The sequence below is a fragment of the Alteriqipengyuania triglochinis genome, from assembly GCF_054655655.1.
Genome location: NZ_BAAHNC010000002.1, coordinates 665534 through 719084, shown reverse-complemented (window position 1 = coordinate 719084; position 53551 = coordinate 665534). Strand labels below are relative to the sequence as shown.

Annotated in this window: 60 protein-coding genes (2 of these 60 cut by a window edge); 25 read left to right on the top strand and 35 right to left on the bottom strand. The window is 66.2% G+C overall.

Annotated features, from left to right (window positions below):
* The 3 genes from murJ to ACYQ0L_RS09300 all read left to right on the top strand — a co-directional run.
* Positions 1 to 633: the 3' portion of a murein biosynthesis integral membrane protein MurJ gene (gene murJ / locus ACYQ0L_RS09310; RefSeq protein ID WP_459788822.1), read on the top strand. The gene continues 1014 nt to the left of window position 1, outside the view; 633 of the gene's 1647 nt are visible here — the last part of the coding sequence; its start codon lies off the left edge, out of view; the stop codon is at positions 631 to 633.
* A 179-nt stretch (positions 634 to 812) separates the two neighbouring features.
* Complete coding sequence (trpS, locus tag ACYQ0L_RS09305; protein WP_459788820.1) at positions 813 to 1829, top strand: tryptophan--tRNA ligase; 1017 nt, start codon at positions 813 to 815, stop codon at positions 1827 to 1829.
* 133 nt (positions 1830 to 1962) lie between these two features.
* A complete protein-coding gene (locus tag ACYQ0L_RS09300; RefSeq protein ID WP_459788818.1) occupies positions 1963 to 2604 on the top strand; it encodes a DUF4136 domain-containing protein in 642 nt (213 codons plus the stop codon).
* A 91-nt stretch (positions 2605 to 2695) separates the two neighbouring features.
* Here the strand turns inward: ACYQ0L_RS09300 and ACYQ0L_RS09295 are convergent, their stop codons facing one another.
* The 5 genes from ACYQ0L_RS09295 to ACYQ0L_RS09275 form a co-directional block, all read right to left on the bottom strand.
* Positions 2696 to 3274: an N-acetyltransferase gene (locus tag ACYQ0L_RS09295; protein WP_459788817.1), complete on the bottom strand. Its 579-nt coding sequence runs from the start codon at positions 3272 to 3274 to the stop codon at positions 2696 to 2698.
* A gap of 62 nt (positions 3275 to 3336) precedes the next feature.
* Positions 3337 to 3804 carry a dUTP diphosphatase gene (gene dut, locus ACYQ0L_RS09290; RefSeq protein WP_459788815.1) on the bottom strand — a complete coding sequence of 156 codons (468 nt, stop codon included), beginning with the start codon at positions 3802 to 3804 and terminating at the stop codon, positions 3337 to 3339.
* On the bottom strand, positions 3794 to 5032 hold the full coding sequence (coaBC, locus tag ACYQ0L_RS09285; protein ID WP_459788814.1) for a bifunctional phosphopantothenoylcysteine decarboxylase/phosphopantothenate--cysteine ligase CoaBC: 1239 nt from the start codon (positions 5030 to 5032) through the stop codon (positions 3794 to 3796). Before coaBC ends, dut begins: the two co-directional genes overlap by 11 nt.
* Entirely contained in the window at positions 5032 to 6603 is a 1572-nt protein-coding gene (gene ubiB / locus ACYQ0L_RS09280) for a 2-polyprenylphenol 6-hydroxylase (RefSeq protein WP_459788813.1), read from the bottom strand. The genes coaBC and ubiB overlap by 1 nt, the downstream gene beginning before the upstream one ends.
* A gap of 4 nt (positions 6604 to 6607) precedes the next feature.
* Positions 6608 to 7339 (bottom strand): class I SAM-dependent methyltransferase, encoded by a 732-nt coding sequence (locus ACYQ0L_RS09275; RefSeq protein WP_459788812.1) that lies wholly within the window; start codon positions 7337 to 7339, stop codon positions 6608 to 6610.
* A gap of 201 nt (positions 7340 to 7540) precedes the next feature.
* Here ACYQ0L_RS09275 and mutM point away from each other — a divergent pair, with 201 nt between their 5' ends.
* The 6 genes from mutM to ACYQ0L_RS09245 all read left to right on the top strand — a co-directional run bounded on the left by mutM (position 7541) and on the right by ACYQ0L_RS09245 (position 12338).
* Positions 7541 to 8356, top strand: a complete 816-nt coding sequence (mutM, locus tag ACYQ0L_RS09270) for a bifunctional DNA-formamidopyrimidine glycosylase/DNA-(apurinic or apyrimidinic site) lyase (RefSeq protein ID WP_459788811.1) — start codon at positions 7541 to 7543, stop codon at positions 8354 to 8356.
* A 154-nt stretch (positions 8357 to 8510) separates the two neighbouring features.
* Positions 8511 to 8771: a 30S ribosomal protein S20 gene (gene rpsT / locus ACYQ0L_RS09265; RefSeq protein ID WP_459788810.1), complete on the top strand. Its 261-nt coding sequence runs from the start codon at positions 8511 to 8513 to the stop codon at positions 8769 to 8771.
* Positions 8772 to 9219: 448 nt separating this feature from the next.
* A complete protein-coding gene (gene dnaA, locus ACYQ0L_RS09260) occupies positions 9220 to 10677 on the top strand; it encodes a chromosomal replication initiator protein DnaA (protein WP_459788809.1) in 1458 nt (485 codons plus the stop codon).
* A 112-nt stretch (positions 10678 to 10789) separates the two neighbouring features.
* Complete coding sequence (locus tag ACYQ0L_RS09255; protein ID WP_459788808.1) at positions 10790 to 11215, top strand: DUF983 domain-containing protein; 426 nt, start codon at positions 10790 to 10792, stop codon at positions 11213 to 11215.
* Positions 11216 to 11217: 2 nt separating this feature from the next.
* Positions 11218 to 11991, top strand: a complete 774-nt coding sequence (locus ACYQ0L_RS09250) for a HesA/MoeB/ThiF family protein (RefSeq protein ID WP_459789027.1) — start codon at positions 11218 to 11220, stop codon at positions 11989 to 11991.
* A gap of 125 nt (positions 11992 to 12116) precedes the next feature.
* Positions 12117 to 12338, top strand: coding sequence for a hypothetical protein (locus ACYQ0L_RS09245; RefSeq protein WP_459788807.1), 222 nt, complete (start codon positions 12117 to 12119; stop codon positions 12336 to 12338).
* A gap of 74 nt (positions 12339 to 12412) precedes the next feature.
* On the opposite strand, the gene ACYQ0L_RS09240 is transcribed toward ACYQ0L_RS09245, so the two are convergent.
* Positions 12413 to 13126, bottom strand: coding sequence for an NAD-dependent deacylase (locus tag ACYQ0L_RS09240; RefSeq protein WP_459788806.1), 714 nt, complete (start codon positions 13124 to 13126; stop codon positions 12413 to 12415).
* Between the two features lie 34 nt (positions 13127 to 13160).
* Between ACYQ0L_RS09240 and dapB the strand changes: the two genes are divergently transcribed.
* Genes dapB through nth form a run of 3 tightly spaced genes read left to right on the top strand, consistent with a single transcriptional unit; the run spans position 13161 to position 15084 of the window.
* Positions 13161 to 13889: a 4-hydroxy-tetrahydrodipicolinate reductase gene (gene dapB, locus ACYQ0L_RS09235; protein WP_459789026.1), complete on the top strand. Its 729-nt coding sequence runs from the start codon at positions 13161 to 13163 to the stop codon at positions 13887 to 13889.
* Entirely contained in the window at positions 13886 to 14413 is a 528-nt protein-coding gene (locus tag ACYQ0L_RS09230; protein WP_459788804.1) for a hypothetical protein, read from the top strand. The genes dapB and ACYQ0L_RS09230 overlap by 4 nt, the downstream gene beginning before the upstream one ends.
* A 20-nt stretch (positions 14414 to 14433) precedes the next feature.
* Positions 14434 to 15084, top strand: coding sequence for an endonuclease III (gene nth, locus ACYQ0L_RS09225; RefSeq protein WP_459788802.1), 651 nt, complete (start codon positions 14434 to 14436; stop codon positions 15082 to 15084).
* On the opposite strand, the gene ACYQ0L_RS09220 is transcribed toward nth, so the two are convergent.
* The 3 genes from ACYQ0L_RS09220 to dapE all read right to left on the bottom strand — a co-directional run bounded on the left by ACYQ0L_RS09220 (position 15081) and on the right by dapE (position 17845).
* The gene (locus ACYQ0L_RS09220) at positions 15081 to 15350 is read right to left on the bottom strand and encodes a hypothetical protein (RefSeq protein WP_459788801.1); all 270 of its coding nucleotides are present in this window, start codon (positions 15348 to 15350) and stop codon (positions 15081 to 15083) included. The two genes, nth and ACYQ0L_RS09220, sit on opposite strands and share 4 nt — an antisense overlap.
* A complete protein-coding gene (locus ACYQ0L_RS09215; protein WP_459788800.1) occupies positions 15343 to 16581 on the bottom strand; it encodes a dicarboxylate/amino acid:cation symporter in 1239 nt (412 codons plus the stop codon). Before ACYQ0L_RS09215 ends, ACYQ0L_RS09220 begins: the two co-directional genes overlap by 8 nt.
* Before the next feature lie 127 nt (positions 16582 to 16708).
* Positions 16709 to 17845, bottom strand: coding sequence for a succinyl-diaminopimelate desuccinylase (gene dapE / locus ACYQ0L_RS09210; RefSeq protein WP_459788799.1), 1137 nt, complete (start codon positions 17843 to 17845; stop codon positions 16709 to 16711).
* A gap of 29 nt (positions 17846 to 17874) precedes the next feature.
* On the opposite strand from dapE, the gene ACYQ0L_RS09205 reads away from it, so the two are divergent.
* Positions 17875 to 18342 carry a cupin domain-containing protein gene (locus ACYQ0L_RS09205; RefSeq protein ID WP_459788797.1) on the top strand — a complete coding sequence of 156 codons (468 nt, stop codon included), beginning with the start codon at positions 17875 to 17877 and terminating at the stop codon, positions 18340 to 18342.
* Here ACYQ0L_RS09205 and ACYQ0L_RS09200 read toward each other — a convergent pair.
* The 8 genes from ACYQ0L_RS09200 to ACYQ0L_RS09165 all read right to left on the bottom strand — a co-directional run bounded on the left by ACYQ0L_RS09200 (position 18339) and on the right by ACYQ0L_RS09165 (position 24273).
* Positions 18339 to 19250 (bottom strand): S1/P1 nuclease, encoded by a 912-nt coding sequence (locus ACYQ0L_RS09200; protein WP_459788796.1) that lies wholly within the window; start codon positions 19248 to 19250, stop codon positions 18339 to 18341. The genes ACYQ0L_RS09205 and ACYQ0L_RS09200 overlap by 4 nt on opposite strands.
* Complete coding sequence (locus ACYQ0L_RS09195; protein ID WP_459788795.1) at positions 19211 to 19891, bottom strand: glutathione S-transferase family protein; 681 nt, start codon at positions 19889 to 19891, stop codon at positions 19211 to 19213. The genes ACYQ0L_RS09200 and ACYQ0L_RS09195 overlap by 40 nt, the downstream gene beginning before the upstream one ends.
* A gap of 78 nt (positions 19892 to 19969) precedes the next feature.
* Entirely contained in the window at positions 19970 to 20572 is a 603-nt protein-coding gene (gene yihA / locus ACYQ0L_RS09190; RefSeq protein WP_459789024.1) for a ribosome biogenesis GTP-binding protein YihA/YsxC, read from the bottom strand.
* 50 nt (positions 20573 to 20622) lie between these two features.
* Entirely contained in the window at positions 20623 to 22386 is a 1764-nt protein-coding gene (gene yidC, locus ACYQ0L_RS09185) for a membrane protein insertase YidC (protein ID WP_459788794.1), read from the bottom strand.
* A gap of 58 nt (positions 22387 to 22444) precedes the next feature.
* Entirely contained in the window at positions 22445 to 22642 is a 198-nt protein-coding gene (gene yidD, locus ACYQ0L_RS09180; protein WP_459788792.1) for a membrane protein insertion efficiency factor YidD, read from the bottom strand.
* 17 nt (positions 22643 to 22659) lie between these two features.
* Positions 22660 to 23076: a ribonuclease P protein component gene (rnpA, locus tag ACYQ0L_RS09175; RefSeq protein WP_459788791.1), complete on the bottom strand. Its 417-nt coding sequence runs from the start codon at positions 23074 to 23076 to the stop codon at positions 22660 to 22662.
* Positions 23077 to 23170: 94 nt separating this feature from the next.
* Positions 23171 to 23305: a 50S ribosomal protein L34 gene (gene rpmH / locus ACYQ0L_RS09170; protein WP_010235936.1), complete on the bottom strand. Its 135-nt coding sequence runs from the start codon at positions 23303 to 23305 to the stop codon at positions 23171 to 23173.
* Positions 23306 to 23400: 95 nt separating this feature from the next.
* The gene (locus ACYQ0L_RS09165) at positions 23401 to 24273 is read right to left on the bottom strand and encodes an alpha/beta hydrolase (protein ID WP_459788789.1); all 873 of its coding nucleotides are present in this window, start codon (positions 24271 to 24273) and stop codon (positions 23401 to 23403) included.
* Between the two features lie 168 nt (positions 24274 to 24441).
* On the opposite strand from ACYQ0L_RS09165, the gene ACYQ0L_RS09160 reads away from it, so the two are divergent.
* Complete coding sequence (locus ACYQ0L_RS09160; RefSeq protein WP_459788788.1) at positions 24442 to 25950, top strand: YifB family Mg chelatase-like AAA ATPase; 1509 nt, start codon at positions 24442 to 24444, stop codon at positions 25948 to 25950.
* Between the two features lie 270 nt (positions 25951 to 26220).
* On the opposite strand, the gene ACYQ0L_RS09155 is transcribed toward ACYQ0L_RS09160, so the two are convergent.
* Positions 26221 to 26655 carry a hypothetical protein gene (locus tag ACYQ0L_RS09155; RefSeq protein ID WP_459788787.1) on the bottom strand — a complete coding sequence of 145 codons (435 nt, stop codon included), beginning with the start codon at positions 26653 to 26655 and terminating at the stop codon, positions 26221 to 26223.
* A 640-nt stretch (positions 26656 to 27295) separates the two neighbouring features.
* Between ACYQ0L_RS09155 and ACYQ0L_RS09150 the strand changes: the two genes are divergently transcribed.
* Positions 27296 to 28411: a glutathione S-transferase family protein gene (locus tag ACYQ0L_RS09150; RefSeq protein WP_459788786.1), complete on the top strand. Its 1116-nt coding sequence runs from the start codon at positions 27296 to 27298 to the stop codon at positions 28409 to 28411.
* Here ACYQ0L_RS09150 and ACYQ0L_RS09145 read toward each other — a convergent pair.
* A complete protein-coding gene (locus tag ACYQ0L_RS09145) occupies positions 28399 to 28701 on the bottom strand; it encodes a hypothetical protein (protein ID WP_459788785.1) in 303 nt (100 codons plus the stop codon). The two genes, ACYQ0L_RS09150 and ACYQ0L_RS09145, sit on opposite strands and share 13 nt — an antisense overlap.
* A gap of 8 nt (positions 28702 to 28709) precedes the next feature.
* Entirely contained in the window at positions 28710 to 29288 is a 579-nt protein-coding gene (locus ACYQ0L_RS09140; RefSeq protein ID WP_459788784.1) for a winged helix-turn-helix transcriptional regulator, read from the bottom strand.
* A 167-nt stretch (positions 29289 to 29455) separates the two neighbouring features.
* Between ACYQ0L_RS09140 and ACYQ0L_RS09135 the strand changes: the two genes are divergently transcribed.
* Positions 29456 to 29803, top strand: a complete 348-nt coding sequence (locus tag ACYQ0L_RS09135) for a CC_3452 family protein (protein WP_459788782.1) — start codon at positions 29456 to 29458, stop codon at positions 29801 to 29803.
* A 205-nt stretch (positions 29804 to 30008) separates the two neighbouring features.
* Here ACYQ0L_RS09135 and ykgO read toward each other — a convergent pair whose 3' ends face one another.
* Positions 30009 to 30134, bottom strand: coding sequence for a type B 50S ribosomal protein L36 (gene ykgO, locus ACYQ0L_RS09130; RefSeq protein WP_010235965.1), 126 nt, complete (start codon positions 30132 to 30134; stop codon positions 30009 to 30011).
* A gap of 225 nt (positions 30135 to 30359) precedes the next feature.
* Here ykgO and ACYQ0L_RS09125 point away from each other — a divergent pair, with 225 nt between their 5' ends.
* Together ACYQ0L_RS09125 and ACYQ0L_RS09120 are read left to right on the top strand one after the other, a co-directional pair.
* Positions 30360 to 30971 (top strand): DUF4136 domain-containing protein, encoded by a 612-nt coding sequence (locus ACYQ0L_RS09125; protein WP_459788781.1) that lies wholly within the window; start codon positions 30360 to 30362, stop codon positions 30969 to 30971.
* Positions 30968 to 32107, top strand: a complete 1140-nt coding sequence (locus tag ACYQ0L_RS09120; RefSeq protein ID WP_459788780.1) for a M14 family metallopeptidase — start codon at positions 30968 to 30970, stop codon at positions 32105 to 32107. Before ACYQ0L_RS09125 ends, ACYQ0L_RS09120 begins: the two co-directional genes overlap by 4 nt.
* 290 nt (positions 32108 to 32397) lie before the next feature.
* On the opposite strand, the gene ACYQ0L_RS09115 is transcribed toward ACYQ0L_RS09120, so the two are convergent.
* Genes ACYQ0L_RS09115 through ACYQ0L_RS09105 form a run of 3 tightly spaced genes read right to left on the bottom strand, consistent with a single transcriptional unit; the run spans position 32398 to position 34018 of the window.
* Positions 32398 to 32823 (bottom strand): cytidine deaminase, encoded by a 426-nt coding sequence (locus ACYQ0L_RS09115; protein WP_459788778.1) that lies wholly within the window; start codon positions 32821 to 32823, stop codon positions 32398 to 32400.
* A complete protein-coding gene (locus ACYQ0L_RS09110) occupies positions 32820 to 33533 on the bottom strand; it encodes a glycoside hydrolase family 25 protein (RefSeq protein ID WP_459788777.1) in 714 nt (237 codons plus the stop codon). The genes ACYQ0L_RS09115 and ACYQ0L_RS09110 overlap by 4 nt, the downstream gene beginning before the upstream one ends.
* 2 nt (positions 33534 to 33535) lie before the next feature.
* Positions 33536 to 34018, bottom strand: coding sequence for a UPF0262 family protein (locus ACYQ0L_RS09105; RefSeq protein ID WP_459788776.1), 483 nt, complete (start codon positions 34016 to 34018; stop codon positions 33536 to 33538).
* Between the two features lie 140 nt (positions 34019 to 34158).
* Here ACYQ0L_RS09105 and ACYQ0L_RS09100 point away from each other — a divergent pair, with 140 nt between their 5' ends.
* The 3 genes from ACYQ0L_RS09100 to ACYQ0L_RS09090 all read left to right on the top strand — a co-directional run bounded on the left by ACYQ0L_RS09100 (position 34159) and on the right by ACYQ0L_RS09090 (position 37064).
* Entirely contained in the window at positions 34159 to 35688 is a 1530-nt protein-coding gene (locus ACYQ0L_RS09100) for a replicative DNA helicase (RefSeq protein ID WP_459788775.1), read from the top strand.
* A 112-nt stretch (positions 35689 to 35800) separates the two neighbouring features.
* Entirely contained in the window at positions 35801 to 36145 is a 345-nt protein-coding gene (gene rpoZ / locus ACYQ0L_RS09095) for a DNA-directed RNA polymerase subunit omega (RefSeq protein WP_459788774.1), read from the top strand.
* A 187-nt stretch (positions 36146 to 36332) separates the two neighbouring features.
* On the top strand, positions 36333 to 37064 hold the full coding sequence (locus tag ACYQ0L_RS09090) for a ParA family protein (protein WP_459788773.1): 732 nt from the start codon (positions 36333 to 36335) through the stop codon (positions 37062 to 37064).
* Here ACYQ0L_RS09090 and ACYQ0L_RS09085 read toward each other — a convergent pair.
* The gene (locus tag ACYQ0L_RS09085) at positions 37061 to 37294 is read right to left on the bottom strand and encodes a DUF3072 domain-containing protein (RefSeq protein WP_459788772.1); all 234 of its coding nucleotides are present in this window, start codon (positions 37292 to 37294) and stop codon (positions 37061 to 37063) included. The genes ACYQ0L_RS09090 and ACYQ0L_RS09085 overlap by 4 nt on opposite strands.
* 106 nt (positions 37295 to 37400) lie before the next feature.
* On the opposite strand from ACYQ0L_RS09085, the gene ACYQ0L_RS09080 reads away from it, so the two are divergent.
* Together ACYQ0L_RS09080 and ACYQ0L_RS09075 are read left to right on the top strand one after the other, a co-directional pair.
* Positions 37401 to 38123 (top strand): hypothetical protein, encoded by a 723-nt coding sequence (locus ACYQ0L_RS09080; RefSeq protein WP_459788771.1) that lies wholly within the window; start codon positions 37401 to 37403, stop codon positions 38121 to 38123.
* Between the two features lie 71 nt (positions 38124 to 38194).
* Positions 38195 to 39307 carry a DUF3667 domain-containing protein gene (locus ACYQ0L_RS09075; RefSeq protein ID WP_459788770.1) on the top strand — a complete coding sequence of 371 codons (1113 nt, stop codon included), beginning with the start codon at positions 38195 to 38197 and terminating at the stop codon, positions 39305 to 39307.
* A gap of 12 nt (positions 39308 to 39319) precedes the next feature.
* Here ACYQ0L_RS09075 and ACYQ0L_RS09070 read toward each other — a convergent pair whose 3' ends face one another.
* Entirely contained in the window at positions 39320 to 39598 is a 279-nt protein-coding gene (locus ACYQ0L_RS09070; RefSeq protein WP_459788769.1) for a hypothetical protein, read from the bottom strand.
* Between the two features lie 210 nt (positions 39599 to 39808).
* Between ACYQ0L_RS09070 and ACYQ0L_RS09065 the strand changes: the two genes are divergently transcribed.
* The gene (locus ACYQ0L_RS09065; RefSeq protein ID WP_459788768.1) at positions 39809 to 40738 is read left to right on the top strand and encodes a hypothetical protein; all 930 of its coding nucleotides are present in this window, start codon (positions 39809 to 39811) and stop codon (positions 40736 to 40738) included.
* Here the strand turns inward: ACYQ0L_RS09065 and ACYQ0L_RS09060 are convergent.
* The 7 genes from ACYQ0L_RS09060 to ACYQ0L_RS09030 all read right to left on the bottom strand — a co-directional run bounded on the left by ACYQ0L_RS09060 (position 40735) and on the right by ACYQ0L_RS09030 (position 48289).
* Positions 40735 to 41469, bottom strand: a complete 735-nt coding sequence (locus ACYQ0L_RS09060; protein WP_459788767.1) for a 2OG-Fe(II) oxygenase — start codon at positions 41467 to 41469, stop codon at positions 40735 to 40737. The genes ACYQ0L_RS09065 and ACYQ0L_RS09060 overlap by 4 nt on opposite strands.
* A gap of 156 nt (positions 41470 to 41625) precedes the next feature.
* On the bottom strand, positions 41626 to 42021 hold the full coding sequence (locus ACYQ0L_RS09055; RefSeq protein ID WP_459788766.1) for a hypothetical protein: 396 nt from the start codon (positions 42019 to 42021) through the stop codon (positions 41626 to 41628).
* Between the two features lie 70 nt (positions 42022 to 42091).
* On the bottom strand, positions 42092 to 44071 hold the full coding sequence (ftsH, locus tag ACYQ0L_RS09050) for an ATP-dependent zinc metalloprotease FtsH (RefSeq protein ID WP_459788765.1): 1980 nt from the start codon (positions 44069 to 44071) through the stop codon (positions 42092 to 42094).
* A 135-nt stretch (positions 44072 to 44206) separates the two neighbouring features.
* Positions 44207 to 45370 carry an acyl-CoA dehydrogenase family protein gene (locus ACYQ0L_RS09045; RefSeq protein WP_459788764.1) on the bottom strand — a complete coding sequence of 388 codons (1164 nt, stop codon included), beginning with the start codon at positions 45368 to 45370 and terminating at the stop codon, positions 44207 to 44209.
* 87 nt (positions 45371 to 45457) lie between these two features.
* Positions 45458 to 46606 carry a CaiB/BaiF CoA transferase family protein gene (locus ACYQ0L_RS09040; protein ID WP_459788763.1) on the bottom strand — a complete coding sequence of 383 codons (1149 nt, stop codon included), beginning with the start codon at positions 46604 to 46606 and terminating at the stop codon, positions 45458 to 45460.
* Entirely contained in the window at positions 46606 to 47367 is a 762-nt protein-coding gene (locus ACYQ0L_RS09035; protein WP_459788762.1) for a crotonase/enoyl-CoA hydratase family protein, read from the bottom strand. Before ACYQ0L_RS09035 ends, ACYQ0L_RS09040 begins: the two co-directional genes overlap by 1 nt.
* A 103-nt stretch (positions 47368 to 47470) precedes the next feature.
* Positions 47471 to 48289, bottom strand: a complete 819-nt coding sequence (locus ACYQ0L_RS09030; RefSeq protein ID WP_459788761.1) for a glycoside hydrolase family 16 protein — start codon at positions 48287 to 48289, stop codon at positions 47471 to 47473.
* Positions 48290 to 48622: 333 nt separating this feature from the next.
* Here ACYQ0L_RS09030 and ACYQ0L_RS09025 point away from each other — a divergent pair, with 333 nt between their 5' ends.
* A complete protein-coding gene (locus ACYQ0L_RS09025; RefSeq protein WP_459788759.1) occupies positions 48623 to 49057 on the top strand; it encodes a DUF983 domain-containing protein in 435 nt (144 codons plus the stop codon).
* A gap of 28 nt (positions 49058 to 49085) precedes the next feature.
* Here ACYQ0L_RS09025 and ACYQ0L_RS09020 read toward each other — a convergent pair whose 3' ends face one another.
* Together ACYQ0L_RS09020 and ACYQ0L_RS09015 are read right to left on the bottom strand one after the other, a co-directional pair.
* Positions 49086 to 51032: a S9 family peptidase gene (locus ACYQ0L_RS09020; protein WP_459788758.1), complete on the bottom strand. Its 1947-nt coding sequence runs from the start codon at positions 51030 to 51032 to the stop codon at positions 49086 to 49088.
* Positions 51033 to 51129: 97 nt separating this feature from the next.
* Positions 51130 to 53551, bottom strand: the 3' portion of a protein-coding gene (locus ACYQ0L_RS09015; RefSeq protein WP_459788757.1) for a TonB-dependent receptor plug domain-containing protein. The gene runs 584 nt beyond the window's last position; the window shows 2422 of its 3006 coding nt (coding positions 585-3006); its start codon lies off the right edge, out of view; its stop codon occupies positions 51130 to 51132.

Below are 53551 nucleotides of genomic sequence, written 5' to 3'. Positions count from 1 at the left end.
TGCGCGGTGCCCTTCGTCACGATGATCTTCCAAGGCGGGCAGTTCAGCGTCGAGCAGGCGAGGCTGACCGGCAATGTGCTGGGTATGCTGGTGCTCGGCCTGCCAGCCTATGTGCTGGTCAAGGTGCTGGTGCCCAATTTCTACGCCCGGTCGGACACGCGTACGCCGGTTTACGCAGCCTTCATCTCGCTGGTCGTGTTCGCGGCGATGAATTTCGTCCTGGTGGCGGACTGGGGCGTGGAGGGCGTGGCCTTTGCCAGCGTGATCGGCGCGTGGATCAACGTGACCTACCTCTACGCCGTGCTCGTCAGGCGCGATTACTACACCGTCCCGCTGAAGCTGATGGGCCGCATCGCACGCCAGCTTGTCGCCGCAGCGGCGATGGGGGCCGCCCTGTGGTTCGCGCGCGATCTGCTTGCCGACTGGTACGATGCGGGCCTGTTCGCGCGTGCAGGCGCGCTCGTCGCGCTCGTGATCTGTGCGGGCGCGGTCTATTTCGGCGTCGCCTTCGGCATCGGCGCGATCGACAAGCAGCGCATCGTTACGCTGACCCGCAAGAGCCCGGTCCCCGAGAGCGCCACTCCCGAGAACGCCGGCCCCGAGAACGGCAAACCCGACGATCTTGCCCCCTAGCAGGCCTGTGCTATGCCCGCAGCGATGACTGACACGCCACTCTCGACCCGTTCGGCCCCGGCGCGCTTCGTGCTGCGCGGGCGGGCGGCCTGGCGATGGCTCGGCGACGCCTGAACCCGGCAACCCGACCTTGCCAGCGTGCCCGCTGGCCCAACTCAGTCTTTCAAGGAAATACCCTCATGCGCGTCGTCTCCGGCATCCAGCCAACCGGCAACCTCCACCTCGGCAACTACCTCGGCGCAATCCGCAACTGGGTGCGGATGCAGGATGAGATGGACGCCGATTCGGAGTGTCTTTTCTTCCTCGCGGACATGCACGCAATCTCGATGCCGCACGATCCGGCGGAACTGCACAAGGGCACGCTGGAAATGGCCGCCGCGCTGATGGCCTGCGGGATCGACCCGGCACGCTCGGTCCTGTTCAACCAGGCGCAGGTGCCGCAGCACGCGGAGCTGCAATGGTTGCTGACCGGCACCGCGCGGATGGGCTGGCTCAACCGGATGACGCAGTGGAAGGACAAGGCGGGCAAGAACCGCGAGGGCGCTTCGGTCGCGCTGTTTGCCTATCCCGTGCTGCAGGCCGCCGACGTGCTGCTCTACCAGGCGACCCACGTGCCCGTGGGCGACGACCAGAAGCAGCATCTCGAGCTGGCCCGCGACATCGCGCAGAAGTTCAACAACGACTTCTGTCCGGAGGACGCGCCGCTCTTCACCCTGCCCGATCCGTTCATCCCGCCTGCCGCAGCCCGCATCATGAGCCTGCGCGACGGATCCTCGAAGATGAGCAAGTCCGATCCCTCGGACATGAGCCGGATCAACCTCGTCGACGATGCCGATACGATCATGAAGAAGGTCAAGAAGGCGAAGACCGATCCTGATCCCCTGCCCGACAATCTCGACGATCTCGGAGCCCGGGCGGAAGCGCTGAACCTCGTGACGATCTACGCCGCGCTCGCGGAGTGCGAGCCCGCAGCCGTGCTGCGCGAACATGCCGGCAAGGGCTTCGGCGCTTTCAAGCCGCTGCTCGGCGAGCTGCTGGTCGAAACGCTTTCGCCGATTTCGGCGCGGCTGCGCGACCTGCTCGACGATCGCGAGGCGATCGAGGCGGCTCTGGCGCGCGGTGCCGCCAAGGCCCGCGACCGCGCAGGCCCGACGCTTGCCGCGACCTACAAGGCGCTCGGCCTGGTCCGCGGATGAGCGATGCAAGCTGCGGAAACTTAAGGCTCATCAAAGGGTTAAAGGAAGGTTCAGGGTGGCCTTGCTAGTCACTCAAGTCCAATCGAGAGGGGTGCGCCCCACCGGGCGCTCCCGCAACAAGGGGCCCATCGCCATGAAAAGACCACGTTTCCTCGCAGCCATCGGCGCGCTGGGCCTGATCGGCGCAGGGCTTGCAGGCTGCACCACCGGCTTCCAGGCCGACGTCTCGCGCTTCCAGGCGCAGCTTCCCGCACCGCAGGGGCAGAGCTTCGCTGTGGTGGCCGAGGATCCCGCGCTCGCCGGCGGCATCGAGTTCGGCCAGTATGCCGATCTCGTCGGCGAAGAGCTGAGCCAGCTGGGTTATGTGCCCGGCAATCCCGAGACCGCCGACCTGATCGTGCATTTCGACTATGACGTCGATAACGGGCGCGAACGCGTCCGCTCCACCGGGAGCAGCTTCCACGATCCTTTCTACGATCCGTGGTATCGTTATCGTCGCCCCTTCCGCTCGTACGGTCCGTGGGGCTACGGCTTCTACGATCCGTGGTTCGCCGACCGCGACGTGCGCAGCTACACTGTCTACACCAGCGAGATCGAGGTCGATATCGACGACCGCCGTACGGGCGAGCGCCTGTTCGAAGGCACCGCGAGCGCGGTTTCGCCGAGCAACCGGCTACAATACCTCGTGCCGAACCTGGTCGATGCGATGTTCACCGACTTCCCCGGCAATTCGGGCGAAACGGTCCGCATCTCGATCAAGCCGGAAGAGCGGTAGGATCGGATAACAATCCGAGACAGCAAAGGGGCGGGCCGCATGGTCCGCCCTTTTTGTATGGGGCTACACATTCCCCGATAGGAGCGTCGCCTCAACGTAACGAAATCATGTCCGGCAACCCCTCGGTCATCTCGCGAATGTTCGAATCGTCGGGCGATCGGTCGTACACATGGCGATAGATATCGCGCAGCCATCCCGTGACGAGATGCCTGCCGACTTCCTTTCCAGGCCAGCTCGCGATCAAGAGGTTCATCGGGGGCGGAGAGCCCGCGCCGACCGGAGGCATGATGTACTCCAGCGGCTGCAGCGTTCGGCAGCCATGTTTCCTGTAGAATGCCAGCCGGCGTTTGCGATCGACAGATCCCTCCGACCCCGCTCGTTCGCTTTCCACTTCGAGCAATAGCGGCGACAGCGCCCGTTCCGCGATCCACGAGAAGAACGCCCCGCCCAGCCCGAGGCCCCGCGTCTCAGGCGTGACCGCGATATATTCCAGCAGGCGAAAGGTGCCGGTGGGGCGCGCGTGCACCACGGCCATACCCCACAGATTCGGCCCGCAGGTCATCTGCAGAAGCTCGTAATCCTCGCGCCGCGCCACCTCCTGTATGAAAGACGCCGGTTTGCGTTCGCTCTCCGGAAACGAGGCTTCATACAGATCGGCGATCTCTGCCAAGCGCCGCGTATCGTCACGCGGAGGCCGACCGAATGTCACCTCCTCTGCTCTACCCCTTGGCGTCACGGGCGCTGGAGCGTCGCGTGCCCCCCGGTCGAGCCGAAGCCCCCTTCCCCGCGCTGCGTCTTGTCGAGGTCTTCGACCTCTTCGAACACCGCGCGGGTAACGGGCGCGAGCACCAGCTGCGCGACCCGATCACCGCGCCCGATCGCGAAGCTTTCGGCGCCGTGGTTGATCAGCAGCACTTTCAGCTCGCCGCGATAGTCGGAGTCTATCGTGCCCGGTGCGTTGGGCACCGAGATGCCGTGCTTGAAGGCGAGGCCGGAGCGTGGGCGCACCTGTATCTCGTAGCCTTCGGGAATCGCGACCGCAAAGCCCGTCGCCACCGCATGGCGGCCACCGGCGGGCAGGTCGACATCCTCCGCCGCGCAGACATCCATGCCCGCCGCACCGTCGGTCGCATAGGCGGGCAGCGGCAGTCCCTCGCCGTGGGGCAGGCGCTTCAGGCGCACGCCGACATTATTCGCCACCAGCCGCTCCCAGCTCCGCCCCGATCCGCTCGACCAGTTTCATGGCAACCTCTTCCTTCGGCATTTCGGGCCAGTCTTCGACGCCGCTTGCAGTGACGAGATGCACGGTGTTGTCCGCCCCGCCCATCACGCTCGCGCCGATGCCGCCCGAAACGTCGTTGGCGACGATCCAGTCGGCGCGCTTGCGCTCCCGCTTGGCCTGCGCATTCGCAACCACGTCCTGCGTCTCCGCCGCGAAGCCGACCAGCAGGCGGGGGCGGTTATCCGCCGCGCCCAGCGTGGCGAGGATATCGGGGTTCTCCTCCAGCCGCAGCGCCGGCGGTGTCGAGCCCGATTTCTTGAGCTTGTGGTCGTTGGCATTCGCCGTGCGCCAGTCCGCCACGGCGGCGGTCATCACCGCGACATCGGCGGGCAGGTGCGCATCCACCGCCTGCGCCATGTCGCACGCCGTCTGTACGTCGATCCGCGTGACGCGCGGAGGGGTCGGCAGGGTTACCGGGCCAGCAACCAGCGTGACCCGCGCACCGGCTGCTGCTGCGGCGGCGGCGATGGCGAAGCCCTGGCGACCGCTCGAACGATTGGCGATGTAGCGCACCGGGTCGATCGGCTCGTGCGTCGGACCGGCGGTGACGAGCACGTGGCGCCCTGCAAGCGGTGCGTTTGCGGAGCCGGGCGATACGCCGTCCGCCCAGCGCGCGATGGCGGCCCAGATGGCTTCGGGTTCGGGCAGGCGTCCCGGGCCGTATTCGCCGCAGGCCATCGCGCCCTCGTCCGGGTCGAGGACCGTCACCCCCACATCGCGCAAGGTTGCGACATTGGCCTGCACCGCAGCGTGCTGCCACATGCGCACGTTCATCGCGGGCACGGCCATCACCGGCTTGTCGGTCGCGAGCAGCAGCGTGGTCGCCAGGTCGTCCGCAATCCCCGCCGCCATCTTGGCGAGCATGTTCGCGGTCGCGGGGCAGACCACCACAAGATCGGCCTCGCGGCTGAGCTGGATGTGCCCCATCTCGACCTCGTTCCTCAGGTCCCATAGCGTGGTGTGGACGGGGTTTTCGCTCAGCGCCGCCAGCGTCATCGGGGTGACGAACTGCGCGCCGCCATCGGTCAGCACGCAGGTGACGCTGCCGCCGTTCCTGCGGATCAGGCGGACCAGCTCGCACGCCTTGTAGGCCGCGATCCCGCCGCCAATCACCAGCAGCACCTTGACGCCGCTCGTCCCCGCCATCAGCCGATCACTCCGAAGCCGAACAGCGCGGCCATCAGCCCCGCCCCGCCCAGCACCAGCGCGGCCTTGCCGAGCCAGCCGGGGCCCACCGGGCGCGCAGCCTCGCGTGCCTTGCGGTCCCAGATCAGTTCGATCTCGGGCAGCGGCGCAGGCTCGGGTGCGCCGCCCTTGGGCGGGTATTTCTCCTCCAGCCGCCGCACGAGTGCGGGGATGCGTTGCAACGTGTCGAAATCCTCGCGCAACCGGTCCGCGATCGCGGCCTCGGGTCCAAGCTCGTCGCGGATCCAGCTGCGCACGAAGGGCGCGGAGACGTCCCACATGTTGATCTTGGGATTGAGCTGGGTGGCAATGCCTTCGACCATCACCATCGTCTTTTGGAGCAGCAGCAGGTGCGGCTGGGTCTGCATGTCGAAGTCGCGAGTAATCGCGAACAGGCCGTCGAGCATCTGGCCCACCGAAAGCTCGCTCACCGGTTTGCCGCGCATCGGTTCGCCCACGGCGCGCAGCGCGGTCGCGAATTCGCCGACCGAGTGGTAGCTGGGCACGTATTGCGCCTCGAAATGGATTTCGGCCACGCGGCGATAATTGCCGGTCGTCAGGCCGTAGAGGATTTCCGCCAGCCACTGCCGCGCGCGCCGGTCGATCCGGCCCATGATCCCGAAATCGATCGCCGCGATCGTCCCGTCGGGTTCGACGAACAGGTTCCCCTGGTGCATGTCGGCATGGAAATAGCCGTAGCTGATCGCCTGCGTGAGGAAGGCGAGCACCAACCGCTCGGCCAGCTGTTCGAGATCGTGCCCGGCGGCGACCAGCCCTTCGCGGTCGCTCATTTTGATGCCGTCGATCCACTCGATCGTCATCACGCGGCCATTGGTCCGGTCCCAGTCGACTGCCGGGATGCGATAGCCGGGAAAGCCCTTCATCGCCTCGGCCAGCTCGCTCGCCGCGGCAGCCTCGCGCCGCAGGTCGAGCTCGGTATTGGTCCAGCGCTTGAAGTTCGCGATAGTGAGTGCCGGGCGCAGGCGCGCGGCCTCGCCGCCCATCGCCTCGACATGCGCGGCGGCCCATTCGTAGGTCGCAATATCGCGCGCGAACTGCTCGCGGATACCGGGACGCAGCATCTTCACCGCGACCTGCCGCCCGTCGGTGGTGATTGCGCGGTGAACCTGCGCGATCGACGCTGCGCCGACGGGCTTGGGGTCGATGCTCTGGTAGAGCGATTGGATCGGCTGCGCGAAGGTCGATTCGATCACCGGGCGAAGGCTTTCGAACGGCACCGGCGGCAGGTTGTCCTGCAGACTCAAAAGGTTCTGCGCCGCCTCGTCGCCGACAAGGTCGGGCCGTGTGGCGAGCGACTGGCCGAGCTTGATTGCCGCCGGTCCGATCGCGCGGAAGGCCCCGGCGTAGTCGGGCGTCGCCGGCTGGCGTGTCCCGAAGCGCGCGATGCGGATCAGCTGCTTGACCGGGACGGGCGCGTTGGGATCGTTTTCGATCCCGCGCAGCGCGCCGTGCCGAGCAGCGGTCCGCCCCCATTTGAGCAGCCGCCAGATATGGCGAGACGGCCTCGTCATGCGATCAGATTTTCCAGCCCGAATGAATGTTCACAGCACCGCCGAGGATCGACTCGACGCGGGTTTGCGTAAAGCCCGCCGCCTTGATCATCGCCTCGAACTCGGGCGGACGCGGGAAGCGGCGGATCGATTCGGCGAGGTAGCGATAGCTCTCCTCGTCATTGGCGATCAGCTTGCCCATCAGCGGCATCAGGCGGTGCGAGTAGAGGTCGTAGACTTCCTTGAAGCCGGGCCAGTCGGTGCTGGAGAACTCCATGCAATAGAACCGACCGCCATGCTTGAGCACCCGATGCGCCTCGGCCAGCGCCTTGTCGATGTGGGTCACGTTGCGGATGCCGAATACGATCGTGTAGGCATCGAACTGCCGGTCGGAGAAGGTCAGCTCCTCGGCATTCTGGCACGACCAGACGAGGCCGTCGATCCCGCGCTCCATCGCCCGCTCCACGCCCACATCGAGCATGTCCTGGTTGATGTCGGAGACGATCACTTCCGCGCCCGCCGCGGCCATGCGGAAGGCGATATCGCCGGTGCCGCCCGCCATGTCGAGAATCGCCTCGCCGCTGCGCGGTTTGACGCGGCGCACGAAGCGGTCTTTCCAGAGGCGGTGCATCCCGCCCGACATCGCATCGTTCATGATGTCGTACTTGGCGGCGACATTGGAAAAGACGCCGCCTACGCGTGCGGTCTTCTCGTCGGGGGTGACGTCTTCGTAGCCGAAGGAAACGGTATCGCTCATGGTTTTGCGCCTTAGGGTGAAACTCGGGTGACGTCTATTCGCGGTTGCTTTCGCATCCGCTGTGCCCGGCACCAGCCCTCTGCACCTCCCGACCACCCGACAGGGTCATGCCAAGGGTGGTTGGGAGGGGCAGAGGGCTGGCACCGCCCCCGGCAAACCACCATATCCTCCGGCGACACGTTGCCAATCGCCGGAAAACAAATGCCCGAACTCCCCGAGGTCGAGACCACAGTGCGCGGTCTCGCCCTCCATCTCGACAACCAGATCATCACCGCAGCGCGCACCGCGCGGCTCGACATGCGACGGCCCTTCCCCGAAGGACTCGGCCAGGCGCTGGTCGGTGCGCGGGTGACGGGCCTCTCGCGCCGAGCGAAGTTCGGCCTCATCCACACCGATCGCGACCAGACGCTGATCTTCCATCTCGGGATGAGCGGGCGCTGGCGAATCGACCCCGAGAGTGCAGACAAGCACGACCACCTGATGATCGAGACCGAGGCGAATCGATTCGCGCTCAACGACCCACGCCGATTCGGCTGGGTCGACATCACCGACACCGCGCTGCTCGACAGCTGGCCGAGCTTTGCCGCGATGGGGCCCGAGCCCCTAGGCCCGGACCTGACGCCGGGCTATCTCAGGGCCGTGCTGGCCGGGCGCAGGCAGGCGATCAAGCTGCTGCTGCTCGACCAGCGAATCGTCGCCGGGCTCGGCAATATCTATGTGTGCGAGGCGCTGTGGCGTGCCCGTATCAGCCCCAGGCGCGCAGGCGGGCGCATCTCGCTCGCCGCGCTCGAACGGCTGGTTCCCGCGATTCGCGAGGTGCTGGAGCAGTCAATTCGCGATGGCGGCTCGACCTTGCGCGATTATGCGCGGCCCGACGGCGAACTGGGCTATTTCGCCACCCGCTTCCACGTGTATGGCCGCACCGACGAGGCATGCCACCGCGACGACGGCGGCCACGTCGTGCGATTCGAACAGGGCGGGCGCAGCACGTGGTATTGCCCCAGGTGCCAGCGCTGAGCGGCGGATATCCGCCCCGGCGGTTTCCCCCAAATTCCTTGACGTCCGCCAGCATCACCCCTATGTGCCGCGCCTTCCGGCGAGCAATCGCCGCTCCCGATTTACAAAGAGACACTCACGGCCGCGCGGTTCGCGGCTCGAAACAAGGACGACCATGGCCAATACGCCGCAAGCCCGCAAACGCATCCGTCGCAACGCGCGCCGCGCCGAAATCAACGGTTCGCGCATGAGCCGCATCCGCACCTTCGTGAAGAAGGTGGAGAAGGCGATCGAAGGCGGCGACAAGGAAGCTGCCCAGAACGCCCTTCGCGACGCGCAGCCCGAACTCGCTCGTGGCGTTGCCCGCGGGGTTCTCCACAAGAACACCGCTTCGCGCAAGATGTCGCGCCTTTCCAAGCGGGTCTCGGCGCTCTAGCCCTCCCTCTTCAAGCACAATTCAACCGCGGTTTCGGGGTCGTCGCAGTGTGCGACGGCCCCTTGTCGTTCTTGTCGTAAAGGCGACGCAACACGTTTGCGATTCGGCCCCGGAAACCCGTCGATTCGAGTGCCACAAAGGGCGAAAAAGCCTAGTTTACAGTGCCTTGAACGGCGGCCTGCGCCTCTGCGCACTGTCAAATTCTTTATTTCAAATTGGCTACCATTTCGCGCTTGCCGAAGACCCCGCAGAACTGTTTATTGGTCGTCACCGCCGGGGATGGGACACCCCGAGGGGACTAAATTGAAGTTTGGCCGGTGGGGGGCCTGAACACCGTTCGCGATGAAACGCGACTACGGTGCGGGGCCCGCTTTACTCATCGAACGCAGAACGTTGAAATGCTCGGAAGCGACATGCGCTTCCGGCAGCGGAGGTGTATTACCAAGTCATGGCACGAATTCCTGACAGCAGCGGAGCGGCGCGCAAGCGCGCCAAGGGCGATAGCGAAACCGATATGGAGCGGGTCGCACTGACCGCCGACTGGGACGATATCAGCACCGGGCTGCGCAAGGACCTCGGCCATCAGCTTCACAGCCAATGGATCAAGCCGATCCAGCTGGGCGATTTCGACGCCGCAACCGGGACGCTGGCGCTTTACCTGCCGTCCGAATTCGCAGCCGAGTGGGTGCGTAAGCATTTTGCCGACCGCCTCTCGCTCGCATGGAAGATCATGCGGGCGGAAATCAAGACGGTCGCGATCGAAGTGCATCCCAGCCGCAAGCGCATGGCCGACATCTCGCTGAGCGATTCGCGCCGCCCCGCGAATGACGGGCCCGAACTGCGCGTGGTCTCCGATGACGGCTTCGGGGATCCCGGCTTCAGCAGCGTCGGCCTCGACGCCTCGCTCACCTTTGCCGCCTTCGTGACCGGCGATGCCAACGTGTTGGCCCGCAACGCCGCTCAGCGCATGGCGGCGGACGAGAAGCCCCAGTTCTCGCCGCTCTACATCAAGGCGGCGACCGGACAGGGCAAGACACACCTGCTGCACGCCATCGGCCACCAGTTCCTTTCCGCCCACCCGCGTGCGCGCATCTTCTACTGCAGTGCCGAGCGTTTCATGGTCGAGTTCGTCCAGGCGCTGAAGCAGAACCGGATGATCGAGTTCAAGACGCGGCTGCGCGGGTTCGATCTGCTGCTGGTGGACGACCTGCAGTTCATCATCGGCAAGGCGAGCGCGCAGGAAGAGCTGCTCTACACGATCGATCACCTCCTCTCGGAGGGCAAGCGGCTCGTCTTCGCCGCCGACCGCGCGCCGCAGGCGCTCGATTCGGTCGAGCCGCGCCTGCTCAGCCGCCTGTCGATGGGGCTGGTCGCGGACATCCAGCCGGCCGATCTCGAACTGCGTCGCTCGATCCTCGAATCGAAGCTGACCCGGTTTGCGCCGCTCAGCGTGCCCGACGACGTGGTCGATTTCCTCGCCCGCACGATCACCCGCAATGTGCGCGAGCTGGTCGGCGGTCTCAACAAGCTGATCGCCTATGCCCAGCTGACCGGCCAGCCGGTCTCGCTGCAGCTGGCCGAGGAACAGCTGACCGATATCCTCTCTGCCAACCGCCGCCGGATCACGATCGACGAGATCCAGCGGACCGTATGCCAGTTCTACCGCATCGACCGCTCCGAGATGAGCAGCAAGCGCCGCACCCGCGCGGTGGTCCGCCCGCGACAGGTCGCGATGTACCTCTCGAAGGTGCTCACCCCGCGCAGCTACCCCGAAATCGGGCGCAAGTTCGGCGGACGCGACCACTCGACCGTGATCCACGCGGTCAAGCTGATCGAGGATCTGCGCACCCGCGATGCCGACATGGACGGCGACGTTCGCAGCCTGCTGCGCCAGCTCGAAAGCTGATCGCGCCACCCACAGTGGGCCCACAGCCGATCGACAGATTGCGCACCGATTGTCGGCAGGCCCATCCACAGGTCTGTCGACAGGTCGCACACAGGCTGCCAACAGCCTGTCCATGGCCGATCCCCAGACCCCTCCGGCACGAATCGAACTGCCCGGCTCGCTCCCGGCGGCGCTGCTGCGCGGCCTGCGCGGACATTGCCCGCGCTGCGGCGAGGCGCGCCTGTTCCGCAAGTGGCTCAAGCCAGTCGAGCACTGCCAGCATTGCCGGCAGGACTGGTCGGTGCAGCAGGCCGACGATTTTCCGGCCTATATCGGCATCTTCGTGGTCGGCCATCTGCTCGCACCCGTGGTCATCACCATGATCGGCACTTTCGGCATATCCGCCGGACTGACGCTCGCGATCATCCTGCCGGTCGCCATCGCGATGCTGATCGCCATGCTCCAGCCGGTGAAGGGCGGCGTCATCGCCTTCCTTTGGTGGTTCGGCATCGGCGCCTTCGTGCAGGAGCGCCGCGCCGAGGAGACCGATCCGTCGTGACCATGGCACCCGAACGGCTGGAGCGTTTCGCACGTCACATCGTGCTGCCCGAAGTGGGCGGCGCGGGGCAGGCCACGCTCGCTGAAAAGCATGTCGCGCTGGTCGGCCTCGGCGGGATCGGCAGCCCGGCGCTGCAATATCTCGCGGGCGCGGGGATCGGGCGGCTCACGCTGATCGATTCGGGCGATGTCGAGCTCTCCAACCTCCAGCGCCAGACGATCTACACCACCCGCGACATCGGCCACGCCAAGGCGGTCGCAGCGCGCCGGTGGCTCGCCAATTTCGACGGCGCGATTCCGGCAGACGTCTATGACGACCGGATCGACGCGCAAAATGCCGCCGCGCGGATTACCGACGCGGATCTCGTGCTTGACGGGACCGACAATTTCGCCACCCGGCTCGCGGTGTCGGACGCATGCGTCGCGGCGGGCATTCCGCTGCTCTCGGCGGCGGTGGGGCGCTTTCAGGGCCAGGTGGGAGCCTTCGCCGGGCACCTGCCCGACCGGCCCTGCTACCGGTGCTTCGTCGGCGATGCCTTCGATGCGGACGACTGCGACACCTGCGCCGAGGACGGGATCCTGGGCGCGATGGTCGGCTGGGTGGGCAGCTTCGCCGCGATGCAGGCAATCCGCGTGCTTCTTGGCGGCGCGAGCACGTTCGGCGATCCGCGCTGGGGCGAACTCCACCTGATCGACGGCCTCAAGCCCGCCATGCGCACGCTGACAATCGCCAAGGACCCGCACTGCCGGGGCTGCGGATCACCGGGTACGCGCTGAGTGGCTTGGCGGCGCTCCTCGTGCCGCCCATCGCGAACAGACAACCGTCGACCGAAAAATATTGCGATCGCGAAACAAATTCGCCCGTCATGCTTTTCTGAGACGTCGAACAGGAGAAGTATTTTATGAATATCAAGAATTTCGCAGGCCTCGCAGCCGCAGCATCGCTGGCCGCAGCTCCCGTCGCGCTTCAGGCCGCACCGTCGATGGACCGCGCCGTTGCGCCGGTCGAAGGTGAATCCGAACTCTCCGGCGGCATTGGTGCCGCAGCCATCATCCTCGCCATCGGTGCCATCGGCGTCGGTGCGCTTCTGATCGCGGACGACGATGATGGTGTGAGCGCGTAAACACCACCTATCAGCTTTGCTAGCTGTTCGAACGGGCCGGAGGGATCTTCCCTCCGGCCCGTTTTCGTTTGCCGCTAGCTCTCCAGCACGCTCGCCACCCATTCCGGCACCAGCACACCCGCCCTGCCCTGGCGCGATTCGTCGAACCAGTGCGAGCCTTCGCTGCGCTGCAGATTGAGTTCGAGCGTGCGCGCACCATAGGCCGCCGCTTCCTGCACGAAGCCCGCTGCGGGATAGACCGCCCCGCTCGTCCCGATCGACACGAAAAGATCGGCCTTCGCGAGCGCGGCATAGATGCGCTCCATCTCGTAGGGCATCTCGCCGAACCACACGACATCGGGGCGCAGGGCAGGCGCGCCGCAGGATGCGCAGGCGGGCGCGCCCCTCAGCGGGCCGCTCCACGCCACGCGGTGCCCGCAGGATGCGCACAGGGCGCTGCGCAGTTCCCCGTGCATGTGCAGCACACGGCGTGCGCCCGCACGCTCGTGCAGGTCGTCGACATTCTGCGTCACGATCAGCAGGCTGCGATCGTCATCGTCAGGCCACTGCGCATCGAGCTGCGCCAGCGCCGCGTGGGCCGCATTGGGCTCGACCGAATCGAGCGCCGCACGCCGCGCATCGTAGAAGCCCTGCACCAGCGCCGGATTACGCGCGAACGCCTCCGGCGTGGCGACATCCTCGATCCGGTGTTTTTCCCACAGGCCGCCGGCGTCGCGAAACGTATCGATCCCACTCTCTGCGGATATCCCGGCGCCTGTCAGGATGACGATGTTGCGAATGTCTGCCATGGAACGCATCAAACACTGGCAAGACGGAAGCGCAATGGCGGCAATCGGAATCATCGGGCGCGACGGGCGCATGGGGCAGGCGATCGCCGCTGCGATCGAAGCAGGCGAGCACAGCCTTGCAGGCGGCGTGGACCGGGGCGAGGATGTTGCCGGGCTGGCCGACCGCAGCGACGTGCTGATCGACTTTTCCGCGCCGCAGGCGCTCGAGGGCAATCTGCATGCGGCGGTCGGCGCGGGGGTGCCGATCCTGATCGGGACGACCGGGCTGGAAGAACAGCACCACACCGCGATCGACCATGCCGCGCACGCGGTCGCCGTGCTGCAGACCGGCAATACCTCGCTCGGCGTGACCATGCTGGCGAAGCTCGTGCGCGAGGCGGCGAGCGCGCTGGGCCCGCAGTGGGATGTCGAGATCGTCGAGATGCACCACCGCCGGAAGGTCGATGCCCCTTCGGGCACCGCACTGCTTCTGGGCGAGGCGGCGGCACAGGGGCGCGGGATCGACCTTGCCGCGCATTCGGAGCGCGGGCGCGACGGCCATACGGGCGCGCGCGGCGACGGCGCGATCGGCTTTGCGTCCTTGCGCGGCGGCACGGTCGCGGGCGAGCACAGCGTCATCCTGGCGGGCGAGAACGAGCGGATCGAGCTACGCCACGTGGCGGAGGACCGTTCGCTCTTCGCACAGGGCGCGCTGACGGGCGCCGAATGGCTGATCGGCAAGGAGCCCGCGCGCTACGCCATGGAGGATGTGCTGGGTCTATGAGCAAGGTGGACGCTGCGGCCTGCCAGTGGCGCGAGGAAGGCGGCGGAGAAGCTGCGGCCGCGCGCTGCCTCGCCTTTCTCGAAGAGGTGGGCATCGAGGTCGACTGGTTTAGCGGGGATGGCCAGAAGCAACCGCTCGACGGGCTGGCGATCGTGAACGGGCGCCTGCTGGTCGATCCCGAGACGCCGATCTGGCCTGGCGACCTGTTGCACGAGGGTGGGCATATCGCCGGCGCCGCGCCCGAGGATCGCCCTTCGCTGGGCCCCGTCGAAGCCGACCCGGCCGCCGAGATGATGGCGATCGCCTGGTCCTACGCGGCCTCGCTGCAATGCGGGATCACTCCCGAACAGCTGTTTCACGATGGCGGCTATCGGGGCGATGCCCCCAATCTGCGCTCCAGCTTCCTTGTGGGCCCGGGCATCGGTACCCCGATGCTCGCGCTCTACGGGATGACCGCCGAGCCGCACCGGGCGCAGGAGCAGGGAATGGCCCCCTTCCCGGCAATGGCGCGCTGGTTGCGATAGGACCACATCCGACTTCTGCCATGACCAAAGACCAGATCTTCGAATTCTTCCGCCGCCTGGCCGAAGGCAACCCTTCGCCCGAGACCGAGCTGGAATATGGCAACGCCTACCAGCTGCTCGTCGCGGTAACGCTGAGCGCTCAGGCGACCGATGTCGGTGTCAACAAGGCCACGCGCGCCCTGTTTGCCGAGGTGGAGACGCCGCAGCAAATGCTCGATCTGGGCGAAGAGGGGCTAAAGCAGCACATCAAGACGATCGGGCTGTTCAATTCCAAGGCCAGGAACGTCATCGCGATGGCGCGGCTGCTGGTGGACGAGCATGGCGGCAAGGTGCCGCAAACGCGCGAGGAGCTGGTCACGCTGCCCGGCGTCGGCCGCAAGACCGCCAATGTCGTGCTCAACTGCGCCTTTGGGCAGGAAACCTTCGCGGTCGACACGCATATCTTCCGCGTCGGCAACCGCACCGGCCTCGCCAAGGGCAAGACTCCCGAGCAGGTCGAGGCCAAGCTGGAAAAGCGCGTGCCGGGCCCCTTCCGCCTCCACGCACACCACTGGCTGATCCTGCACGGCCGCTACGTATGCAAGGCGCGCACGCCCGAATGCTGGCACTGCGAGCTCGTCGACCTGTGCAGTTTCCGCAAGAAGGTGCTGGAAAAGCCGAAAGGCCGCTAGCGGTCGGGCTTCCCGTCGAGGCAGATGGTCTCGCCCGGCTGCAGCGTCGCCTGCGGGCTGATGCCTTCCAGATAGATCAGCGTCTCCGCTTCCTGCTGGTTCATCCCCATCGCGGTCGCATGCGCCATCAGCTGCGGCACGGTGAAGCCCGCGCCGTCCTGGGGCACCGTGATCGACGTGCCTCCGCAGGCCGCGCCGCCGCCCTGCGTGCAGGCAGCGAGCAGCGCGCACGCCGCCCCTGTGACGAGAACGCGGAGGCTACACATCGTCGGCACTGATCAGTTCTTCGCGGTCCAGTTCGCCGGTCATGTTGGCGACCGTCACCGCCACCGCAGCGTCGCCGCTGACATTGGTGGTGGTGCGCATCATGTCCATGATCCGGTCTACCCCTGCGACGAAGGCGATCGTTTCCAGCGGCACCCCGACCGCGCCGAACACCAGCGCCATCATGATCAGCCCCGCGCCGGGAATGCCCGCCGCGCCGACCGCACCCAAAGTCGCGAGGATCGAGATCAGGAAGTACTGGCCCCAGCTCAGGTCCACGCCGAAGATCTGCGCGCCGAACAGCGTCGCCAACCCCAGATACATCGCGGTGCCGTTCATGTTGATCGTCGCCCCCAGCGCGATCACGAAGCTGGCGACCGAGTTGGAGACGCCGAGGTTGCGCTCCGCACAGCGCAGCGTCACCGGCAGCGTCGCGTTGGAGCTGGCGGTGGAATAGCTGACCGCCATCGCGTCCACGATCCCGCGGAAGAAACCGATCACCGGCAGCCGCGCGATCAGCTTTATCATCGCCGAATACATAACGAAGATGATCAGCAGGCAGCCGAAATAGTTCAGGCCAACCAGCTTGCCGAGCGCAACCAGCGCATCGAAGCCGAGCGTGCCGGAAACCCATGCCATGAGCGCGAATACGCCGAACGGTGTCAACTCCATCACCACCATGGTGACGTTCTGCATCACCACCGCGCCCGAATCGAAGATCTTCTGGACCGGTCCGCCCTCTTCCTTTGCCATCAGGATGCCGATCCCGATCAGCAGGGAGAAGACGATCAGCGGCAGCACGTTGACGTCCGCCATCACCTGCACCGGGCTTTGCGGCACGATGCCCAGGATCATCTCGCGCCAGGTGGTCTCGTTCGGCACCGGCGTTGGCCCCAGGTCCAGCCCGGTGGTATCCACGCCGATCCCCGGCTGGATCACCGTGCCGAGGAAGAGGCCCAGCCACACCGCGATCTGTCCGGTCACCACGAAGATCAGCAGCGCCCGGCCGCCGACGGCACCCAGCTTGCGCAGGTCGCCGATCGCCGCGACGCCCGAGACGAGGCTGAAGAAGATCAGCGGGACGACCAGCATCTTGATGAAGGCGATGAAGACGTCGCCGATGATCTTGATGCTTTCCGCGTCGGGGCCCCACAGCCGGCCGGTGATGATGCCGAGCACGAGCGCGGCAATCACCCGCTGCCACAGCGGAATGGCGAACCATTTGGCGAACAAGTCTTCTTCCCCCTTATCCTTGGTCGTCGATGCGTAGCGAAGCAATCCGGAGACCGATAGAGCGCACGTGCGCAGACCGGTGTGGGCCATTGATCGCCGCAGCGCCTGCAGCCGCTCGCGATGACGTTTATGCCGCGAGCGCAGCCTTTGCGATCCGGGTGTAGATTCGGGCCAGCGCCGCCAGATCCTCCACCGCCACCGCCTCGTCGGTCTTGTGCATGGTGGCGTTCACCAGCCCGAATTCGATCACGGGGCAGACCGCGCGCAGGAAGCGTGCATCCGATGTCCCGCCGCTGGTGGAAGCTTCGGGCACCACGCCCGTCTCGGCCTCCACCGCCGCGGCGATCAGCTGCGAAAAGTCGCCCGGCGGGGTCAGGAACGGCTCGCCCGAGATCACGGGGCGCACATCGACCTGATGCTGGGCGCAGATCGCGGTCACCTTTTCGCTGAGCGAAGCGCCCGAATGCAGGTCGTTGAACCGGATGGAAAGGCGCGCCCGGGCCTCACCGGGGATCACGTTATGCGCAGGATTGCCGACCTCGATATCGGTGATCTCGAGATTGCTCGGCTGGAACCAGTCGGTGCCTTCGTCCAGCTCGAGCGCCTCCAGCTCACCCATCGCGGCGACCAGCCGCGGGATCGGATTGTCCGCCAGATGCGGATAGGCGACGTGGCCCTGCATGCCCTTGGCGCTCAGCCACATGTTGACCGAGCCGCGCCGACCGATCTTCATCATGTCGCCCAGCCGGTTCACGCTGGTCGGCTCGCCGACGAGGCACAGGTCGGGCGCATGGTCGTTCGCGCGCATGAAATCGATCAGCGCCCGGGTGCCGTGCAGCGCCGGCCCTTCCTCGTCGCCGGTGATGACGAAGCTGATCGTGCCTGCTTCGCGCGGCACATCGGCCACGGCGGCGACCATGCAGGCAATCGCGCCCTTCATGTCGACCGCGCCGCGTCCGTAGAGCAGCTCGCCGCGCTGCTCGGGCTCGAACGCATCGCTCGCCCAGCCCGTACCGGGTGGCACGACATCAAGATGTCCGGCAAAGGCGAGATGCTTCCCCCCCTCGGGGCCCCGCCGGATCGCGAACAGGTTCTCGACCGGAGCCTCGTCCGATCCTTCGCGTCCGTCGCCGCGAACGAAGCGGTGAATCTCAAACCCCAGCGGCTCGAGCATGGCCTGCATTTCGTCGAACACCCCGCCGGTGGCCGGGGTAACGCTGGGCGCGGCGATCAGCCGCTTGGCGAGGTCGAGCACATCAGTCATGCCTGGTGCGCTAGCAGGAGACTTCGCCGATGCCCAAGCTCGATCTCGATGCGATCCCTCAGACCAACGCGACCGGCTATCCCGCCCCTTTCGACCGCGAAGTGCAGGGGCGCTGGTATCGCCGTCTTGCGCCCGTTGCCGGACTGACGCGGATGGGGGCGAGCCACGTGGTGCTGAAGCCGGGGGCGTGGTCGAGCCAGCGGCATTGGCACAGCGCGGAAGACGAACTGGTGGTCATGCTGGCGGGCGAGGCGGTGCTGGTGGAGGATGACGGTGAAACTATCATCCGCCCCGGCGATGTCGTCGCATGGGCAGCGGGGGTCGCGAACGGCCACCACCTCCAGAACTGCAGCGATGCCGATTGCGTCTTCGTGGCGATCAGCGCGGGGCCGAAGGATGGCGACTCGGGCGAATATCCCGATATCGACATGGGCTTCGACGCCGAGGGTTACGCTCACAAGGACGGCACGCGCTACGCAGCCAAGCGCACGCCCTAGTCTCGGGTCGGCTCGGGCAGCGGCCCCGGCGCCATCGCGCGGTCGAGCAGGTACGCGATCCGCAGCCCGGCCTGCGTGACCCGGCGTTGCGAGACGGGAATCGCCGCCTCGATAGCTTCCTGCGTCAGTGCGGTTTCGTCGGGCAGGGGCCCGTCGAGCGGGCTGCGGTCGAAGGCATTGGGGTAGACGAAATCGCGCGCGGTCTCCCAGCTTTCGCGGCCCCAGTCGGCGGGTGTACCTCCCGCCAGGTCGGCACGCTCGGCCGCGGTGTAGCGGCGGACCAGCGTGGGCCGCGCGCTGGTGATCGCGCGCTCGGCCAGCGGACCGTCCCAGATCCAGTGCAGGTTGAGCCCCGGTGCGATGCCATAGGCGGCCTCGCGGTCGTTGCCGCCCCGGTCGTCGAGGTCGCCCGAATGCAGCGGCATGTGGATGTCGCCCGCGAAGTGGACGACGAAGGCGAGCGCCTCCAGCCGGACATTGTCGGGCAGGCTCTCGTCGGCGAGAATGTGGAAGTTCCGTTCGATCTGCGCGCTGACGCAGTTGCCGCCGGAGCAGTTCTTGCGCGCGTCGTATTCCTCGGTCACCGGCTCGGTCTGGTAATGCCAGGCCGAGGTATAACCCCAGCGCCAGCCCTCGCGCCGGATGCAGTCGGGCCAGGTTGCCGCTTCCACCAGGTTGCCCAGCGCGCAATCGGGCGTGCCCATCTGCGCCTCGGCTCTAAAGAGCCGGTCCAGCTTGGCGCGCGTCTCGGGCTTGATGTTGGCAAGCGCGATTTCAGCGGTGATCCCGTGGGCATAATAGCCCCAGGCCGAAACCGGGGCGTGCATCACCAGCGCCAGCAGCCCGAGCCCCGCACCGATGCGCGCGCCTATGCGGCGGGCATGCTCTCGTATTGTTCGATGACCCATTGTTCGTCCTCGGCGGCGGCAATCCATTGCTGGAGCCAGTCGTGCGTCCAGACCGCCTGCATGTAGCTTTGCGCGAAGCCCGGTACACCGAAGCCGTAGGTGATGAAACGGCTGACCACGGGGGCATAGAAGATATCCGCCGCGCCGAAGGTGCCGAACAGGAACGGCCCGCCGTTGCCGAAGCGCGCCCGCGCCTCCGCCCACAGGCCGAGGATGCGGACGACGTCGTGCTTCGTGCCTTCCGAAATCTTCGCGTTCTCGTGCCGAACGCGAATATTCATCGGGCACTCGCGCCGCAGCGAGAGGTACGAGCTGTGCATCTCGGCGACCATCGCACGAGCCATCGCGCGCGCCGCATCCTCTTTCGGCCAGAAGCGATCGCGCCCGACCTTGTCGGCCAGATATTCCAGAATCGCGAGACTGTCCCACACGACGGCCTCCCCATCCTCGTTGGTGTCCCACAACACGGGCACCTTGCCCGAAGACGGGGTCAACTCGCCATCGCTGCGCTTCTTGGCCTCCCAGTCCTCGCCGAACAGGGGCACGGTGATCTCGTCGAAGGAGAGGCCGGCCTGCTTGCAGGCGAGCCAGCCGCGCAGGCTCCAGCTGGAATAGTTCTTGTTGCCGATGATCAGTTTCATGTCGTGCCGCGTCGCGTTCTCGAGGGGGGTGAGCATGCGGTTAAAGGGCTGCCCACGCCCTGTCGAGCGCAGGAGGGCCTACGGCGTCAGCGCATCGGCGACCACTGCCGCGCGCAGGGCCGCGATGCCCTGCCCCTTTTCGGCGCTGGTCAGGTGGATCTCGGGAAAGGCGGCGGGGTGCTTCTTCGCCTCCGCCGCGACCTTGTCGTGCGTTTCGGCAAGCGCGCTGGCCTTGATCTTGTCGCTCTTGGTCAGGACGATGCGATAGCCGACGGCCGCCTCGTCCAGCATCTTCATCATCGCGCGGTCGGAGTCCTTGAGCCCATGGCGGCTGTCGACCAGCACCAGCGCGCGCGCCAGCACCGGCCGCCCGCGCAGGTAGGTGCGCACCAGCCCCTGCCATTTCTCGACCACGCTCTTAGGCGCCTTGGCAAAGCCGTAGCCGGGCATGTCGACCAGCCGGAACTGCGTCGGCGCGCCGACCTCAAAGATGTTGAGTTCCTGCGTGCGCCCCGGCGTGACCGAAGCGCGCGCGATGCCCTTGCGCATGGTCAGCGCGTTCAGCAGCGAGCTTTTGCCCACGTTGGACCGGCCCGCCAGCGCCACTTCAGGCACCGTCGGGTCGGGCAGGAACTTCAGCTGCGGCGCGCTCAGCAGGAATTCGACCCGGCCGGAGACCATCCGCGCGGCGGCGATCTCCTCCGGCGTTTGCGGGCCTGTTTCCTTCGTGCTCACGCCTTGCCTTCCGATGGCTGCCGGGCTTTCGCCTCTTTCTCCGCCCGCTCCTTCTCGGCTGCCGCCTTGAGCTGGGGATGCTTGGAATAGAGGTATTTCTGCTGCGCCAGCGTCAGCAGGTTGGACGTGTTCCAGTACAGCAACAGCCCGGCCGCAAAGGGTGCCATCACGAACATCAGCACCCACGGCATGATGCTGAAGATCTGCTGCTGCATCGGGTCCATGCTCGACGGGTTGAGTCGGAAGGTCAGCCACATCGTGAAGCCAAGCAGCAGGGCGAGCGGGCCCAGTGCGAGGAAGCCGGGGACCTCCCATGGCAGCATGCCGAACAGGTTGAGGACATGCGCCGGATCGGGCGCGGACAGATCCTTGATCCACAGGATGAAGGGCTGGTGGCGCATCTCGATCGCGAGGACCAGCACCTTGTACAGCGCAAAGAACACGGGGATCTGCAGCAGCATCGGCAAGCACCCGGCGACCGGATTGACGCCCTGGTCCTTGAACAGCTTCTGCATTTCCTGCTGCTGCTTGACCTTGTCGTCCTTGTGCTTCTCCTGCAGCTTTTTCATCTCCGGCTGGATCGCCTTCATGCTCGCCATGCTGGAGAAACCTTTCTGCGCGACCGGGAACATCAGTCCGCGCACGCAGCAGGTCAGGAGGATGATCGCGACCCCGAAATTGCCGACGACCGAGAATATCTGCCGCAGGAGCCACAGGATCGGCTTTTCGAACCAGCGGAACCAGCCCCAGTCGATCGCGAGGCCGAACTGCGCGATCCCGGCGTCTTGGTAGGCATCGAGCACGCCGCTTTCCTTCGCCCCGGCGAAGAGCTGCGACGTGCGGCTGATCTGCCGCCCGGGGCGCAGGACCATCGGATCGTAGATCAGGTCGGCGCGGAACAGATCGTTGCCGAGCGAACGGAAGCCCGTGTCGAGCGCGGCGCCCCGTTCAGGGATCAGCGCGCCGAGCCAGTAGACATCGGTAAAGCCCAGCCACGCGGGGTCGGCCTCGCCGGCGACAGCGCCCTCTTCGACCAGATCGTCGTAATCGGGTCCGTAGTCGACGGTGCCGCCGAAGGTGCCGATGGGGCCGGAATGCGAGATCCAGGTGCTCTTGCTCGCGGTCAGGCTGGTGCGGGTGATGGTGGCGAAGGGCGAGACGACCACCGGCGCGTTGCCATAGTTGGCAACGGTCTGCTCGGCAGTGATCATGTAGTTGTCGTCGATCGAGAGGCGAATGCGGAAACGCTGCCCTTCGTCATTGTCCCACGCCAGCTCGACCGGGCTGCCCGGCGACAGGGTGTCGCCGCTCGATTGCCATACGGTGCGCGAATCGGGCAGCTGGGTGCCGTCGCCCACGAACCCGAACTGCGCGAAATTCTGGATCGGCGTGCCTGCGGGCGCGAGCATCTGGACCGGGCCGCTATCCTTGTCGACCGTCGCCCGGTGGTCCTTCAACTCGATATCGTCGACCCGTGCGCCGACGAGGTTGATCGAACCTTCCACGCGCGGTGCGTCGATCCGCACACGGTCGCCGGATGCCAGCGCCTCTTCAAGGTCGATCGCCTGCTGCGCCACGCTGGGCGCGAGGCCCGTCTCGTTCGCGATCTCCTGGCCCGCACGCTGTTCGGGCGTGGTCGCCCGGTCGACCTGCTCGGTCTCGGGCGGGGCCGGGTAGAAGTAGCTGATCGCCGTATCGTACAACAGGATCATGAGGCCGCACAAAACCACGGCGAAGATGAGATTGCGCTGATTGTCCAAGAACTGTGGTCCTGCTTGCTCTTCAGGCGATTGGTAAAACGAAGGTCATGGTGTCCGGCTAGGGCACCGGATCATGCCCGTGCCCGCCCCATGGATGGCAGCGCATTATACGCTTGAAGCCCAGCCATCCACCCTTGATTGGGCCGTGTTTCTCGATTGCCTCGATGGCATATTGCGAACAGCTGGGCTGGAAGCGACAGCTGGGCGGAAGAATCGCGCTCGGCCCCATCTGCCAGCCGCGAATCAGCAGCACCATGACGCGCCTGACCGGGCTCATCGCGAGCGCCGCTTGCGGGGTGGCCGGCCGCGCTGCCCTTCGCCCCTGGCCGCCTTGCCGAGGGCACGCACCAGTTCGTCGGACAAGCTGGAGAAATCGCGCTCCACCCCGCCTTCGCGCCCGATCAGCACATGATCGTGATCGGGCAGGCCGCCGTGGGGCAGCTGGGCCCAGAGCAGTTCGCGAAAGCGGCGCTTCATGCGGTTGCGCACCACCGCATTGCCGATCTTCTTGGTCACCGTGATGCCGTAGCGCACACCGCGCCCCTCATTCGGGCGCACCAGCAGCACGAAGCCCGGCATCGGCACGCGCAGGCCGCGATTCGCCGCGAGAAAGTCCGCGCGCGCGGTCAGCACGTTGTCCGTCGTGACGGCGCCGATAGTGGCCGGGCTGGCGGTCTCGGGCGTGTTCATGGCACCCAGATAGGCAAACGGGCCCCCGATCGGGAGCCCGCAAGCATCGTCACACAGCGTGGCGAGGCCGGCAGGCCCCGCAAAACCGTGATGATTACGCGCAGAGCTTCTTGCGGCCGCGCTTGCGACGCGCGGCAAGAACCTTGCGGCCGCCGGTGGTGGCCTTGCGTGCGAAGAAGCCGTGGCGACGCGCACGAACGAGATTGCTGGGCTGGAAAGTCCGCTTCATGATATCCTCGAATGCTGGGTCGACCCTCCGCGCTGGGCGCGGGCGAATCGCAAGTTCCTCCGCCCCATCGGGGACGGAACTTCAAGCGCGGGCCTCTACGGGCTCGTCGCCGTTACGTCAAGATAGGCGATGCGTGGCGGAGCATCGGCCTCGCCAGCCGCCTCGTTATCATTGGCCGCCTGCGCGGCGGTTCGCGCAATCCAGCCGCGCATGGCCCCCGCATCGAGCCAGCGGGCCCGGGCATGGGGGACGGCGTTGGTCATGGCGTAGAAGTCGCGCGCACCCTCGTCGCTCATGCCCATTTCGCGGTAATAGTCGAGGTAATAGCGGTGCTCGGGCGCGTCCGGCGCAAAGTCGTCCGCCTCACGCCCGCGATTGTCGCGCCACGAATGGACCGCGAATCGCGCCCCGTCCGCCACTTCGCGCCGCTCGCCGGCCAGGAACAGCTCGACCGCGCCCGAGCGGACCGACCCGCCGCGCGGCACGCGCGTGGTCAGCCCGGCGGCGCGAATCATCCGCCCGACCGCAAGGTTCGCCCGGTCGTTCTCGGTCCCCGGCGCCTCGACCAGGTCGAGCGTGCGCATCTGCGGGTAGGCACGCAGCAGAGCATCGAACTGGGCGGGCGTGGCCGCATCGGTCACGCCGACGAGGGCGGCACGCGTCGGATCGATCACGCGAAACGGGCCGAACGCGGCGAGCGCGGTGGGCGCCGATGCGCGGAAAGAGGTGATGGCCCGGTCTGCAAACACGTAAGAGATGCGGGGCGCTGGCGGCGGGGCATCCCGGTCGACACCATTCGCCACGAAGTAGGTGTCGACCGGGGCATCATCCCCGAAGCGCGGATCGCTTTCGTCGATCCATTCTTCGGTCACGGTGACCCTGACGAGCCAGCCCTCGGCCTGAAGGGGGGAAGGGGCCAGGCCGAGGGTGGTCAGGAGTGCCGGAATAAGGGGGGTCAGCCAGCGCACCGGCAATCTTTTGCCGGATTTGCGTTACCATGATGGAAGCAAGAATGGTTTCCGGCCCGGTAACCTGCGCGAGAATCGAGACTTTGCGCCCTCGACAATGCGCGCGGCACGCGGCAACCTCTTGCCGGGGGCGTGACGCGGGGTGCGCGCGCAAGGGGGAGACCGCCGGTGGTCGCAACGGTTCGCACGGTCGCCTATCTCGGGCTGGAGGCCCGCGCGGTCGAGGTGCAGTGCCAGCTCGCCGCCGGCCTGCCGCGCTTCAGCGTCGTCGGCCTGCCCGACAAGGCGGTGAGCGAGAGCCGCGAGCGGGTGCAGGCCGCGCTCGCCTCGATGGGCCTCGCGCTGCCGCCCAAGCGGATCACCGTGAACCTCTCGCCCGCCGACCTGCCCAAGGACGGATCGCACTACGACCTGCCGATCGCGCTCGCGCTGCTCGCCGCGATGGGCGTGGCGGACCGCGAGCAGCTGGCCGATTTCGTCGCGGTCGGCGAACTCGCGCTCGACGGGCGGATCGTCGGCTCGCCCGGCGTCCTGCTCGCCGCGATGCATGCCAGCGAGGCCGAGTGCGGGCTGATCTGCCCCGCGATTCAGGGCGCGGAGGCGCGCTGGGCGAGCGGCATCCCGGTGATCGCGGCGCCCGATCTGGTCAGCCTGCTGAACCACCTCAAGGGAACGCAACAGCTCGCAGAACCACAGCTAGGCACGGTCGAAGAGGCACTACCCGGCCCCGACCTCAGGCAGGTGAAGGGACAGGAGAGTGCCAAGCGCGCGCTCGAGATCGCGGCGGCGGGCGGCCACAACCTTCTGATGAGCGGGGCGCCGGGTGCCGGCAAGAGCCTGCTCGCCGCGTGCCTGCCCGGCATCCTCCCCCCACTTTCTCCGGCCGAGGCGCTGGAGGTGAGCATGGTGCAATCGGTCGCCGGACTGCTCGAAGGCGGGCGGATCAGCCGCGCGCGGCCCTTTCGCGCGCCGCACCATTCGGCGAGCATGGCGGCGCTGACCGGCGGCGGGCTGAAGGTGCGTCCGGGCGAGGTCTCCCTCGCGCATCTGGGCGTGCTGTTCCTCGACGAACTGCCCGAATTCCAGCGGCCGGTGCTCGATTCGCTGCGCCAGCCGCTCGAGACCGGCAAGGTCGACGTCGCGCGCGCCAATGCGCATGTCAGCTACCCCGCGCGGGTCCAGCTGATCGCGGCGATGAACCCGTGCCGCTGCGGCCATCTGGGCGATCCCTCGCTCGCCTGTTCGCGCGCGCCCAAGTGCGCCGCCGATTACCAGAGCAAGGTCAGCGGGCCGATGCTCGACCGGATCGATTGCCACGTGGAGGTCGAGCCGGTCAGCGCGAGCGACCTTGCCCTGCCCCCACCGGCAGAGGGGAGCGCGCAGGTCGCCGCGCGCGTGGCTACCGCCCGACAGGTGCAGAGCGCGCGCGAAGCGACAAGCGGCGCGCGCACCAATGCCGAGCTCGACGGCGACATGCTGGAGCGCTTCGCCACGCCCGACGAGGCGGGACGCACGCTGCTGATGCAGGCGGCCGAGGCGATGCGGCTCTCGGCGCGCAGCTATGTGCGCATGCTGCGGGTGGCGCGCACGATCGCGGATCTTGGCGGTGCGGAGCAGGTGGGCCGGGTGCACGTGGCCGAAGCGCTGAGCTACCGGCGGCAGGCGCCGCGGGCGTGAGCGGCGGCGCGGCCTGACACACCTGACACAGTGTCTAAGAGCTAAAAACCGCCGGCCCTGACGACGCGGATCTGCGGGGGCGGATCGACGGTTTGAAAGAGCGCTGCACGGGGTAGCCCGGTGGGGGAGTGTAGGACAGTGGGAGCTCGAGATACTCTTAGAACTGGGACTGAACTTGCCCGAATGCGTACATCGAGCCACTACCCCCATGACAGTTTCAAAACCACCCACCTGACTCCACCCCACCAGAACATGGTGCGAACACGCACTCTAGAGTTGGAAGAGCGCCCACTCCCCCATTTCAAGGGGCCAGTAACCATGTCCTTCGACATTTTCGAATTTTTTGGAACGCCACAAAATGGTGCCCATATTCTTGTTCTTATCCGCGCCGCCTATCACCATTCCCTGATTTTCCAAGGTCCCGACCAGCTCCGAGCGGGTCATCGGGCTGCCGCGGTCTCGGATAGCTTGAATGGCAGCTTTCACGATTTTGGACGGCTTGTCACCACGCTTGGGAGATGGCGAATCGATTGCCCCCGCCTTGGAGTCATCGTTCGTTCCGAGCTGAGAAACTGGCGCAGAGGCATTCCTGACTTCAGACTCCGCCCCCGAAAGCGCCTCGTAAGTTGCAATGAATTGCCGAAGCCGTTCGGCTTCAATCTCTAATTCCGCCAATTTTTCTCGTGCAATTTCAACGACATCCATCTGCGGAGTCCTTTCTTGTGGCGACGTTATCACCGGGCATGCCACAACCTGTGCACTCATGCAACTCAGGCACTTGCATTGAGGCCCCTCGTTAGGGTAGAAAAGTCCCACGAATGCCCTCAATGGGTTCGCAGAAAGGATGGGTGCGATGATGAGATAGGGTGAGGGCCCAGGCGCTCGAAAACCCTGAAAGCAAAAAAGGGCCGACCAAAAGGCCGGCCCCCGAATAACCTAGCGGAGGAACCGCTGTGATCACTCTTTCAACACTTTGTGGATCGCATGTTCCTCCGCCAACCGCAAGGAAAATGCAAAATGGTCCATGTGTCGGCCTACCGCCGTATTCGCTACGGCAGCCCGGAGTACGTCCGGGCGCACTGGCGCTCACGATAATGTGACACCGTTATCACAAGGCGGCGGCTTCGGTCGCCTCCTCCATTCATCAACCTTGCCCCGCTTCGGCGGGGCATTTTTTTGGTACTCCGGCCGGCAACCGACAAGGTATCACCCGAATCAACACCAAGAAATGAATGGTATTTTATCTTTTGCCCCGCACCGTCATTTAGCCGTGTCTATGACGGACTGTAACAGTGGACAATTTGTAACCCTTGACCTCCCCGCTCCCACGCGGGACCACGCCAGCATGACCGATCCCATCACCCTGTGGGGCCTGCCCCATTCGCTCTATACCGGCCGCGCGCGCGCCTATCTGCGCAAGCAGCGGATCGCCTATGTCGAGCGCCCGCCGAGCGATCCCGCGTTTGCCGAGCGCGTTATGCCCGCGATCGGGCGGGCGATCATTCCGGTGGTCGAGCTGGCGGACGGCACGATCATCCAGGACACGGTCGATATCATCGACCATTTCGAGGGGGAGGACAGCGCGCCCGTCCCGCACCCCGCCTACCCCGGCGATGCGCGTTTGCTCGCGCTGGCACACCTGTTCGAGCTTTACGCGGTCGTCGGGCTGACGCGCCATGCGATGCATTACCGGTGGAGCTATCTGGCCGAGCAGGAGCTGTTCCTGCGCGATGCCTTCGCCACCGGCGGCGATATGGAACGCGCCGAGGCGACGATGGCGCGGATGCATTCCTACCTCCCCATGCTCGGCGTCGATGCCGCAACGATTCCGGCGATCGAGGAAAGCTATCGCGAGTTGCTGACGCATCTCGATGCGCATTTCGCGCAGTTCCCCTTCCTGCTGGGCGCCGTGCCGAGCATTGCCGACTACGCGCTGTTCGGGCCGATGTTCGCGCATCTGGGGCGCGATCCGGTCCCGCTCTCGGTCATGCAGAAGGCCGCGCCGCGGGTATTCCGCTGGGTCGAGCGGATGCATGCGCCCGGCCTCGATCTGGTGGACTTCGCGCAGCCCGCACCCGACTTCGCCGAGGACGCGCTACCCGACACGCTCCCGCCGCTGCTCGCACAGATCGCGCGCGAGCTGACGCCCGACCTGACCGACCGGCTGGCCTTCCTGCGGGGCTATGTGGCGGAGCATGCGCCGCAGCCGGGCGATCCGGTGGCGGACAAGCCGCACCGCCGCGTGATCGGGCAGGTGGAAACCTCCTTCCGCGACGTCGCCTATACCGGCGGGGTGCAGCCCTACACGTTCTTCCTGTGGCAGCGGCTGCTTGCGGCGGGTCACCACCCGGCTGCCAACACGCTGTTCGCGCAGCATGGCTTGTCCGACCTGATCGAGGCGGACCTGCCGATCCGCGTCGAGCGACGGGACAATATCGAGATGTGGGCTCAGCCTGCGTAGGGCGTGTTGGCGAGCTTATGGCGGGTGAGGTCGGGCGCGCCGTCGCTCCACCACACCGGCCCACGCTCACCCAGCGCGACCTTCGCCGCATGGACCCGGGCCCGCGCGCGGCTTTCGGCACGGTGGTCGCCAGCCCGCTTCGCCGCGCCGACCGCGCGGCGCGCATCCATCAGCTCATCGACCAGCGACTGGCGGCGCGCTTCGGACAGGCGCGGATCGGTTGCGCGCCACAGCACACCGTCGACGATGATGTAGCGGCCGTCGGGCGTATGCGCGACTTCGCGTGGCAAGGCGGCGCCTACTCCGCCGCCTCGCGCGCGTCGTCGTCCACGCTGTCGCCGTCCACACTGCCACCAGTATGGAGCGCGTGAGGCGCGTTGGGCACCCCACCCTCGCTCCGGTCGCGCCCTTCTGCGGGCAAGTCCTTGCGCGCGATCATGTTGAGGTCGGCGGGGCCCAGGATGCGGCCGTCATGCGCCAGCATGGCGACCGGGCCGATCGGCATGCGATCCCGCTCGTCCACGATCACCGGGTCCATACTGGATGCGCCATCGGCGTATTTGAGGCCCCAGTGCCGCAGCGAAACCATTGCGGGCAGCAGGTCCAACCCCTTTTCGGTCAGGCGATATTCCACCCGGCGACGGTCGGCCTCGTCCTGCACCCGGTCGAGAATGCCGTGTTCGACAAGGCGGCTCAGCCGATTGGAGAGGATGTTGCGGGCAATGCCCAGCTCGCTCAGGAATTCCTCGAAATGGTGGATCCCGTTGAAGCTGGCGCGCAGGATCATGAAGCTCCACCGCTCGCCCATGACTTCGAGCGCCGCGGGAAGCCCACAGGCGCTCAGATCCTTCAGCGGCTCGCGGACTTCTGTACCCATGTAAAATCTCTCCAGATTTCGAAACCTACCGCAATTGCCGGCCGTCACAAAATCGAAACTGAATTTCCAGTTGCGATATGCAACTTATAGCCGTAGGTGGCGTTCCGCAACCCAACGTGGCTGCGACCAGACATTCAGAAAGCCCCCTTTTGCAAGGAGCCTGCATCATGACCTTTCCCAAGCCCCGCCTGCGCGCAGCAGCGATTGCCGGCGTTGCCGCCCTCACCACCGCACTGACCTTCGGCGCGTCGCTGGCGCCCACCACGGCGCAGGCCGCCGGTGCCTATTATCGCGCCACGCTGGAACAGCCGGTCGAAAAGCGGACCGAGATCATCCGCGGCGGCACCTTCATCTGTTCGGGCACCACCTGCGTCGGCACCAAGGCCCGCTCGCGCCCGACGGTGGTGTGCGAAAAGCTCGCGAGCGAATTCGGCCAGGTCGCGACTTTCTCCGTCGGCGGGACCGAGCTTTCCGCCGAAGACCTCGCCGCCTGCCGCGCCACCCTGGCCGACTGATCGAATCGCCTGCCCTGCGGTCGCCGAAGCGCGATTCGCAGGGCGGCGGACGCAAACGAAAAGCCCTCCGCGCCGCTATGGCTCGGAGGGCTTTTTCATGCGCATAACGCGCGCAGGTTCACGGCGCGGGGCGGCGTTATGCCACCCGCGCTCAGGCAACCTTCAGCTGGCGACAGTCAGCGTCGTGCGGGCAAACATGCCCGAATTAACCCTGGCGTGCCTTCATCCGCTTGTTGGTCTTGTTGATCACATAAGTGCGCCCGCGACGGCGAATCACGCGGTTGTCGCGGTGGCGATTCTTGAGCGACTTGAGGCTGTTGCGAATCTTCATGGTAATACCCTGAAACAAGCTTTGGCCCCGCGATTGGGGCCCATACAAAACAAATCGGCACCGCAGATCAGCCTGCGATGCCGCCATCGTTGCGCCTCCATTTATGTCTCGGCGCCAAAAAGTCAAGCAAGTGCGCGCAGGCCCGCCGACTTGGGCGGCACGGATTGCATCCCTCGTGCGTTACCCACAAGTGACACCCCACCGACTCGACGAAAGGCCCATACCATGAAGGCCCGTACAACTCTTGCACTGATCGCCCTGCCGATCGCCCTCACCGCCTGCGCCAGCACGCGCCCCGCCGGGCCGATCGAGGTGACGCGCTTCGTCGATACCGATGCCCGCGCGCAGCTGGGCAACGCGCGCCTGTTCGTCGAGACCGCACCGGGTTCGCCCGAGCAGGGCCTCGCGCTGGCACCCTACAAGCAGGCGGTCGCGCAGCAGCTGGCGCAGTACGGCTACGCCGAAGATGCGCGCACCGCCGCCAGCCAGACCGCCAGCGTCAGTGTCGAGCGCGCGAACATCGACGAGGATGGCCGCCGCGGTCCGGTGAGCGTGGGCGCAGGTGGATCGACCGGCAGCTACGGCGGCGGAGTCGGGCTCGGCATCGGCTTCAACCTGGGCGGCGGATCGGGAGAGCGCGTGGTCACGCGCATGGAAGTGCGCATCCGCGACCGGGCAAGCGGCGACGTGTTGTGGGAAGGTCGCGCGCGGCTGGACGCCCCGGCCAAATCACCGCTCGCACAGAGCGAGCCCGCAGCCGCCGCACTGGCCGATGCGCTGTTCCGCGGCTTCCCGGGCAACAACGGAGAAACCATCGAAGTGGAGATCGATTCTTGAGCAATATCGTCATCGACAGCGCGTTCGACAGTGGCAGCATCGACGTGATGACCATCCACCAGGCGAGTGCGATGCTGCGCCTGAAGAACGACAAGGACAGCGAATTCAAACAGTGGTTCCATTTCCGCGTCGCCAATGCGGGCGGGCGCGAACTGATGCTGAAGATCGTGGGCCTGAACGACAGCGCCTATCCGGCGGGCTGGCCCGGCTACAACGCCTGCGTCAGCGAGGACCGCGATTTCTGGGGCCGCGCTTCGTCCAGCTTCGACAAGGACGAGGAAGGCGGCACGCTGACGATCCGTTACACCCCCACGGGCGACCTGGTCTGGTTCGCCTATTTCGCACCCTTCTCGATCGACCGGCACCACGATCTGATCGCCGAATGCGCCAGCAGCGAAGGCGTGTCGCACAAAAGGCTTGGTGAAACGCTCGACGGGCGCCCGCTCGACTGCCTCGAAATGGGCGAGGGCGAAACGCAGGTGTGGCTCTACGCGCGCCAGCATCCGGGCGAGAGCATGGCCGAATGGTGGATGGAAGGCGCCCTGCAGGCGCTGTGCGACCCGACCGACACGCTGGGCCGCGCGCTGCGCGAGAAGTGCCGCTTCCACATCGTGCCCAACTGCAATCCCGATGGCAGCGCGCGCGGGCACCTGCGCACCAATGCCAAGGGCGTGAACCTCAACCGCGAATGGGCCGAGCCCACGCTCGAAAACTCGCCCGAAGTGCTCGCCATCCGCAATGCGATGGACGAAACCGGCGTCCATTTCGCGATGGATGTCCACGGGGACGAGGCGATCGATGCCGTGTTCCTCGCCGGGTACGAAGGCATCCCGAGTTGGAGCGACGAGCATGGCGAGCGGTTCTATCGCTACCAGCGCATCCTCGATCGCCGCTGCCCCGATTTCCAGACCGCCAAGGGCTACCCCAAGTCGGGCCCGGGCACGGCCAATCTGGCGATCAGCACCAATCAGGTCGCCGAACGCTACGCCGCGACCGCAATGACGCTGGAAATGCCGTTCAAGGACAATGGCGACTATCCGGACGAGCTGCAGGGCTGGAGCCCTGACCGTTCCAAGGTCTTGGCCCGCGATTGCCTCGGCGCGCTGCTCGAATGGCTGGAGAGCGACGAGCGATAGTCCCCGTTTCCCCTCCCTCCTCAGGGGGGAGGGGAGTGACGCAGGGTGACACGTGTCACCCAGGTGTCACCCTGAGAAATCCTTCGTACTTCAGAGACTTGCAGCGCGGCGGGCGACGCTTTGCGGGTTTTGGACCGCGCGCCCGCCCGAAAGGCGTGGGGCGTGAGCGGAGAGGACGACAATGGGAAAGAGCCGTCGCCACGCTAGCCTGTGCGCCTGAAGTAGGAAAATGCCGGACGACGTGACGCGGCCTGCTCCTACCCCTTGCGGGGGAGGAAAGTAGATGAGGCCTAATCGAGGTGCGCGGGGCCGAAGCCGTGCGGCAGCAGGGCCGACAGGCGCACTTCCATCACCTCGTTCGCGCCGACGCACAGGATCAGCGGGTCGGTGCCGCCGAGCTGCGCGATCTCGTTGAGCACCTGTCGGCACCGCCCGCATGGCGTGATCGGCGCATCGCCGCCCTTGCCCTTCGGCCCGGTCACCGCGAGCGTCACCAGCCCGCCGCGCCGCCCGTCGGCCAGCGCCTTGGCCACCGCCACGGTCTCCGCGCACAGCGAGAGGCCGTAACTCGCATTCTCGATATTGGTCCCGGTGACGACCGCGCCATCCTCGAAGCGCAGCGCCGCGCCCACCGGGTAATCCGAATAGGGCGCGTAGGCGGTTTGCGCCGCCGCGCGCGCGGCGGCGATCAGTTCCGAATCGCGGGCATCGGTCATGGCCGCACCACCACCCATGCCACGGGATCCTTGCTCCCCGGCCCGTGGTAATTCTCGTTCGCGGTCCAGATCAGCCATGGCCGTCCTCCATAATCGGGCTCGAAGCGCGTGCGCACGAGCCACAGGTTGCGTTCGATCCGCGCGGCGACGCCGTGCGCGTCCTCGAATTCGCGCCCCAGCTTGAGGATCGCGGGCTTGCCCGCATGCGCCTCGATCTGATTGGCGAGAATCGTAAGCTCGCTGCGCACATGCCCGCTGGTGACCGGCTCGAGGCAGTCCTCGCCCGTGTCGATCAACGCGATGGCGGGCGGCAGCAGGGCTTCGTCGCGCGGAACGATAGTGACGAAATTGGCGGACTGGCCATCGGCGGGCACGCACGGGTCGAACACGTGGACCGCGCCCACCTCCAGCCCGGCGGCGCGCGCGGCGGCCAAGTTGCGGGTGAAGGCGGCCGATCGCTGGTCGCTGCCCGAGGTTGCCGGCAGGTACACGAAATCGGCCCCGCTGCCCTTGAGCACCGCGAAATTGGCATCGGCGCCGCCTGCGGACAGATCGGCGCCCTGTTCGGGATATTCGCTTTCGGGCGGCTGCCACGTGCGCAGGTCCAGCCACAGCCACACGCCCCCACCGATCGGAGCAAGGATCAGCACGGCCAGCAACAGCCTGAGCCAAGGCTTGTGCCCTGGGGAACGTCCGGTCTTCCTCGCCATGCTCAGCCCCGGATGTGCAGGACGCAGATCAGCGTGAACAGGCGGCGCGCGGTGGCGAAATCGGTTTCGACCTTGCCCTCCAGCCGTTCGACCAGCAGCTCCGCCGCGCGGTTGTGAACCCCGCGCCGGGCCATGTCGATCGTCTCGATCTCGGCCGGGGTCGCCTTGCGAATCGCCTGGTAATAGCTGTCGCAGATCGCGAAATAGTCGCGGATCGAGCGGCGGAAACGCGCCAGTCCCAGCAGGATCGTCTCCAACTGTTCGTCATCCTCGGTCGCGATGTCGAGCGCCAGCCGGTCGTCGCGGACCGACAGCGCGAGGTGATAGGGGCCGTCCGCGCCCTTGTCCGCCGAGCGGACGGGCTTGAAGGTGTTTTCCTCGATCAGGTCGAAGATCGCGACGCGCCGCTCCTGCTCGACGTCGGCATTGCGCCACAGGATCGTCGAATCGTCGAGATCGATTTTCGAGATGCGGTGGTCGGCCATGTGATCGCACCTGCCTTCGCAGAAATGTCATGTCCCCGGCAAGGCCTGTTCACCTTGTTCGCACTATTCACAGGGCGAGGTGGAAAATGCGAGCGCCTGATGCCTTGCGGGTCGGCGCGCCTTCGCACATTGATCGGCAAATGTCCGACGACGCCCTGCTCCTCGCCCCTGCCGCATCCGATTCGAAGCCCGATACCGCGCCCGAGACGGGCCGCGCCCTGCCGTCTAACGTGGAGGCGGAGGCCGCCTTTCTGGGCGCGGTGCTGATCGACAATTCGGTTTACGAGGAACTGCCCAACCCGCTGCGGCCCGATCATTTCTTCGTGCCCGCGCACCGCCTGATCATGGAACGCGTGCTGACCATGATGGAACGCGGCGCAACCGCGAGCCCGGTGACGCTCAAGCCCTATTTCGAAGGCAGCGAACATCTGGAGCAGCTGGGCGGGACGACCTATCTCGCGCGGCTGACGGCGGACGGCCACGGCCTGCTCGCGACGCGCCAGCTGGCCGAACAGATCTACGACCTCGCGCTGCTTCGCGAACTGGTGACGGTGGGCCGCACGCTGGTGGGCGGCGCGCTCGACACGTCCGAAACGGTCGAACCGCTCAAGCAGATCGAGAAGGCCGAGGCCGCGCTCTACGAGATTGCCGAGGGGACCAACATCGGCAGCGACGCGAGCACCTTCAAGGATGCCTCGATCGCCGCGCTGAAGCTGGCGCAGAAGGCGATGAATTCGGATCGCGGCCTGTCGGGGCGGACCACCGGCCTCGCCACGATCGACGAGAAGACCGCCGGCCTGCACAATTCCGACCTCGTGATCCTCGCCGGGCGTCCGGGCATGGGCAAGACCTCGCTCGCCACCAATATCGCGTTCAACACCGCCTACGAATATCTCAAGCAGATGCGCGACGGCGGGCCCGACTCGGGCGGCGCGCCGGTGGCGTTCTTCAGCCTGGAAATGAGCGCGGACCAGCTCGCCACGCGTATCCTCGCCGAACAGGCGGAGATCAGTTCGGAAAAGCTGCGTTCGGGCGATATCGGGCGCGACGAGTTTACCCGGCTTTCCGAAGCCAGCCAGCGCCTTGCCGACCTGCCGCTCTATATCGACGATACCCCCGCTCTCACCATCGATGCGCTGCGGATGCGCGCGCGGCGGCTGAAGCGGAAGAACAAGATCGGCCTCGTCGTGGTCGACTACCTGCAGCTGCTGCAGGGCTCGGGCCGCGCGAACGACAACCGCGTGAACGAGATTTCGGAGATCAGCCGTGGCCTCAAGACCATGGCGAAGGAGCTGGAGCTGCCGGTCATCGCGCTCTCGCAGCTGAGCCGTGCGGTGGAGCAGCGCGAGGACAAGAAGCCGCAGCTGGCCGACCTTCGCGAATCGGGCTCGATCGAGCAGGACGCCGACATGGTGTGGTTCATCTACCGCGCCGAATATTACCACAAGGCGCAGATGCCCAACGTGCCCGACGGCTCCGAATCGCCCGACGATGCGCAGAAATACCAGGACTGGATGGAGGAGCATCAGAAGCTGGTGAACAAGGCGCTGCTGATCGTCGCCAAGCAGCGTCACGGTTCCACCGGCAACGTGCCGCTGATCTTCCAGAGCGAATACACTAAGTTCAGCTCCCCCACGTACCGCGACTATTCGGACTTCGGGGAAGAGTAGGGGTCGAGGACCGGGCGCAGGGCCACGCACGGGATTCACGTTGAAAATCGCGGCGCGAGCCCCTATAGGTTACTTCGATCCCGAAATTTAAGTGCATGGAGTGCCTTCGCTTATGGCGCGCGTTACCGTTGAAGATTGCGTCGACAAGATTCCCAACCGCTTCGATCTCGTGCTGCTGGCCGCAGAGCGCGCGCGCGAAATCTCGGGCGGGGCGGAAATCACGCTCGACCGCGACCGTGACAAGAACCCGGTCGTCGCGCTGCGCGAAATTGCCGAGCAGACCGTGAAGCCCAAGGAACTGCAGGAAAGCATGGTCACCAACCTGCAGAAGATCCTGCCGGACGACGACGACGAGGTCGATGAAATCGGCTCGCTCAGCCAGTCGGCCGAGGCGCTGCGCGTGACCGCCGCGACCCCGACCCGCTCGACCTCGGTGGGTGGCGACTACGAAGGCTGATCTTCAGCGATCCGGTTTCCAGCGAAAGCGGGGCGGACCTCTCGGGAGGTTCCGCCCCGCTTTCGTTTGGGCACGCTGCACGACGCGGCTTGTTCGAGGGCCGCTTTTGCGGGGGGAAAACCGCGCTATGTAATGAAGGCGCAACACCCGCGCGTCTTCACCGCGCGCTCAAGGGAGGACAGCGAATATGGCGGTGGTCGCGATCTACAGCGTCAAGGGCGGGGTCGGGAAGACGACCTTCGCGGCGAACCTGGCGTGGTGCGCGGCAAGCCAGTCGAGCCGGCGCACGCTGCTGTGGGATCTCGACGCGGCGGGCGGCGCGGGCTTCCTGCTGGGGGTCGATCCCAGGAAGAAGAAACGCGTCACCAGCGTCATCAGCAGGGACATGGATCCCGCGAAGCTGATCCGCCGGACCGCCTATCCGCGCCTCGACCTGCTGCCGGCCGATGAATCGATCCGCGCGCTCGACATCCAGCTGGCCGAAATCGGCAAGAAGAACCGCATTGCAAAGCTGACCGCCGATCTCGTCAAGGATTATGATCGGCTGGTGCTCGACTGCCCGCCGGTGCTCAACGAATTGTCCAGCCAGATCGTGCGCGCCGCCGATCTGGTCATCGTGCCCATCCCGCCCTCGCCCCTGTCCGCCCGCGCGCTCGACACCGTGCGCGAGGAGGTGAGCGCGGAGGGCAAGAAGGCGCCGCCGATCATGCCGGTGTTCTCGATGCTGGATCGCCGCCGCACGCTGCACCGCGAGGCGGCGCAGGCCGAGAGCGGCTGGCCCGCGATCCCCGCCGCCAGCGTGATCGAGCAGTGCGCCACCCGGCTCGCGCCGGTCGGCGCTTTCGCGCCGCGCACCGACGCGGCCCGTGCGTTCAAGAAACTCTGGACCGACGTCGAGCGCAGGCTGGCGAAGGGCTAGTCCGCGCTTCCGCGTCCGGTCTTTTCCTGCAGGGCATCGATCCGCAGCGAGGCTTCGGCCTTGCTCAGCTCGGGATCGAAAGCCTCCGGATCGCCCGCCTCTTCGGCCAGGGTCTTGAGATAGCTCGCCTGGGCGCCGGTCATCGCTTCGTCGCCGGTGGTCCAGTTTTCCGGCTTCTTCTCCGCATTCGATACCGGGTTCGCCTTGGGGTGCTGGTTGATCGTATCCATGATGGTCTCCTTTCCTCCAGAACGAGCGATGTTCGCTTTACGTTCCCGTGGTCGAATGAGGAAAGAGGGGCTGTCCATGCGGGGCGGGCGCGCTATGCAAACGTCCATGCAACATGCCGCCCCTTCCGATCTCTCCGCCGTCATCCGGGCGCTCGCGATCCTCGTCGCGGGAATGGCGCTGCTGCTCGTGATCGATCTGGCGGGCAGGCCAGCGGGTACCATCGGGCAGGACCGGGCGGTGGAAGGCGCGCTCTCGTCGAGCAGCGCCACGCTGGCCGAGATCGTCGGTCCGCCGACCACGCCGGATGATCCCGAGGCGGGGGCGGCAGCCGAGGAACGGCGCGAGCGGGCGCAGTCGGCCGCCTTCTTCATCGAACAGGCGGCCCTGGCATGGCGGCGCGAAGACGCCGACGCGCCCGAACAGGTCGCGAGTGAACTGGGCGCGGCGGCGGTGCTGGCGATGCTCGGCAAGCTGTGGATGCTCGGCTGGCTGCTGGCGCCGCTGGGGGCACTGGCGGCGCGGCTCGCCTGCCCTGGGACGCAGGACCGGCATCCCCACTGGTCGGACATTTTCGCGGCGACCAGCCTCGGCGTGTCGGGCGGGCTGATCGGTCTGGCGCTGGGGATCTACGGACTGGGCGCCCCCGCCCCCTTCGTCCTCGCCCCGCTGGTGAGCGCCATCGTGGTCGCCAATGCGTGGCTGCTGGCCCTGCATGCCCGGCTCGATCGGACCTCGGCCCTGCTGCGGCTGGCCCCGCTGCTCATCATCGTGACCGTGCTGGTGGTGCTGGCGCGCGAGATTCTGTTGCGGCTGGCGGTCCTGCCCTGATCCCCGGGACGCACTGAAGCCTCGACCCGGTCGCCTGAGCGGATTAGAAACAGCTGCGGAGGGTCCATTTTATGAGCGATATTTCCGATGCCTTCGGCACCGCGATGGAGGGCGGGCTGTATGGACGCGCAGTCGAGCGCGAAACCGGCGAGCGTACGACCGCGCCGACCGACGCGAGCGGTCATTTCGCGGAGCAGGCTTGCCTGAACTGCGGCACCGCGCTGATGGGCCCCCACTGCCATACCTGCGGGCAACACGCGCACCTCCACCGCACGCTCTTCGCCGTCGGCCACGATCTGGTCCACGGCGTGCTGCATCTCGACGGCAAGCTGTGGCGCACGCTCCCGCTGCTGACGCTGCAGCCCGGCAAGCTGACCCGCCGCTATATCGACGGCGAGCGGGCCGACTTCGTCTCGCCGATGGCGATGTTCCTGTTCAGCGTCTTCCTGATGTTCGCGATCTTCCAGGCGATCGGCTTCACCACGCCCGCCGATTTCGGCGGCGCGAACATGGGCAAGATCGGCGACGACCTTGGCAAGGTTCGCGAAGAGCTGGTCGAGGACCGGAGCGAACGGCGCGGAGACCTCGCCCAGGCACAGGCAGGCGAGACCGACGCAGAGGCTATCGCGGAGATAGAAGCGGATATCGCCGAGCTCGACCGGGAAATCGCCGGCATCGACCGCGGCCGCAACTTGATCCTCGGCGACGGGAAGGACGCGGCGCGCGGCGGTTACACGGTCACCGGCGATACGGATGTCGCGCTGTTCAAGAAGCTCAACGAAAAGTGGCGCAAGCACCCGGAGCTGATGCTCTACAAGCTGCAGGCCAGCAGCTACAAATTCTCGTGGCTGCTGATCCCGATCTCGCTACCCTTCGTATGGCTGCTGTTTGCGTGGAAGCGGCGTTTCAAGGCCTACGATCACGCGGTCTTCGTCACCTATTCGCTGGCGTTCATGTCGCTGCTGTTCATCGCACTCTCGCTGCTCGGCAAGGTCGGCGTGCCGTTCGGCTGGCTGGCATTCGTCGGTACGTTCGGGCCGCTCGTCCACATCTACCGGCAGCTGCGCGGAACCTACGAAGTCTCGCGCTTCAGCGCGGCGTGGCGCACGATCGTCCTGTCGTGGATGATCCTCTTCATCACCTCGATCTTCATCTACATCCTGGTGGTGCTGGGCGCGTTCTAGCCGCCCGCCCGATCAGTCCGTCCCGTCGAGTTCGTCGTCTACAGGCGGCTCCGACGCCTCGTCGTCCGCCATGTCGTCGCGCACGTTGGCAGCACCCTCGCTCACCTTGTCGGCGGCGACGATCGCGGCGTCCTCGACCTTTTCCTGCACGACTTCGGCATTGGCGGCGGTATCGGCAGCGGCGCCTTCGGCAAAGGTCTCGGCATCCTGCTGCGTCTGTTCGGAGCAGCCCATGAGCGCGAGAGAAGTGGTGCCAAGGGCAAGCAGAACCGCAGTGATCGAACGCTTCATCGAGGGTACTCCCGGACTGATGGAGCAATCCTAACCATTCTGGCGCGACCACGGTTCCCGGTCGCGCCTCTTCGATCGTCCGCCGCCACCCTGCCGGACCGGCGTCCGGTTCAGGGCCCGCATGGGCTGGCGCCGCTGCAGCCTTGCCCCTAGATGGCCGGACGCCAGCGGCTCCAGCGCCGCACAATCCCCGCCGGAGACCTCTTTCCCATGCGCTTCCTCCATCGCCTCGACGGTCTGCGCGAAGAGGCGCAGTGGGTCGAGACGAGCGCGACGGAGCTGGCACGGGCCAGCTTCCTCGACGGGCGGGAGACCTTCTGGTCGGCCGCGGCGGTTTCCCCATTCGATCTGCGCACGCGCCCGGAGGGCGGGCCGGTGCGCATCATCTTCCATGTCGGCTTCTGCGGTTCGACCCTGCTTACGCGGATGCTCGAACGCGAGGCCGGGCTGCTCGCCCTGCGCGAACCGCAGGCGCTGACCGACCTTGCCAGCCAGCAGGCGCAGCTGGTGGCGGCGCACGGGCAGGAGAGGCTCGTGGACCTGCTCGCCTTCGCGCTCGCCCATCTCGCGGCAGGGGACGATGGGCGGGCCGTGGTCATCAAGCCTTCGAACTGGGTGAATGCCCTTATCCCGCTTGTCGCGGAGCATAAGCTCGCCCGGCATGCCGTGTGCATGACGATGGACCGGTGGGCCTACCTGCGCGCGGTCTTCCGTGGCGGGCGGGAGCGGATCGCCTTCGCCCTGCGTCACGTGCAGCTGCTCGCTGCGAGCGATCCGGTGCTGGCCGAACATCTGCGGGCGGCCATCTCGCGGGACCGCGATCCGCTCGATCAGGCCGCGCGGGCCACCGTGCTGCTGCATCGCGCGCAGGAAGACCTGTTCGCTACGCTCGCCCCGCAAGAAAGCTGGCTCGATTTCGAAACGTTGACCCGGCGGCCGGACGCGGCTCTCGCGCTCGCACGGGAAACGCTGGGGCTCGCGCCGGATGGTCGGGAAGGCGCCGAGCTGCCCGGAGAGGACGCCAAGGACCCGTCGCGCGCCTTCTCCGCAGACACGCGGCAGGATCAGGATGCCCTGGTTGATCGGCATCACGCGGCGCGCTTCGAAGCCGCGCTCGGCTGGCTGGAATCGGTGCGCTAGCTGCGCAACCAGCCGGTGATCGAGTAGCGCCGCACCGGCGTCGCCTTGCTGACGAGGCTGACGCTATGGGGCTGGCCGACGGCAAAGATGTTCAGCCGGTTGAGACCGGGCACCAGGAAGCGTCCCTCGTCCGTTCCGTCCGGATGGAACAGCAGCAAGCCGCCCCATTCCTCGCGCCAGGCTGGCGTCAGGCCGAGGACATAGGCGGCAAAGCGGCTCTTCCCTTCCACCGCGTCGTCGTGCCCGGTCAGGAAGTCGCCCGGTGAGAAAGCGGTGGCCTGCGCATCCGCGAAACGGACCGCAGGCTCTCCGATCACCTCGCGCAGAAAGGCCCGTGGTTCGCCATCCGACAGCCAGCTGGCAAAGGCGGCGAGCGGGTCGTCGCTCTTGCGCCGCGCCTTCGCATCGTCGGGTACGCGTATCGTCTCGTAACGATACTGGAAGCCGTATCGCGCGCCCGCGTAAACCGCATCGTCGAGATCGGATCGCTGCTGTCCGGTGAGGCCGCGGCGCGTCTCCCGATCTAGCTCGACCAGCTTGTCGCCACTGTTAAGCACCTGCTTCCAGTCCTGCCGCGCCTTCAGAAGCTCGTGCAGCGCTTCGGCCTGGCCATCCGCAAGGAAACCGTCGATCACCACGCGCCCGCGCGCCGCGAATTCCTCGGCCAGCGCGGCGCTGTCGAGATCGGGGGACAGCGCGAACTTAATGGGACACGCTCCCGCCTCGCCCATGGAGCATGAAGGTCCGGGGCGCTGCGATGGGTTCGGATGCGCAGTAGCGACTGAAGATGCTGGAGTTGGCGATGTTCTGGTCTTCCCGATCCTGCAATCTGTCTAGTCCGCTGCAGGTAGGATCCACACGCCGTGCGGGTCAATCCGCGAAGCCGCTCAACCGCAGGGATATTTGCGGACCAGCGCGGCCAGCCATGCCTGGCGCAGGGTGGACCGGCGACGCTGCGCCTCGGGGACCGCGCCCAGTAGGTCCATTGCCTTCTGGGGATCGAGGCCCTTCTTGCGCTCGGCATCGCTCACGCAATAGAGCGGCGCCCCGCGGCGCGTTGCGGCTTCGTTGTCGGACCGCGCAGCCTCGCCTGCCGCCTTCAGTTGCGCCATGCGCGGCTTTGTCCGCTTGTCGAACATCGCCATCGCGCCCTTCTTCAGGAGGGCCTGCGCGTCGACGTAGAATTCCTGCGCATTGACGGCGGCGGGGCCGGCGCTGGCCGGCACCGCAAGCCCGGCCAGCGCGAGACTGGCGGCGATCAGGATCGAGAATTGCGTACGCATGAAAAAGCTCCGCCGAATGATGTCGGCGGAGCTTTTGCTGTTGGCGCGATGAACGACCCCGAAACGGCGCTCACGCCCCCTGGGGAGCCGCGCCGCCTTCGCCGCCGAAGCGCTTGCCCGCCTTGGGCACCGCCGAACCGCCGGTCGAACGCGGCTTGGACGGGCCCTTGGGCTCGTCGGGCCGGTCCAGCTTGCCGTCCTTGAGCAGCTGGTCGATCTCGTCGCCGGTCAGCGTCTCGAACTCGAGCATCGACTGCGCGAGCAGATGGAGCTGGTCTTCCTTGTCGGTCAGGATCTGGGTCGCGCGCTTGTGTGCGCCTTCGACCAGCGCGCGGATCTCGGCGTCGATCAGCTTGTTAGTCTCGCCCGACCCCATCGTACGCGCGGACTGCCCCATGCCGAGGTAGCCTTCCTGCTGCTCCTCGTACTGGAGCGGGCCCAGCTTGTCGGACATGCCCCACTTGGTGACCATGTTGCGTGCCAGCGAGGTGGCGTACTGGATGTCGGAGCTGGCACCGCTCGACACCTTGTCGTGCCCGAAGATGATCTCTTCCGCCACGCGACCGCCCATGGCGACGGCCAGGTCGGCATGCATCTTGTCGCGGTGGTACGAGTAATTGTCCCGCTCCGGCAGGCGCATCACCATGCCCAGCGCACGGCCGCGCGGGATGATCGTCGCCTTGTGGATCGGATCCGATGCCGGCTCGTTCAGCGACACGAGCGCGTGGCCCGCCTCGTGATAGGCGGTCATCTTCTTCTCGTCGTCGGTCATCACCATGGAGCGGCGTTCGCTACCCATCATGACCTTGTCCTTCGCGTCCTCGAACTCCTGCATCGCGACCAGCCGCTTGTTGCGGCGAGCGGCAAGCAGCGCAGCTTCGTTGACGAGATTGGCGAGGTCCGCACCCGAGAAGCCGGGCGTGCCGCGCGCGATGGTGCGCGGGTTCACGTCGGGTGCCAGCGGCACCTTCTTCATGTGCACGTCGAGGATCTTCTCGCGCCCTTCGATGTCGGGCACGGGCACCACGACCTGCCGGTCGAAACGACCCGGGCGCAGCAGCGCGGGGTCGAGCACGTCGGGGCGGTTGGTCGCCGCGATGATGATGATGCCTTCGTTGGCTTCGAAACCGTCCATCTCGACCAGCAGCTGGTTGAGCGTCTGCTCGCGCTCGTCGTTCGAATTGCCGAGGCCATGGCCGCGCGAACGGCCGACCGCGTCGATTTCGTCGATGAACAGGATGCACGGCGCATTCTTCTTCGCCTGTTCGAACATGTCGCGCACACGTGATGCACCCACACCTACGAACATCTCGACGAAGTCGGAGCCCGAAATGGTGAAGAACGGCACGCCCGCCTCGCCCGCGATCGCGCGTGCGAGCAGCGTCTTACCCGTACCGGGCGAGCCGACCAGCAGCGCGCCCTTGGGGATCGTACCGCCGAGCTTGGAGAAGCGCTGCGGGTCCTTGAGGAACTCGACGATCTCCTCGAGCTCTTCGCGCGCCTCGTCGATCCCCGCGACGTCCTTGAACGTCACCCGGCCCTGCTTTTCGGTCAGCATCTTGGCCTTGGACTTGCCGAAGCCCATCGCGCCACCCGCGCCACCGTTCTTCTGCACCTGCCGCAGCGCGAAGAACGCGATGCCGAGGATCAGGATGAAGGGCAGCGACTGGATCAGGATCACCCAGAAAATGCTCATCTGCTCGGTCGGCTTGCCCGAATAGGTCACGCCGTTCTCGTCCAGCAGCTTGGTCAGGCCGGTATCGTTCTTGACCGGCACGGTGTTGAAGCTCTCGTCGTTCTTGAGCGTGCCGGTGATGCGGTCGTCCGCGATCTGCACTTCCTTCACCGTGCCCGCGGCCACGCGGTCGCGGAAATCGGAATAGCTGATCTGCGTGCCGGTCGTACTGGTCGACCCGCCGAACATGGACACCGCCAGCAGCAGGGCGAGGAAAATCCCGCCCCAGATCATCAGGCTGCGAATCCAGGGATTGGGGCCACCGGATTCGGGGCCGCCCGGCCCCTGCCCGTCGGGCTTTTTCTGATCGCTCATGCTAGATACGAGTCCTTTCGCCCCTGAATGTAAGCGCAGGGCGATGAATGACAAGTTTCCGCGCGCCTTTGCAGACCCTGCGGGCGGCTTTCCATCCGCCCCCAAGGTGCTGCGCAGCGCGCCGACGCCAGCGGCCTACATGCTGCGGGCGATCACCATCTTCATGATCTCGTTCGATCCGCCGAAGATGCGCGTGATCCGGCTGTCGCGGAACATGCGGGCGATCGGGTAATCGTTGATATAGCCGCTGCCGCCATGCAGCTGCAGGCACTTGTCGACCACCTCGCCCTGCAGCTCGGTCACCCAGTATTTCGCCATGCAGGCGGTCGGCACGTCGAGCTTGCCTTCGAGGTGCTTGGCGATGCAGTCGTTGACGAAGATCTTGGCCGCGGTGCCGCGCGCCTTGAGGTCGGCCAGCGTGAACTGCGTGTTCTGGAAATCCCAGATCGTCTTGCCGAAGGCCTTGCGCTCCTTGGTGAAGCGGATCGTTTCTTCCAGCGCGCGTTCGATGGTCGACATCGCGCCCATCGCGATGATCAGGCGTTCCTGCGGCAGCTCGCCCATCAGCTGGTAGAAGCCCTTGCCCTCTTCCCCGCCGAGGACGTTTTCGGCGGGCACGAACACATCGTCGAAGAACAGCTCCGAGGTGTCCTGCGCATCGAGCCCGACCTTGTCGAGCTTCTTGCCCCGCTGGAAGCCTTCGGCCCCTTCGGTCTCCAGCAGCATCAGCGAGATGCCCTTCGCGCGCTCGTTCGGGTCGGTCTTGGCGACCACGATCACGAAGTCCGCGGTCTGGCCGTTGGAAATATAGGTCTTGGAGCCGTTGATGCGGTAGCCGTTGCCATCCTTCAGCGCGGTCGTGGTGATGGACTGAAGGTCCGATCCTACGCCCGGCTCGGTCATCGCGATCGCGCTGACCAGTTCCCCGCTGACCAGCTTGGGCAGGTATTTCTTCTTCTGTTCTTCGGTGCCGTGGCGCACGAGATAGGGCAGGATCACGGTGTTGTGCAGGCTGGCCGCAAAGCCTTCGACGCCATGTTCGGCCTGCTGGTCGATCACGACCATCTCGTGCCGGAAATCGCCGCCGTGGCCGCCATATTCCTCGGGCACCGACGCGCCAAGCAGGCCGGCCTCGCCCGCCTCGCGCCAGAATTCGCGCTCCACCTGCCCTTCCTCGCGCCACTTGAGCACGCGTTTTTCGGGCGCGTGCTTTTCATAGAACTTGCCGACCGCATCGGCGAAGATGGCGATTTCCTCGTCATCCATGAAATCGGGCTGCGGTACGTCGATTGCGGGCATGTCGGATCCTCTCCAGGCTTTTGTTTTGCAGGCGAGCCTATCAAATCGGTTGCGAACTGCAATGGAGTTGGAGCGGCGGGCCTGGCGTTACGAAATCGCACCCGTCTCGCGCAGCGCCGCGATCTCGGCTTCGGCGAGGCCCAGATCCGCCAGCACCTGCCCGGTATCGTCGCCCGGCAAGGGCGCGGGAGATGGCGTTGCGGTTGCGGTCCCGGAATAGCGCGGCGCGGGCGCAGGCTGCGGGCTGTCCGCAACATTGACGAAGGTCCCGCGCGCGACATTGTGAGGGTGCTCGGTCGCCTCGCTCATGGTCAGCACGGGGGCGTAGCAGACATCGCTGTGTTCCAGCAGCTTGTCCCACTCGGCACGGGTCTTGCGCTTGAAGATCGCGACCAGTTTCGCGCTCAGCGCGGGCCACTGCGCGGGGTTCATCTGCGGATCGAAATCGGGATCTTCCGCCAGCCCCAGCCGCGCGCGCAGTTCGGCGTAGAATTGCGGTTCGATACTGCCGAGCGAGATGAACTTGCCGTCCGCCGTCTCGTAGACGTCGTAGAAATGCGCCCCGGTGTCGAGCAGGTTGGTGCCCGCCTCGTCGCGCCACAGGCCCTGGTTCGCCATGCCGCGGATCATGCTCATCATGATCGCCGTGCCGTCGGTCATCGCGGCATCAATGACCTGCCCTTGCCCGCCGCGCGCCACGTTGAGCAGCGCCGAGACCATCCCGAAGGCGAGCATCATGCCCCCGCCCCCGAAATCGCCGACCATGTTGATCGGCGGCGTCGGCTTTGCGCCCGCCCGCCCGAAATGCGCGAGCGCCCCGGCCAGCGCGATGTAATTGATGTCGTGCCCCGCGAAGGCCGCATAGGGCCCGGTCTGACCCCAGCCGGTCATCCGCCCGTAGACCAGCTTCGGATTGTCGGCGAGGAGCACGTCCGGCCCCAGCCCCAGCCGCTCCATCACGCCCGGACGAAAGCCCTCGATCAGGCCGTCGGCACTGCCGCACAGCTTGCGCGCCAGAGCGATGCCCTGTTCGCTCTTCAGGTCGAGCGCGATCGACTTTCGCCCGCGCGCGAGGATATCCTTGTTGGAGATCGGCTGCGAACCGCCGCGTCCCCCGCGCGCACGGTCGATGCGGATCACCTCGGCGCCGTGGTCGGCCAGCATCATCCCGCAGAACGGGCCCGGCCCGATCCCGGCGAATTCGACGATGCGCAGCCCCGCGAGAGGGCCGGCCACTACTTGCCCTTCCAGTTCGGCGCGCGCTTTTCGGCGAAGGCCGCCGCGCCTTCGCGCGCGTCCTCGCTCATGAATACCTGCGGCATCAGCTTGCCCTGCTCGTCCCACCGGGATTCGAGGCTCCAGCCGCGCGATTCCTCGATCACCTGCTTGGAGACCTTCACCGCAAGCGGGCCGTTGGCCGCGATCGCCTTCGCCAGCTCCATCGCGCCATCCATCACGCTGCCATCGGTCACCCGGTTGACCAGGCCCAGCTCGTAGGCGCGGGGCGCGTCGATGAAATCGCCGGTCAGCGCCAGCTCCATCGCGATCTTGTGCGGGATCTGGTCGGGCAGTTTCATCAGGCCCCCAGCCGCCGCGATGAGGCCGCGCTTGACCTCGGGGATGCCGAATTTGGCATCGCTGTGGGCGACCACCATGTCGCACGAGATCATCAGTTCGAGCCCGCCCGCCAGCGCATAACCCTCGACCGCGGCGATGATCGGCTTGGCCGGGCTCTTCTGGGTCAGGCCGCCGAAGCCGCGCCCTTCGACGATCGGGCTTTCCCCGCGCAGGAAGCCCTTGAGGTCCATGCCCGAACAGAACGTGCCGCCCGCGCCGGTCAGCACAGCCACGCGCAGGTCGTCTTCCGCATCGAGCCGGTCGAGCGCGGCGGCGATCGCCTCGGCCGCGGCTTTGTTCATCGCGTTCTTGGCGTCGGGCCGGTTGATGGTGATGACGAGGACGCCGTCCTTCACCTCGGTAAGAAGGTCTTCGCTCATGATGTCGCTCTCCCAACAGTGGCTGTTTGCAACCTATGCTGGAGAACCGGGCCCTGACGGTCAAGCGCGGATGGCCACCCGGCCCGCGCGCGCTCAGCCGAACTCAGCGCTTCTGGTAGACCCGCACATGCTCGACCTCGAACCGGATCGGGAAGATCCAATCATCGACCGCGCCGCCCATGGCCCCGCCGACGGCGAGGTTGAGCAACATGTATTGCGGCTTGTCGAACGGCCACTGCGCGTTACCCGTGCCCGCATTGCGGTAGCGGTGGAAGGGCGTGCCATCGACCGCGATGGTGATGAGATCGGGCGTCCAGACCATCTGGTAGTCGTGGAAGGCAGCGCAGGCGTCCTCCACCTTGATGCTGCCGCCATCGCCGGACGTCCCGGCGGTGGATCGGTTGTGGATCGTGCCGAACACGTCCGCGGGCGTCTTGCCGACATGCTCCATGATGTCGATCTCGCCCCCGTCGGGCCAGCCCTGGGTCGTGCCCAGCATCCAGATCGCGGGCCATGAGCCCTCCCCGCAGGGCAGCTTCGCGCGGACTTCGAACATGCCGTAGGTCCATTCGGCCTTGCCCCTGGTGATGAGGCGTGCGGAGGAATATTCCTGCCCGCCCCAGTCCGCCTCGTCCCGCAGCGCTTCCTTGCGCGCGGTGATGATCAGCTTGCCGTCCTCGACCCGCGCATTCTCGGCGCGCCGATCCGCGTAATATTGCAGCTCTTCGTTGTACCAGCCGGTGCGGTTGGCGTGCGTGTCCCACACCCACTTGTCCGGATCGGGCAGCCCGTCCTTCTCGAACTCGTCGGCCCAGACCAGTTCGTAGCCGTCCCCTGCCTCGGCCAGCGCATCAGCCTGTGCCGCGACGGTGGAGGGAGCCGCGAAAGCAAGTGCCGCCACGACTGCGAAAGCGCCCCTCATCGCACGATCACTTTTCCGAACAGGCCTGCCAGTCGCCCCTTGCGTCGTTGCGCCACAGGTGGAGAAGATCTTTTTCAAGCTGATGTCCTTTCCCAAGACATGATGCGCGCACTCGCCGTCCGCATACCGTCTGAGTCAGCAAGTCCGGAGGCAAGGTCAACCCTGAAGGCACCCTTCCGCCGGCGGTGCAGCGGAGCCGCCGACTTGTGTATGATGCATTGCGTGTGAACTTCATCGCAATTGCGCTTCTTGAGCCAAAGCTCCATTCGCTCCACGAAGCCTGCGTCTGAATTCACAGGTCGACGACCCGCGAGAAACGCCCGGAGGCGATGAATGAAACTCGAAGTGAACGAACAGGCCGCATGGATTTTCAAGTCCGGCTGGAAGGGCCTGTGCCCGCGCTGCGGCAAGGGCAAGATGTTCAAGTCCTGGCTGAAGGTTGCCGATCGGTGCGATGTCTGCGGGCTGGACTACCGCTTCGCCTCGCCCGACGACGGGCCGGCCTTCTTCTCGCTGACCTTCGTCGCGTTCCCGCTGCTGTTCCTGCTGGTGTGGATCCAGGTCGCGTTCGATCCTCCGATTGTCGTCCTGCTGGCGCTGGCGATCCCGCTGATGACGATCGGCTGCCTGCTGCCCCTGCGCCCCATCAAGGGCTGGCTGGTGGCATCCCAGTACGTCAATCGGTCGGTCGAGGCGGGCACCGAAAAGCTCTGGGCCGAAATGCACGCCCGGGAGGACGAGGCGAACCGCGACAAGCGCGAGGACTGACCGGGGGGCGGTTCAGGCGCCGGCCCGATCAGTCCAGCAGCATCTCGCGCAGGAAGGCGATCTGCGCGCCGTCGGAAATGCGGCTGTTCTCGCTCTTGTCGAAGCCGTGCCCCTCGTCCGTGGCGAGGACGTAGGACACCTGCACGCCATTGGCCCGGATCGCGGCGATCATGTCTTCGGACTGCTGCTGCGGCACACGCGGGTCGTTGCCACCCTGGATGAACAGGACGGGCACCGTGATCCGCTGAGCGTTCTGCATCGGCGAGATTTTCTGGAAGAACGCTGCGATCTCGGGATCGCGCTCGTCGCCGTATTCGCGCCTGCGGTTGTCGACCCGATAGGGCTCGGTATTCTCCATGAACGACGCGAAATCGGACACGCCGAAGCGCGAGATTCCGCCCTTCAGCCGGTCCGAATATTCCACTAGCGAGGCCAGCGACACAAAGCCGCCGTACGATCCGCCCGCGATCACCACGCGCGAGGCGTCGAGATCGGGCTGCGCCTCGATCCAGTCGAGCAGGGCACCGATATCGCGGATCGCATCGGGCCGACGGGTTGTCTCGTCCAGCCGCTCGAACGCCTTGCCGTAACCCTCGGAGCCGCGGATGTTCGGCCGCAACACCGCGATCCCCATCTCGGTCACGATGTAGTGATAGAAGCGGCTGAAGCTGGGGCGCGACTGCGACGCCGGGCCGCCATGCGCAAAGATCACCACCGGCGCGGGATTGTCGGCCGAGGCGGTCGAGGGGCGATAGGCGAGCAGCGGAATGCGCCGCCGGGCATCGCCGTCCATGTCGAACGTTTCGTAAGTCGTCAGCTCGGGCACCAGCGAGGTCATCGCCTGGTTCGGCACGAAGCCTCCCGTCCACGGTTCGAAGCTGTCGGCGCGATAGTCGTAAAGGCCCGAACGCCACGGCACTTCGGGCTGCGACACCCGCATGGCCAGCATCTCCCCGTCGGGGGAGAAGCGCATCCCAGAAACCACGCCGGGCGAACGCTCGGACGGGCCGGCGATCAGCGCGAGCCGGTTCATGTCGATCACCAGGATCATCGACAGGCCATCGCGATTATAGGACACCGCCATGCGGCTGCGGTCGGGCGAGACGGCGATGGCGTCGATATCGTAGCCGACATCGCTCAGCACCGGAATCAGCTCGCCCGTTTCGCGATCGAGCCGCATCAACTCGATGAAATTGGAATAGGCGCTGCTGGTGAAGAATATGTACCGGCCGTCCGCGGAATAGGCGGAATCGTTGACATCGGTGCCGAGAAGAACGGTCTCTTCACCTGTTTCGAGGTCGATTTCGGACAGTTTGAAGCCGTCGTCCGACGGGCCCTCGGCAAGCAGGTGCCGGCCATCGGGACTGAAGTCTTCGGGATAGAAGGGCGCCGTGCCGCGCGCGAGAATCCGCGGTGCCTCTTGCGCGCAGCCTTGCTGGACGATCAGCTGCCACACGCCGGTGCCGGCCTCGGCGCTGGCATAGGCGATCCGGTCGCGTTCGTCCGATATGATGACCGAGACGTTCCGCGAGCGGCCGGGCGAGACCTTGTCCGCATCGAAGGAGCGGCCGTCGGTCAGGTAGACCGCGCTGTATTCGTCGCCATCGCGATCGGATGTGAACACATATCCGTCGCGCCCGCAGACCGACATGGGCTGCGCGTTCGACAGGCTGAGCTGCGGCAGGTCGAGCAGCTTGACGTAGTCCGCCTTGACGCTCGACCGGCGATAAAGGTCGCCGCGGTAGGAAAACAGCAGCGCGCTGCCGTCATGCGTCCAGCCGCGCACGGAATAGCTGTTGCGCGTCCGCATGTGGCCGGAAACCGCCCGCCCGTCGTACAGCACCGACTGGGGCACGTTTTCGAGAAACAGGTGATCGCCGAACTGGCGCCGTTCCTGTGCCGTGGCAGGCACGCTGGCGATCAGCAGGGTGGCGATCAGAAGGCTGGCGAGCGACAGGGAAAGTAGCAACCGCATGGCGGGGGAGCCTCCAGGCAGGTTTTACATATTTTTCAGCGGGATGATCGAATGGAGAGCCGGGCGACAGGTGCCCGGCTCTCCGGCAGGTCGATCGTCAGAAGGCGAAACGCGCCCCCAGGTAGAATTCGCGTCCGTCGAGATCGTTCAGCGACGTCGTGATGTTGCGGCTGCCCCCGTTATCGAGGCCGCTGGGCAGGAACGGCCCCAGATCGTCGAAGATGTTGTTCACACCCGCATAGAGGCGAACGGTCGGACGACGGCGAAGCGTGTAGCCGAGATAGAGGCTGTGATAGGCCTGCGATCCGACGCTGTAATAGCCGGGATCGCTGGGGGCGACGTCCTTGTCGTCCACACCGCCGCTCTTGAACAGCGTGGTCCACGCGACCCGGAACCCTTCGTAACCCCAGCCGATCTTCGCGCGGAATTCGTCCTGCGGATTGCCGATGATCCCGAGCGTGTCCTCTTCCTGCAGCCCGTCGATCGCCTGGAAGCTGTAGGAATCCTCCAGGTAGTGGGTGTAGATCACGTTGAGATCGAAATCGCCGGGTACGCCGGGAAACTCGACGTCGTAGCTCAGCGTCGTGTCGATTCCCGAGGTCTTGTACCGGTCGAGGTTCTCGGCCTGGTTGATCACCTGCCGGACCGACCCGTTGGCCGGGTTGCGGGTAATCGTGTCGCAGAAGCGGTTATTGGGGAAGTTCTCGGCCGTGTAGCACAGTTCGGTCGCCAGCTGGGTCGACACCGATCCGATCGCGTCCTTCACGTTGATCTCGTAGTAATCCACGATCAGCGCCAGGCCGGGGATGAACCGCGGGGTGAGGATGACGCCGGCCGTGAAGGTGTCGGCGGTTTCTTCCTGCAGGTTCGTGTTGCCGGCGTTGGGGCCGAACACGCTGCCGCCCGTGGTGAATGCCTGCCCGGCATTGTCGGGATCGGCGAAGTAGGCCTGGATGCCCGGTTCTGCGAGACAATTGATGGCAATCGTCGATGCAGACGCGTCGCTTCCCGGAGGCGGGGTGATCCCCGTGCCGTCCGGCAGCAGTCCGCTGCACGGATCGGTGAGCGAATCGTAGTCGCCGCGCGGCGGAGAGAAGAACTCGGTCAGGGTCGGCGCCCGCTGCGAGCGCGAATATTGCGCGCGGAAGCGAATGTCGGGGCTTGGGAAGAAGCTGCCGCCGATATTGTAGCTGTAGACCGTGCCGACGGTCGAATAGTCGGCAATGCGGCCCGCCAGCTGGAGCGACACCGATTCGATGACCGGAATGTCGAGTTCGGCAAAGGCTTCGACGACGTCGAACCGCGCCTCGATATCCGGCACGCCGGTGGAGGTCGTCTGGAGGATCTTGTCGCCGCCCTGGCCCCAGGTGCGCTGGTACTCGCGACGGTATTCGAGACCCGCTGCCGCCTTGAGCGGACCGGCCGGAAGCTCGACCAGCGTGCCGTTGGCACTGGCGAGGCCGGTCACCTGCTCGCGCTCCTGCCGCAGGTCGGCATTGTAGCGGATGTAGTTGGCCATGGCGTCGGTGATCGAACCTTCGCCGAAGATGTTGATCGGAACGCAGCCCTCGGCGCGCGCAGTCTCGCTGGCACAGACGACCGCGCCATCGATCGTCGTCACCTCGAGCGCATTCGCCAGGTGCTGAAGGTCGATCTCGTTCGTGTCGCGCTGGTGCTGGTTATAGGTGCCGTAGGTGCCGCCGACGTTCCACTGCCAGTCGCCCCAGGCATTGCCCGAAAGGCCGAAATTGGTGCGCAGGGTTTTGCGGTCGTTGTCCTTCTCGTCCCAGCCCAGCTCGTTGAAGCGGCGGTACCAGCTGATGGTGCCCGAGCGGGTCTCTTCCACGGCATCGGGAATGAACGGATGGTCCGCAGCGATCTGCGGCAGCTCTGCTTCGATGACGACACCGTTGGCATCGTACTGCGCATTCCCGTCGGCATCGAGCACGGCATAGGTATCGCCGTAGATCGCCGATTCAGAGGAGCTGCGGGCGCGCGTATTGATGAAGGTGTACATCGCCCCTGCGTCGAAGGTGATGTCCGGCGTCAGCTCGTAACGGGCCTTGAGTGCGCCCGACCACATTTCGTATTCCGGCGAGAGCGTTTGCCCGGGACGGTAGTTGTAACCGTCCACATTGCTTTCGAAAGATTCGGTAGGGGTGCGGCCATCGTCGGGCAGCAGCGACTTATCGTTGTACCACACGCCGCCGATGTTCCACGCATCGTCGGACTCGAAGCGCCCGCCGGGCAGGTAGGAGCTGAGGCTGGGGGTCAGGCAATAGGCGCCCGAATCGTCGCAGCCCGGCAGCAGCGATTCATCGTTGAAGCCGCCAATGTCGCTCGGCACGCCCCACGATACGGCGCGGATCGAATCCGGGCGGGTCGCATCGGCGTAGATCGCGTCTTCATGCTCGTAGCTGAAGCCGACCATGATGTTGCCGCGACCCTCGTCGAAATTGCGGCCCCAGGCGAGATCGGCGAGGATTTCCTGCTCGCCCGACCGCTCCGGCTTGGCATAG

Coding starts and splice junctions, on each gene's coding strand:
- nth (WP_459788802.1), top strand. CDS start 14,434: ATGACCAAAGACCAGATCTTCGAATTCTTCCGCCGCCTGGCCGAAGGC.
- dapE (WP_459788799.1), bottom strand. CDS start 17,845: ATGACTGATGTGCTCGACCTCGCCAAGCGGCTGATCGCCGCGCCCAGC.
- ACYQ0L_RS09085 (WP_459788772.1), bottom strand. CDS start 37,294: ATGGATACGATCAACCAGCACCCCAAGGCGAACCCGGTATCGAATGCG.
- mutM (WP_459788811.1), top strand. CDS start 7,541: ATGCCCGAACTCCCCGAGGTCGAGACCACAGTGCGCGGTCTCGCCCTC.
- coaBC (WP_459788814.1), bottom strand. CDS start 5,032: ATGGCGGGGACGAGCGGCGTCAAGGTGCTGCTGGTGATTGGCGGCGGG.
- ACYQ0L_RS09105 (WP_459788776.1), bottom strand. CDS start 34,018: ATGGCCGACCACCGCATCTCGAAAATCGATCTCGACGATTCGACGATC.
- ACYQ0L_RS09220 (WP_459788801.1), bottom strand. CDS start 15,350: ATGTGTAGCCTCCGCGTTCTCGTCACAGGGGCGGCGTGCGCGCTGCTC.
- ACYQ0L_RS09035 (WP_459788762.1), bottom strand. CDS start 47,367: ATGAGCGAAGACCTTCTTACCGAGGTGAAGGACGGCGTCCTCGTCATC.
- ACYQ0L_RS09205 (WP_459788797.1), top strand. CDS start 17,875: ATGCCCAAGCTCGATCTCGATGCGATCCCTCAGACCAACGCGACCGGC.
- ACYQ0L_RS09150 (WP_459788786.1), top strand. CDS start 27,296: ATGACCGATCCCATCACCCTGTGGGGCCTGCCCCATTCGCTCTATACC.
- ACYQ0L_RS09195 (WP_459788795.1), bottom strand. CDS start 19,891: ATGAAACTGATCATCGGCAACAAGAACTATTCCAGCTGGAGCCTGCGC.
- ACYQ0L_RS09115 (WP_459788778.1), bottom strand. CDS start 32,823: ATGACCGATGCCCGCGATTCGGAACTGATCGCCGCCGCGCGCGCGGCG.
- ACYQ0L_RS09240 (WP_459788806.1), bottom strand. CDS start 13,126: ATGGCAGACATTCGCAACATCGTCATCCTGACAGGCGCCGGGATATCC.
- ACYQ0L_RS09020 (WP_459788758.1), bottom strand. CDS start 51,032: ATGCGGTTGCTACTTTCCCTGTCGCTCGCCAGCCTTCTGATCGCCACC.
- ACYQ0L_RS09155 (WP_459788787.1), bottom strand. CDS start 26,655: ATGGATGTCGTTGAAATTGCACGAGAAAAATTGGCGGAATTAGAGATT.
- rnpA (WP_459788791.1), bottom strand. CDS start 23,076: ATGAACACGCCCGAGACCGCCAGCCCGGCCACTATCGGCGCCGTCACG.
- dapB (WP_459789026.1), top strand. CDS start 13,161: ATGGCGGCAATCGGAATCATCGGGCGCGACGGGCGCATGGGGCAGGCG.
- ykgO (WP_010235965.1), bottom strand. CDS start 30,134: ATGAAGATTCGCAACAGCCTCAAGTCGCTCAAGAATCGCCACCGCGAC.
- rpsT (WP_459788810.1), top strand. CDS start 8,511: ATGGCCAATACGCCGCAAGCCCGCAAACGCATCCGTCGCAACGCGCGC.
- ACYQ0L_RS09230 (WP_459788804.1), top strand. CDS start 13,886: ATGAGCAAGGTGGACGCTGCGGCCTGCCAGTGGCGCGAGGAAGGCGGC.
- ubiB (WP_459788813.1), bottom strand. CDS start 6,603: ATGACGAGGCCGTCTCGCCATATCTGGCGGCTGCTCAAATGGGGGCGG.
- ACYQ0L_RS09200 (WP_459788796.1), bottom strand. CDS start 19,250: ATGGGTCATCGAACAATACGAGAGCATGCCCGCCGCATAGGCGCGCGC.
- rpmH (WP_010235936.1), bottom strand. CDS start 23,305: ATGAAGCGGACTTTCCAGCCCAGCAATCTCGTTCGTGCGCGTCGCCAC.
- ftsH (WP_459788765.1), bottom strand. CDS start 44,071: ATGAGCGATCAGAAAAAGCCCGACGGGCAGGGGCCGGGCGGCCCCGAA.
- ACYQ0L_RS09070 (WP_459788769.1), bottom strand. CDS start 39,598: ATGAAGCGTTCGATCACTGCGGTTCTGCTTGCCCTTGGCACCACTTCT.
- ACYQ0L_RS09060 (WP_459788767.1), bottom strand. CDS start 41,469: ATGGGCGAGGCGGGAGCGTGTCCCATTAAGTTCGCGCTGTCCCCCGAT.
- ACYQ0L_RS09110 (WP_459788777.1), bottom strand. CDS start 33,533: ATGGCGAGGAAGACCGGACGTTCCCCAGGGCACAAGCCTTGGCTCAGG.
- rpoZ (WP_459788774.1), top strand. CDS start 35,801: ATGGCGCGCGTTACCGTTGAAGATTGCGTCGACAAGATTCCCAACCGC.
- ACYQ0L_RS09065 (WP_459788768.1), top strand. CDS start 39,809: ATGCGCTTCCTCCATCGCCTCGACGGTCTGCGCGAAGAGGCGCAGTGG.
- ACYQ0L_RS09055 (WP_459788766.1), bottom strand. CDS start 42,021: ATGCGTACGCAATTCTCGATCCTGATCGCCGCCAGTCTCGCGCTGGCC.
- ACYQ0L_RS09255 (WP_459788808.1), top strand. CDS start 10,790: ATGGCCGATCCCCAGACCCCTCCGGCACGAATCGAACTGCCCGGCTCG.
- ACYQ0L_RS09250 (WP_459789027.1), top strand. CDS start 11,218: ATGGCACCCGAACGGCTGGAGCGTTTCGCACGTCACATCGTGCTGCCC.
- ACYQ0L_RS09030 (WP_459788761.1), bottom strand. CDS start 48,289: ATGAGGGGCGCTTTCGCAGTCGTGGCGGCACTTGCTTTCGCGGCTCCC.
- ACYQ0L_RS09135 (WP_459788782.1), top strand. CDS start 29,456: ATGACCTTTCCCAAGCCCCGCCTGCGCGCAGCAGCGATTGCCGGCGTT.
- trpS (WP_459788820.1), top strand. CDS start 813: ATGCGCGTCGTCTCCGGCATCCAGCCAACCGGCAACCTCCACCTCGGC.
- ACYQ0L_RS09140 (WP_459788784.1), bottom strand. CDS start 29,288: ATGGGTACAGAAGTCCGCGAGCCGCTGAAGGATCTGAGCGCCTGTGGG.
- yihA (WP_459789024.1), bottom strand. CDS start 20,572: ATGGTCTCCGGCCGGGTCGAATTCCTGCTGAGCGCGCCGCAGCTGAAG.
- ACYQ0L_RS09275 (WP_459788812.1), bottom strand. CDS start 7,339: ATGAGCGATACCGTTTCCTTCGGCTACGAAGACGTCACCCCCGACGAG.
- ACYQ0L_RS09245 (WP_459788807.1), top strand. CDS start 12,117: ATGAATATCAAGAATTTCGCAGGCCTCGCAGCCGCAGCATCGCTGGCC.
- ACYQ0L_RS09080 (WP_459788771.1), top strand. CDS start 37,401: ATGCAACATGCCGCCCCTTCCGATCTCTCCGCCGTCATCCGGGCGCTC.
- ACYQ0L_RS09100 (WP_459788775.1), top strand. CDS start 34,159: ATGTCCGACGACGCCCTGCTCCTCGCCCCTGCCGCATCCGATTCGAAG.
- ACYQ0L_RS09025 (WP_459788759.1), top strand. CDS start 48,623: ATGAAACTCGAAGTGAACGAACAGGCCGCATGGATTTTCAAGTCCGGC.
- ACYQ0L_RS09075 (WP_459788770.1), top strand. CDS start 38,195: ATGAGCGATATTTCCGATGCCTTCGGCACCGCGATGGAGGGCGGGCTG.
- ACYQ0L_RS09300 (WP_459788818.1), top strand. CDS start 1,963: ATGAAAAGACCACGTTTCCTCGCAGCCATCGGCGCGCTGGGCCTGATC.
- yidD (WP_459788792.1), bottom strand. CDS start 22,642: ATGGTGCTGCTGATTCGCGGCTGGCAGATGGGGCCGAGCGCGATTCTT.
- ACYQ0L_RS09090 (WP_459788773.1), top strand. CDS start 36,333: ATGGCGGTGGTCGCGATCTACAGCGTCAAGGGCGGGGTCGGGAAGACG.
- dnaA (WP_459788809.1), top strand. CDS start 9,220: ATGGCACGAATTCCTGACAGCAGCGGAGCGGCGCGCAAGCGCGCCAAG.
- ACYQ0L_RS09125 (WP_459788781.1), top strand. CDS start 30,360: ATGAAGGCCCGTACAACTCTTGCACTGATCGCCCTGCCGATCGCCCTC.
- ACYQ0L_RS09045 (WP_459788764.1), bottom strand. CDS start 45,370: ATGCCCGCAATCGACGTACCGCAGCCCGATTTCATGGATGACGAGGAA.